44 protein-coding genes (1 of these 44 only partly in view) are annotated in these 44,770 nt (G+C 71.7%); 19 read left to right on the top strand and 25 right to left on the bottom strand.

Features of this window, described 5'->3' with window-relative positions; all coding sequences use genetic code 11:
• Positions 1-284 precede the first annotated feature (284 nt).
• A complete protein-coding gene (locus L2C96_RS14600) occupies positions 285-1,895 on the bottom strand; it encodes an AMP-binding protein (protein ID WP_027935697.1) in 1,611 nt (536 codons plus the stop codon).
• Between the two features lie 85 nt (positions 1,896-1,980).
• Between L2C96_RS14600 and L2C96_RS14595 the strand changes: the two genes are divergently transcribed.
• Both L2C96_RS14595 and L2C96_RS14590 read left to right on the top strand, forming a co-directional pair.
• Positions 1,981-2,742, top strand: a complete 762-nt coding sequence (locus L2C96_RS14595; RefSeq protein WP_237336499.1) for a PhzF family phenazine biosynthesis protein — start codon at positions 1,981-1,983, stop codon at positions 2,740-2,742.
• Complete coding sequence (locus L2C96_RS14590; RefSeq protein ID WP_020416913.1) at positions 2,742-3,143, top strand: YccF domain-containing protein; 402 nt, start codon at positions 2,742-2,744, stop codon at positions 3,141-3,143. Before L2C96_RS14595 ends, L2C96_RS14590 begins: the two co-directional genes overlap by 1 nt.
• Here the strand turns inward: L2C96_RS14590 and L2C96_RS14585 are convergent.
• Positions 3,131-3,550, bottom strand: coding sequence for a MarR family winged helix-turn-helix transcriptional regulator (locus L2C96_RS14585; RefSeq protein WP_020416914.1), 420 nt, complete (start codon positions 3,548-3,550; stop codon positions 3,131-3,133). The two genes, L2C96_RS14590 and L2C96_RS14585, sit on opposite strands and share 13 nt — an antisense overlap.
• Positions 3,551-3,628: 78 nt before the next feature.
• On the opposite strand from L2C96_RS14585, the gene L2C96_RS14580 reads away from it, so the two are divergent.
• From L2C96_RS14580 to L2C96_RS14560, 5 genes are all read left to right on the top strand, one after another.
• The gene (locus tag L2C96_RS14580; RefSeq protein WP_237336504.1) at positions 3,629-4,813 is read left to right on the top strand and encodes an MFS transporter; all 1,185 of its coding nucleotides are present in this window, start codon (positions 3,629-3,631) and stop codon (positions 4,811-4,813) included.
• Between the two features lie 88 nt (positions 4,814-4,901).
• A complete protein-coding gene (locus tag L2C96_RS14575; RefSeq protein ID WP_237336498.1) occupies positions 4,902-5,651 on the top strand; it encodes an ABC transporter ATP-binding protein in 750 nt (249 codons plus the stop codon).
• Complete coding sequence (locus tag L2C96_RS14570; protein ID WP_202961400.1) at positions 5,648-8,146, top strand: ABC transporter permease; 2,499 nt, start codon at positions 5,648-5,650, stop codon at positions 8,144-8,146. The genes L2C96_RS14575 and L2C96_RS14570 overlap by 4 nt, the downstream gene beginning before the upstream one ends.
• Before the next feature lie 10 nt (positions 8,147-8,156).
• Positions 8,157-9,368, top strand: coding sequence for a sensor histidine kinase (locus tag L2C96_RS14565; protein WP_027935699.1), 1,212 nt, complete (start codon positions 8,157-8,159; stop codon positions 9,366-9,368).
• Positions 9,356-10,000, top strand: coding sequence for a response regulator transcription factor (locus L2C96_RS14560; RefSeq protein ID WP_027935700.1), 645 nt, complete (start codon positions 9,356-9,358; stop codon positions 9,998-10,000). The genes L2C96_RS14565 and L2C96_RS14560 overlap by 13 nt, the downstream gene beginning before the upstream one ends.
• Here the strand turns inward: L2C96_RS14560 and L2C96_RS14555 are convergent.
• Entirely contained in the window at positions 9,990-11,432 is a 1,443-nt protein-coding gene (locus L2C96_RS14555) for an FAD-dependent monooxygenase (RefSeq protein ID WP_027935701.1), read from the bottom strand. The genes L2C96_RS14560 and L2C96_RS14555 overlap by 11 nt on opposite strands.
• A gap of 38 nt (positions 11,433-11,470) precedes the next feature.
• Between L2C96_RS14555 and L2C96_RS14550 the strand changes: the two genes are divergently transcribed.
• On the top strand, positions 11,471-12,112 hold the full coding sequence (locus L2C96_RS14550) for a TetR/AcrR family transcriptional regulator C-terminal domain-containing protein (protein ID WP_020416921.1): 642 nt from the start codon (positions 11,471-11,473) through the stop codon (positions 12,110-12,112).
• Here the strand turns inward: L2C96_RS14550 and L2C96_RS14545 are convergent.
• From L2C96_RS14545 to L2C96_RS14510, 8 genes are read right to left on the bottom strand one after another with little or no spacing between them, the layout of a single operon-like run.
• Positions 12,109-12,423, bottom strand: a complete 315-nt coding sequence (locus L2C96_RS14545; RefSeq protein ID WP_237336497.1) for a hypothetical protein — start codon at positions 12,421-12,423, stop codon at positions 12,109-12,111. The two genes, L2C96_RS14550 and L2C96_RS14545, sit on opposite strands and share 4 nt — an antisense overlap.
• 3 nt (positions 12,424-12,426) lie before the next feature.
• Entirely contained in the window at positions 12,427-13,233 is an 807-nt protein-coding gene (locus L2C96_RS14540) for a metallophosphoesterase family protein (protein ID WP_237336496.1), read from the bottom strand.
• Between the two features lie 27 nt (positions 13,234-13,260).
• On the bottom strand, positions 13,261-14,061 hold the full coding sequence (locus L2C96_RS14535) for an HAD-IIA family hydrolase (protein ID WP_026153557.1): 801 nt from the start codon (positions 14,059-14,061) through the stop codon (positions 13,261-13,263).
• A complete protein-coding gene (locus tag L2C96_RS14530) occupies positions 14,058-15,134 on the bottom strand; it encodes a sulfate/molybdate ABC transporter ATP-binding protein (protein WP_237336495.1) in 1,077 nt (358 codons plus the stop codon). The genes L2C96_RS14535 and L2C96_RS14530 overlap by 4 nt, the downstream gene beginning before the upstream one ends.
• Entirely contained in the window at positions 15,131-15,907 is a 777-nt protein-coding gene (locus L2C96_RS14525; protein ID WP_237336494.1) for an ABC transporter permease, read from the bottom strand. The genes L2C96_RS14530 and L2C96_RS14525 overlap by 4 nt, the downstream gene beginning before the upstream one ends.
• Before the next feature lie 10 nt (positions 15,908-15,917).
• The gene (modA, locus tag L2C96_RS14520) at positions 15,918-16,670 is read right to left on the bottom strand and encodes a molybdate ABC transporter substrate-binding protein (RefSeq protein ID WP_237336493.1); all 753 of its coding nucleotides are present in this window, start codon (positions 16,668-16,670) and stop codon (positions 15,918-15,920) included.
• Positions 16,667-17,071, bottom strand: coding sequence for a TOBE domain-containing protein (locus L2C96_RS14515; protein WP_020416927.1), 405 nt, complete (start codon positions 17,069-17,071; stop codon positions 16,667-16,669). The genes modA and L2C96_RS14515 overlap by 4 nt, the downstream gene beginning before the upstream one ends.
• 33 nt (positions 17,072-17,104) lie before the next feature.
• The gene (locus tag L2C96_RS14510) at positions 17,105-17,581 is read right to left on the bottom strand and encodes a MarR family transcriptional regulator (RefSeq protein ID WP_039791268.1); all 477 of its coding nucleotides are present in this window, start codon (positions 17,579-17,581) and stop codon (positions 17,105-17,107) included.
• A gap of 102 nt (positions 17,582-17,683) precedes the next feature.
• On the opposite strand from L2C96_RS14510, the gene moaA reads away from it, so the two are divergent.
• From moaA to L2C96_RS14495, 3 genes are all read left to right on the top strand, one after another.
• Complete coding sequence (gene moaA, locus L2C96_RS14505; protein WP_237336492.1) at positions 17,684-18,745, top strand: GTP 3',8-cyclase MoaA; 1,062 nt, start codon at positions 17,684-17,686, stop codon at positions 18,743-18,745.
• Positions 18,746-18,754: 9 nt separating this feature from the next.
• Entirely contained in the window at positions 18,755-19,006 is a 252-nt protein-coding gene (locus tag L2C96_RS14500; RefSeq protein WP_020416930.1) for a MoaD/ThiS family protein, read from the top strand.
• A 445-nt stretch (positions 19,007-19,451) separates the two neighbouring features.
• Complete coding sequence (locus tag L2C96_RS14495; RefSeq protein ID WP_020416931.1) at positions 19,452-20,099, top strand: transglycosylase family protein; 648 nt, start codon at positions 19,452-19,454, stop codon at positions 20,097-20,099.
• 90 nt (positions 20,100-20,189) lie between these two features.
• Here the strand turns inward: L2C96_RS14495 and L2C96_RS14490 are convergent, their stop codons facing one another.
• From L2C96_RS14490 to L2C96_RS14465, 6 genes are all read right to left on the bottom strand, one after another.
• The gene (locus L2C96_RS14490; RefSeq protein WP_020416932.1) at positions 20,190-21,167 is read right to left on the bottom strand and encodes a molybdenum cofactor biosynthesis protein MoaE; all 978 of its coding nucleotides are present in this window, start codon (positions 21,165-21,167) and stop codon (positions 20,190-20,192) included.
• On the bottom strand, positions 21,164-21,634 hold the full coding sequence (gene moaC / locus L2C96_RS14485; RefSeq protein ID WP_020416933.1) for a cyclic pyranopterin monophosphate synthase MoaC: 471 nt from the start codon (positions 21,632-21,634) through the stop codon (positions 21,164-21,166). Before moaC ends, L2C96_RS14490 begins: the two co-directional genes overlap by 4 nt.
• Positions 21,635-22,312: 678 nt before the next feature.
• On the bottom strand, positions 22,313-22,729 hold the full coding sequence (locus L2C96_RS14480) for a VOC family protein (protein WP_020416934.1): 417 nt from the start codon (positions 22,727-22,729) through the stop codon (positions 22,313-22,315).
• 14 nt (positions 22,730-22,743) lie between these two features.
• Positions 22,744-23,166, bottom strand: coding sequence for a helix-turn-helix domain-containing protein (locus L2C96_RS14475; protein WP_020416935.1), 423 nt, complete (start codon positions 23,164-23,166; stop codon positions 22,744-22,746).
• A complete protein-coding gene (locus L2C96_RS14470; protein WP_020416936.1) occupies positions 23,166-24,560 on the bottom strand; it encodes an NAD-dependent malic enzyme in 1,395 nt (464 codons plus the stop codon). The genes L2C96_RS14475 and L2C96_RS14470 overlap by 1 nt, the downstream gene beginning before the upstream one ends.
• A gap of 19 nt (positions 24,561-24,579) precedes the next feature.
• Positions 24,580-24,768: a hypothetical protein gene (locus L2C96_RS14465; protein ID WP_017985268.1), complete on the bottom strand. Its 189-nt coding sequence runs from the start codon at positions 24,766-24,768 to the stop codon at positions 24,580-24,582.
• A gap of 87 nt (positions 24,769-24,855) precedes the next feature.
• Between L2C96_RS14465 and L2C96_RS14460 the strand changes: the two genes are divergently transcribed.
• Entirely contained in the window at positions 24,856-27,090 is a 2,235-nt protein-coding gene (locus L2C96_RS14460) for a helicase-associated domain-containing protein (RefSeq protein WP_237336491.1), read from the top strand.
• Between the two features lie 23 nt (positions 27,091-27,113).
• Here the strand turns inward: L2C96_RS14460 and L2C96_RS14455 are convergent, their stop codons facing one another.
• From L2C96_RS14455 to L2C96_RS14430, 6 genes are all read right to left on the bottom strand, one after another.
• Positions 27,114-27,446 carry a DUF742 domain-containing protein gene (locus L2C96_RS14455; protein WP_020416938.1) on the bottom strand — a complete coding sequence of 111 codons (333 nt, stop codon included), beginning with the start codon at positions 27,444-27,446 and terminating at the stop codon, positions 27,114-27,116.
• A gap of 662 nt (positions 27,447-28,108) precedes the next feature.
• Positions 28,109-28,534, bottom strand: coding sequence for a roadblock/LC7 domain-containing protein (locus tag L2C96_RS14450; protein WP_017985271.1), 426 nt, complete (start codon positions 28,532-28,534; stop codon positions 28,109-28,111).
• A 128-nt stretch (positions 28,535-28,662) separates the two neighbouring features.
• The gene (locus tag L2C96_RS14445; protein WP_017985272.1) at positions 28,663-29,271 is read right to left on the bottom strand and encodes a GTP-binding protein; all 609 of its coding nucleotides are present in this window, start codon (positions 29,269-29,271) and stop codon (positions 28,663-28,665) included.
• Positions 29,252-29,968, bottom strand: a complete 717-nt coding sequence (locus tag L2C96_RS14440; protein WP_027933815.1) for a DUF742 domain-containing protein — start codon at positions 29,966-29,968, stop codon at positions 29,252-29,254. Before L2C96_RS14440 ends, L2C96_RS14445 begins: the two co-directional genes overlap by 20 nt.
• A 26-nt stretch (positions 29,969-29,994) precedes the next feature.
• Positions 29,995-30,447, bottom strand: coding sequence for a roadblock/LC7 domain-containing protein (locus L2C96_RS14435; RefSeq protein WP_017985274.1), 453 nt, complete (start codon positions 30,445-30,447; stop codon positions 29,995-29,997).
• Entirely contained in the window at positions 30,444-33,374 is a 2,931-nt protein-coding gene (locus L2C96_RS14430; RefSeq protein WP_237336490.1) for a sensor histidine kinase, read from the bottom strand. Before L2C96_RS14430 ends, L2C96_RS14435 begins: the two co-directional genes overlap by 4 nt.
• A gap of 490 nt (positions 33,375-33,864) precedes the next feature.
• On the opposite strand from L2C96_RS14430, the gene L2C96_RS14425 reads away from it, so the two are divergent.
• The 3 genes from L2C96_RS14425 (at position 33,865) to L2C96_RS14415 (ending at position 36,850) form a co-directional block, all read left to right on the top strand.
• On the top strand, positions 33,865-34,794 hold the full coding sequence (locus L2C96_RS14425) for a glutamate ABC transporter substrate-binding protein (protein ID WP_237336489.1): 930 nt from the start codon (positions 33,865-33,867) through the stop codon (positions 34,792-34,794).
• Positions 34,791-35,435 (top strand): amino acid ABC transporter permease, encoded by a 645-nt coding sequence (locus tag L2C96_RS14420; protein WP_027933812.1) that lies wholly within the window; start codon positions 34,791-34,793, stop codon positions 35,433-35,435. The genes L2C96_RS14425 and L2C96_RS14420 overlap by 4 nt, the downstream gene beginning before the upstream one ends.
• A gap of 518 nt (positions 35,436-35,953) precedes the next feature.
• Positions 35,954-36,850 carry an amino acid ABC transporter permease gene (locus L2C96_RS14415; RefSeq protein WP_020416943.1) on the top strand — a complete coding sequence of 299 codons (897 nt, stop codon included), beginning with the start codon at positions 35,954-35,956 and terminating at the stop codon, positions 36,848-36,850.
• Here L2C96_RS14415 and L2C96_RS14410 read toward each other — a convergent pair.
• Positions 36,759-39,305 (bottom strand): sensor histidine kinase, encoded by a 2,547-nt coding sequence (locus tag L2C96_RS14410; RefSeq protein ID WP_237336487.1) that lies wholly within the window; start codon positions 39,303-39,305, stop codon positions 36,759-36,761. The genes L2C96_RS14415 and L2C96_RS14410 overlap by 92 nt on opposite strands.
• A gap of 236 nt (positions 39,306-39,541) precedes the next feature.
• A complete protein-coding gene (locus tag L2C96_RS14405; RefSeq protein ID WP_237336486.1) occupies positions 39,542-40,180 on the bottom strand; it encodes a TetR/AcrR family transcriptional regulator in 639 nt (212 codons plus the stop codon).
• A 72-nt stretch (positions 40,181-40,252) separates the two neighbouring features.
• Here L2C96_RS14405 and L2C96_RS14400 point away from each other — a divergent pair, with 72 nt between their 5' ends.
• The 4 genes from L2C96_RS14400 to L2C96_RS14385 form a co-directional block, all read left to right on the top strand.
• Positions 40,253-41,719: an FAD-dependent monooxygenase gene (locus L2C96_RS14400; RefSeq protein ID WP_237336485.1), complete on the top strand. Its 1,467-nt coding sequence runs from the start codon at positions 40,253-40,255 to the stop codon at positions 41,717-41,719.
• An 8-nt stretch (positions 41,720-41,727) separates the two neighbouring features.
• Positions 41,728-43,365 carry a DNA repair helicase XPB gene (locus L2C96_RS14395; protein WP_020416947.1) on the top strand — a complete coding sequence of 546 codons (1,638 nt, stop codon included), beginning with the start codon at positions 41,728-41,730 and terminating at the stop codon, positions 43,363-43,365.
• A 128-nt stretch (positions 43,366-43,493) separates the two neighbouring features.
• Positions 43,494-43,958, top strand: a complete 465-nt coding sequence (locus L2C96_RS14390) for a hypothetical protein (protein WP_237336484.1) — start codon at positions 43,494-43,496, stop codon at positions 43,956-43,958.
• Positions 43,959-44,095: 137 nt separating this feature from the next.
• A protein-coding gene (locus L2C96_RS14385) for a DUF4253 domain-containing protein (RefSeq protein WP_237336483.1) crosses the window boundary here: on the top strand, positions 44,096-44,770 show its 5' portion. Its footprint extends 102 nt past the window's final position; the window shows 675 of its 777 coding nt (coding positions 1-675); the start codon lies at positions 44,096-44,098; its stop codon lies off the right edge, out of view.

The following is a 44,770-nucleotide window of genomic DNA, read 5'->3' as shown; positions in this document are numbered from 1 at the left end:
CTGCCCGTCCGGCGAGGACTCTTTTGATCTTTAAAGCCGCGCCTTTGCCCGGCGGGGAGTCCGCCCTGGGGGCGGAAAAAGCGCCTCACGGCGCTCGAAAGGTCACCTTCCGACCACCCCCGCCCCCTCTCCCCGATTGTGTTTCAGTCGCCGAGCAGCCGTGTCAAGGCGGGAAAGCGTGCCTTGACACGCCTGATCGGCGACTAAAGATCGGCTGTGGATCGGGGGCGGGGGAGGTCTGGTTGGGGTAGTCGGCTGCTTTTCGTTGCCGGGTGGCGGTTTTTTTATTTCAGGTCGAGGATCTTCAGTGCTTTCTCTCGCATTTCGACCTTCCTGACCTTGCCGGTCACGGTCATCGGGAACTCGTCCACGATGTGCACGTACTTCGGGATCTTGTAATGCGCCAGCTTCCCCGTGCAGAACTCCCGCAGCGACTCCGCCGTCAGTGGCTGGGCTCCTTCGCGCATCCGGATCCACGCCATCAGCTCTTCGCCGTAGCGCTGGTCCGGCACGCCGATCACCTGGGCGTCCAGCACATCCGGGTGCGTGTAGAGGAATTCCTCGATCTCCCGGGGGTAGATGTTCTCGCCACCGCGGATGACCATGTCCTTGATGCGCCCGGTGATCTGAATGTAGCCCTCGTCGTCCATCACGCCGAGGTCGCCGGTGTGCATCCACCTCGCCTTGTCGATCACCTCGGCCGTCTTGTCCGGCTGGTCCCAGTACCCGAGCATCACCGAGTAGCCCCGGGTGCACAGCTCGCCCGGCTCGCCGCGCGGCACCGTCAGCCCGGTCTCCGGGTCGACGATCTTGACCTCCAGGTGCGGCCCGACCCGTCCGACGGTCGACACCCGCCGCTCGATCGAGTCGTCCGACCGGGTCTGCGTGGACACCGGAGAGGTTTCCGTCATGCCATAGCAAATGGACACCTCGGCCATGCCCATCCGCTCGATGACCTGCTTCATCACCTCGACCGGGCAGGGCGAGCCGGCCATGATGCCGGTTCGCAGGCTGCTCAGGTCGTAGTCCTCGAAGCCGGGCTCGGCCAGCTCGGCGATGAACATCGTGGGCACCCCGTACAAGGACGTGCACCGCTCCGCCTCCACCGCCTGCAGCGTGGCCTTCGGCTCGAACGACGGCGCCGGGATCACCATGCACGCCCCGTGGGTGGTGGCCGCGAGGTTGCCCATCACCATCCCGAAGCAGTGGTAGAACGGCACCGGGATGCACACCCGGTCCGCCTCGGTGTAGTGGCACAGCTCGCCGACGAAGAAGCCGTTGTTGAGGATGTTGTGGTGCGACAGGGTCGCGCCCTTCGGGAAGCCCGTCGTGCCCGAGGTGTACTGGATGTTGATCGGGTCGTCGGCGGACAGGCCGACCTCGGGCAACGCCTTGCCCCGCCCGGACTCCATCAACTCCGACCACTCGTCCGAGCCCAGCAGCACCACCTGCTCCAGCGCGGCGCACCGCGGCCGGACCTCCTCGATCATCGCCGCGTAGTCGGACGTCTTGAACGTGCGGGCCGCGACCAGCATCTTCACCCCGGCCTGGTTCAGCACGAACTCCAGCTCGTGCGACCGGTAGGCGGGGTTGATGTTGACCAGCACCACGCCGATCTTCGCCGTCGCGTACTGCAGGAACGTCCACTCGGCACAGTTCGGCGACCAGATCCCCACCCGGTCGCCCTTGCCGATGCCGCGCCCGGCCAGCCCGGCGGCCAGCGCGTCGACCTCGGCGGCCAGCTCACGGTAGGTCCACCGGCGGCCCGACGCGTACTCCACCAGCGCGTCCCGGTCGCCGAACGCGGCCACGGTCCGGTCGAAGTTGTCACCGATCGTGTCACCCAGCAAGGGCACCTCGGAGATACCCGACGCATAACTCGGCACGGCTGGCATGACGCCTCCTCGGACGCTGTCGACACTGACTGTGACCGAGTTTAGAAATCCCGGCTCATCCCGGACACCCCCTAGAGTGGGTGGCATGCGGCTCTCGATCGTCGACTCGTTCACCGGCACCCCGTTCGCGGGCAACCCCGCCGGAGTGGTGCTGCTCGACGAGCCTGCCGACCCGGCGTGGATGCAGTCGGTAGCGGCCGAGCTGCGGCACTCGGAGACGGCGTTCGTCGAGGTCACCGGCGACGGGCCGAAGCCGCTGCGCTGGTTCACGCCGACGGTCGAGGTCGACCTGTGCGGGCACGCCACCCTCGCCGCCGGGCACGTCCTCGGCGGCGAGCAGGTGTTCACCACCCGCAGCGGCGAGCTGCGCACCCGCGCCGCCGACGGGTGGGTCAGCATGGACTTCCCGAACGACCCGCCACGCGCCGCCGACGACGACGTCCTGGACGCGCTGCCGGGCGTGACGATCGCGGGCGTCGCCCGCGGCAAGTGGGACGTCCTGGTCGAGGCCACCGACGCCGCCCAGGTCCGCGAGCTGAAGCCGGACCTCGACGTCATCGCGGGGTGGGACGCGCGCTGCGTGATCGTCACCGCGCCCGGCGACCGGGACGACGTGGACTTCGTCAGCCGCGTCTTCGGGCCCGCCGTCGGCGTGCCGGAGGACCCGGTGACCGGATCGGCGCACTGCCTGCTGGCGCCGTTCTGGGCGGAGAAACTGGGGCGGGTCAAGCTCGTCGGCGAGCAGGCGTCGGAACGCGGCGGGATCGTCCGGGTCCTGGTGAACGGGGATCGGGTGACGCTGTCCGGACAGGCCGTCACCGTAGTCAGTGGGGAGCTGCACGCCTGATGCGCATCATCCTGAACCTGATCTGGCTGGTCTTCGCCGGCTTCTGGATGGCTCTCGCGTACGTGGTGGCGGGGATCGTCTGCTGCATCCTGATCATCACGATCCCGTTCGGCATCGCGTCGTTCCGCATCGCGAACTACGCGCTGTGGCCGTTCGGCCGCACGATCGTCGACCGCCGCGGCGCCGGTGTCGGGTCGCTGATCGGCAACGTCATCTGGATCATCTTCGCCGGCATCTGGCTCGCGATCGGCCACGTCCTCACCGGGATCGCCCTGTGCGTGACGATCATCGGGATCCCGCTCGGGCTGGCGAACTTCAAACTGATCCCGGTTTCGCTGATGCCCCTTGGCAAGGCGATCGTGCCGGTCGACCGCGGCACCGAGGCGTACTACCGCCCCTGAGGCCCGACGAGCTCGCGCAGCAACTCGACCAGCTGCTCCTGCTGCTCCCGGCCGAGTGAGACCAGCGGCGAAGCGCGGTCGAGGCGGTCGAGCACGCCGGCCCGCGCGTCACGCCCGGCGGCCGTCAGCACGATCTCCTTGGCCCGCCGGTCGGTCGGGTGCGGCCTGCGCTGAACCAGGCCCTGCTCCTCGAGCCGGTCGACGACGAACGTCGCGTTCGAGGCCTCGCACGACATCCGGCTCGCCAGCTCCCGCGCCGTGATCGGCTCCGACAACTCGCGCAGGGCGACGACCTGCGTCGGGGTCAGGCCGACCTCCTCGCCGACCCGCCGCACGTGCACGTCCAGCCGTCGCGCGAACTCGTGCACGAGTTTGCACACGTCGCGGTCGATTCCGGCGTCCACCATGATCCCGAGTCTAGCGACGGTGTTCCGAACTGTGATAGTTCTGACTAGCATTATTACAGTTCGAATCACTTGGGGGTCGTGGTGCCGTTGCCCGTCTTCTCGCTGATGCTCGTCGTCTTCGGGCTCACCACCGGCGAGTTCGTGATCGCCGGTCTCGTGCCGGACGTCGCGGCCGGCCTGTCCGTGTCCGTCCCGTCGGCCGGTCTGCTGGTCAGCGCCTACGCCGCAGGGATGATCGTGGGCGGCCCGGTCCTCACCACGCTCACCGCGCGCGTCGGCCGGAAACCGCTGATCACCGGTCTCGTCGTGGTGTCCGTGCTGGGGAACCTGGGATCGGCCCTCGCGCCGGGGTACGCCGTCCTGCTGCTGGCGAGGTTCGTCGCGGGCCTGGTCGTCGCCACGTTCTTCGCGGTCGCGATCGCCACCACGGCGGCGATGGCCGCTCCGGGCCGGCAGCCGAGCATGATCGCGAAGGTCGCGCTGGGGATGAACCTCGGGATCGTCCTGGGCACACCACTGGGCACGTTCGTGGGGCACCACTTCGGCTGGCGGTCCACCTTCGTCGCGGTCGCGGCGATCACGCTCCTCGCGCTGCTGCTGGTGCTGCGTTCCGTCCCGGCGTTCCCGGCGGCCGGTGCGTCGGCCGCGGGGGAACTGCGGGTCCTCGCCGACCGCGAGGTGCAGCTCGGCATCGTGCTGACCGCGGTGGGAAACCTCGGCGCCGTCACGGTTTTCACCTACATCGCGACACTGCTGACCGACGTGAGCGGCTTCGGCGCGGACGCCGTGCCGGTGCTGCTGCTCGTGTATGGAGCCGGGGCGGTGCTCGGGAACCTGCTCGGCGGACGGCTCGCCGACCGCGCGCTGATGCCGTCGCTCGCCTGGATGCTCGCCGCGCTCGCCGTCACGTTGCTGCTGTTCTGGATCGCCGGCGACAACCGCGTGGCAGCAGCGATCCTGACGTTCGTGCTCGGCGCGCTGGCGTTCGCGATCATCCCCGGCATGCAGACGCGCGTGCTCACCGCCGCGGGAGCCGCGCCCACCCTGGCCATCGCGGTCAACGCCTCCGGTTTCCAGCTCGCCGCCGCCTTCGGCGGATGGCTGGGCGGACAGCTGCTGACCGGCGCCGGCGCGGAAGCGCTCTACCCGGCCGCGGCCGCCGTCACGCTGGCGGGTCTGGGCATCGCGCTGGCGATGCTGCGCCGCGACTCGACCAGTGACATGCCGGTCGACCGCGGCACCGACGCGAACCACCGCCCCTGATCGCGGCCGTGGGGTAGGGCCAGCCCTACCCCGTAGATCATTGCCCGCCCGGTGGGGCCCGGACCCGCCCGCGACCAGGATCTTTCCCATGGTGCTGGTACGGAATTCGATGGACGCTCCGCCGCGGGAAGTGGTCGAGCTGCTCGAGGTGACGAAGGTGCATCCCGGTGGGGTGCGGGCGCTCGACGGCGTCACCGCGGGATTCACCCGCGGGACGTTCACGGCGGTGATGGGGCCCTCCGGGTCGGGCAAGTCGACGCTGCTGCACTGCGCGGCGGGCCTGGACCGGCCGACGTCGGGCCGGGTCGTGCTGGCCGGACGTGACGTCGCGACCCTGCGTGAGCCGAAGCTGACCGCGGTCCGGCGCGCCCACGTCGGGTTCGTGTTCCAGTCGTTCAACCTCGTCGACTCGCTTTCGGTGTGGGACAACGTGTTGCTGCCGCAGCGGCTCGCCGGCGTCCGGCCGGACCGCGAGTGGGCACGGGAACTGCTGACCCGGGTGGGCCTGGCCGGGCGGGAGAAGGCGCGGCCGGGTCAGCTGTCGGGCGGGCAGCAGCAGCGGGTCGCGCTCGCCCGCGCGCTGGCCGGCAGGCCGGAGGTGATCTTCGGGGACGAGCCGACGGGTGCGCTGGACCTGTCCACCGGGCGCGAGGTGCTGGGCCTGCTGCGCCGGTTCGTCGACGAGCTGGGCGCGACGATCGTGATGGTGACGCACGACCCGGCCGCGGCCGCGTGGGCCGACCGCGCGGTGTTCCTCGCCGACGGCCGGGTCGCCGGCGAGCTGGCCGCGCCGTCCGCCGAGCAGGTGTCGGCGCGGATGATGGAGCTGACCCGATGATGCGCAAACTCGCCGCGGCCGGCGTGCGGCACCGGCTCGGGTCGTTCGTGGGCACGTTCCTCACCGCGTTCCTGGCGATCGCGCTGATCGCCGGCAGCGGGCTGCTGCTGTGGTCGGTACTGACCCAGGGACCCGGCGGGAACCGGTTCGCCGCCACGGACGCGGTGGTCGCGGGTGACCGGTCGGTCGTGCTGACCACCGCCACCGACAAGGGCGACAAGGTCAAGACCAAGACGAAGGAGGAACGGCTCACCGGTGCCGAACCGCTGCCGGCCGGGCTGACCGGGGAGCTGGCGGCGGTGCCCGGGGTGGCCGCCGCCGTCGCGGACTACGCGTTCCCGGTGGCGCTCGACCTCGGCGGCGAGCCGGTGCGGGCGCCGGACGCGGCGAGCGTCGCGCACGGCTGGTCCTCGGCCGCGCTGACGCCCTACCCTTTGCGGGAAGGCGCCGCGCCGCGTCCGGGCGAAGTGGTGCTGCAGGCCGCGTTCGGGGTGCCCGTCGGTCAGTCCGTGCGGCTGACCACCCGCACCGGCGTGCACGACCTGCTGGTGGCCGGCGTGGTCGACGGGGACGTGCCGGGACAGGCGGCGGTGTTCATCGCCGACGAGCAGGTCGCCGAGCTGTCCGGGCTGCCCGGCCCGACCGCGGTCGCGGTGCGCCTGGAGCCGGGCGTGGACACCGGGACCGCGCTGGCGGCGCTGGGCGAGCGGGTCCGCGGCACCGCCACCGTCCACACGGGAGCGGACCGGGTCACCGCCGATCTCCCCGGCGCGGTCCCCGACTACATCGGCGCGATCTCCATCTTCGGGTTCGTCCTCGGCATCACCGGCTTCGCGGCGGTGTTCGTGCTGACCGGCACGGTGTCGCTGGCCGTCCAGCAGCGGTTGCGGGAACTCGCCTTGCTGCGAGCCGCGGGCGCCACGCCCCGGCAGCTGCGCCGGATGCTGAGGCTGGAGATCACGCTGGTGACGGTGGCCGCGGCCGTGCCCGGCCTGCCGTGCGGGATCGTGGTGGCCGAGCTGGTCGCCGCCCGGTTCCGCGACCTCGGCGCGGTGCCACCGCAGTTCACCGTGTCGCTCAACGCGGTCGTGCTGATCGCCGCGGTCGTGCTGGGCCTCGCGGTGACGGTGCTGGCCACGGCGATCGCGGCCCGTCGGGCGGTGCGAATCGCTCCGACGCAGGCGCTGCGGGAAACCGTGACGGCAGGCCGCGTCGGCAAGGCGCCACGGATCGTCCTCGCGACCGTCCTGACCGCCGGTGCCGTGGCCGTGCTGAGCCTGGTGCCGCTCGGCGGCCCGTTCGGCATGGGGATGGGGTTCATCTCCTGCTCGCTGCTGCTGTGCGCGGCCGCCGCGCTCGGGCCGCTCGTCGTCGGTCCCCTCACCGCGGTGGTGGCCAGGGTCGCTGGGGTCGCCGGCGCCACCGGCAGGCTGGCGAGCGCGATGACCCGCGCCGACAGCAGGCGCGTCGTCGGCGTCGCGATCCCGCTGACGCTGATGTTCGCGATCAACGGCACGATGCTGCTCAACGGCGACATCCTCACCGAAGTGACCGGCGACCAGCAGGCCGCGCGCACGGCGCCGGCGACGGTCCGGGTCGCCGCGGCCATGCCGCTCGGGACCGCCAACGAGGTCACGGCTCTGCCCGAGGTGACCGGCTCCGCCGCGACGCTGGCCACGCGGGTCGTCGTCGACCAGGAGGGCAAGCCCGAGGACTACGCCGCGCAGGGCTTGCGGACGACGGGTGAGCCTGCCGTCGATCTCGGTGTGCGGCAAGGGGAACTGGCACTGCGGGACGGGACGGTCGCCGTGAGCGAACCGCTCGCGGAGGCGCGCGGCTGGCACGTCGGCGACCGGCCGGTGTTCTGGCTCGCCGACGGCACGCGGACCGAGCTGACCGTCGTCGCCGTCTACGCGAACTGGCGCGGCTTCGGTGACCTGGTGCTGCCCGCCGACCTCGTCGCCGCGCACGATCCACGCGGTCTCGTCACCTCCTTGTACCTGCGCGGCACCCCCGGCCTCGTCACCGCGGTCGAACACCGGTGGCCGGCGGCGCCCGTCACGGATCCGCGGGCGGGCGCGGCGGACGTCCAGAACCAGCAGGCGGCGTGGGAGCTGATGGTGGCCATCTCGCTCGGTTTCACCGCGATCGCCGTCGTCAACACCTTCGCCATCGCGACCGGGGCACGCCGCCGGGAGTTCGCCGACCTGCGCCTGGCCGGTGCCACCCCGAGGCAACTGCACCGCATGCTCGACCGCGAAACGCTCATCACCGTGGTGGTCGCGCTGGTGCTGGGTGGTGTGCTCAGCGGCGCGGTGGTCGGCACGTTCAGCGTCGCGCAGGACGGCCAGTGGCGGCTGTTCGCCGAGCCGCTGCGGTACCTGGCGCTGCTCGGCGGGGTCGGCCTGCTCGGCGCGATCGCCGGGATCGTCCCGGCCCGCGTGGTGATCCGCCCCCGGTCGCTGCCCTCCGGCGCCGCCCGTGCCGACGGCTAGATTGATCACCGTGATCCGCCGTGGGGCGCGTGCGATGGCCCACCTGCTGACCAGCCTGCTGCTGGGGCCCGCGACCTTCGCGTGGGCCCTGGTCACCACGCTGGTCAGCGGCGTGCTGTCGTTCACCTACCTCGCCCCGCCCGCGTTCCTCGCGGTCACCTGGGGCACCCGGCGGATCGCGGAGTTCGAGCGGTGGCGGGCGGCGCTGGTGCTCGGGCGGCACGTCGAATCGCCGTATCCGGCTCTATTGCGCGGGAACCCGTGGCGCCGGGGGCGCGCGCTGGTCCGCGAGCCGGCCACCTGGCGCGACCTGGCGTGGTTGCTGTCCTTGTTCCCGGCCGGGCTCGCGGGGCTGGCCGGCCTGGTCGCCGGAGTCGTCGACCTCGCGACGATCCTTGCGCCGCTGTGGCTGTGGTCGGTGCCCAACCCGTACCTGCCGCCCGTGGTGGACTGGCTGTTCAACACCGTCGGCGGCCGGTTCGCGCTCACCGGCATCGGGTTGGTGCTGGCGCCGGTCGTGTGGCCGCTCGTGACCACCGCGGCCAACCTGCAGGCCCGTGCCGCGGCGATGCTGCTGGAAGCCGGCCCCCGGCAACGGCTCGCGCGCCGCGCCCGCGAGCTGGCCGTCACCCGTCGCCGCGTGGTCGACGCGCAAGCCGCCGAGCTGAAGCGGATCGAGCGCGATCTGCACGACGGCGCGCAGGCCCGCATCGTCGCCGCCGGCATGACCCTCGCGCTCGCCGAGCGCAAGCTGCGCCCGGCCGGGGACGACCTCCGCAACGCCCGCCGGCAGCTCGACGAGGCACTGGCCGAACTGCGCCGTCTGGTCCGCGGCATCCACCCGCCGATCCTCACCGACCGCGGACTGGTGGCCGCACTCGCCGCGCTCGCGGGCGACGCGCCCCTGCCCGTCGAGGTCCGCGCGGACGAGCTGGGGGACCTACCGCCCGCGGTCGAATCGGCGGCCTACTTCGTCGCCGCGGAAGGGCTCGCGAACGTCGTGAAGCACGCCGGCGCGGACGCCTGCACCATCAGCATCCGCCGCACCGGAGACACGTTGTCCCTCACGGTCCGCGACGACGGCCGGGGCGGCGCCGACCAGACCGGAGCCGGACTCGACGGCCTGCGCCGCCGGGTCGAGGCGCTCGACGGCACGATGTCGGTCACCAGTCCGGCAGGCGGGCCGACCACCGTCCGAGCGGAGTTGCCATGCGCGTTGTGATCGCCGAAGACCTGCTGCTGCTGCGCGACGGGCTGGTGCGGATGCTGACCGACACCGGCCACGACGTCGTCGCGGCCGTCGCGACGGCGCCGGAACTGGAAGCGGCGGTGGCCGAGCACCGACCGGACGTGTCCATCGTGGACGTGCGGTTACCGCCGGGCTTCCGGGACGAAGGCCTGCGGGCGGCCCTGTCCATCCGCGGGCGCGAGCCGCGGACGCCGATCCTGATCCTGTCCCAGTACGTCGAGCGCGTGTACGCCGCCGAGCTGATCGCCGACGGCCAGGGCGCGGTCGGTTACCTGCTCAAGGACCGCGTGACGGCGCTCGACGACTTCCTCGACGCGCTGGAGCGCGTGGCCGCCGGCGGCACCGCGATGGACCCCGAGGTGGTGCGGCAGTTGTTCGCGCGCAACACCGGCGACCAGGGCATCGCGGCGCTCACGGCGCGCGAACGCGAGGTGCTCGGGCTGGTCGCGCAGGGGCTGTCGAACTCGGCGATCTGCGCGGAACTGGTGCTCGCACCGGCCTCGGTGGAAAAGCACATCGGCAACATCCTGACCAAATTGGACCTGCCCCCGTCCGACGACACCCACCGCAGGGTGCGGGCGGTCCTCGCCTACCTCAACCAGTGACGGGCCCCAGCCACTTGGCGCAGGCGGCACGAAGTCCGTCGACACCCGGTGCGGCCGTCCACGCCACGTGGCCGTCGGGGCGGATGAGGACGGCCGGCGGGAAGCCGGACGGGCCCTTGGCGACGACGACGTCGAGCCGGTCGTCCCAATCCCGCGCGGCGGCCGCCGGTTCCGGGTCGCCTGCGAGGTCCAGCAGCACCGCCCGGCCCGCGTGCAGCAGCGTGAACAGCCGGGTCGCGCCGTGTTCGGTGACGAGGTCGAGGTCCGGCATCCGCAGTCCCAGCAAGGGATCCGCGTCGCCGAGCGGGTAGCGGACGTCGAGCGCGGTGATCATGCCGGCGAGTGCGTAGTTCACCTCCTCGATCGCGATCTGGCCGGCGAACACCTCCCGCAGGGCGTCGACGTGCGCTCCCGGCCGGCTCAACGCGGTCTGCGCGCGGGTGTTGTGCAGGAGCCGTTCGCCGACGGGGTGCCGTTCCGCGTGGTAGGTGTCGAGCAGGGCCTCGGGCGCGTGACCGCGGACGACCGCGGCCAGCTTCCAGCCGAGGTTGACCGCGTCCTGCACACCCGTGTTCAGGCCCTGCCCGCCCGCCGGGAAGTGGATGTGCGCCGCGTCGCCGGCGAGCAGCACGCGGCCGCGCCGGTACTGCTCGGCCTGTCGCGCGGCGTCGCCGTAGCGGGAGATCCAGCGGGGGCTGTGCATGCCGAAGTCGGTGCCCGCGATCTCGATCAGCGACTCGCGCAACTGCTCGAACGTGACCGGCTCGTCCCGGCCGGCCACGCGGTCGTAGCGGGTGGTCATGACCCGGTACCAGCCCGGCTGCAAGCCCAGCACCGAGAAGTCGCCGTGCTCGGTGCGGCGCATGAAGACCGGCTCGCCGGGCGGGTCGGTCAGCTCGACGTCGCCGAGCAGCGCGGTCAGCGTCGCGGGCGTGCCGGGAAAGCCGATGCCGGCGAGCTTGCGGACGGCGCTGCGCCCGCCGTCGCAGCCGACCAGGTAGGCCGCCTCGATGGTGGCACCGTCCGCCAGCGCCACCTCGACGCCGGTCGCGTCCTGCCGGAACCCGGTCACCTCGGACGACCACCGCACCCGCACGCCCAGCTCGGCGGCCCACTGCTCCAGCAGCCGCTCCACGTCGGCCTGCAACAGGTTCAGCAGGAACGGGTACCGGGTCGGCAGGCGGCTGAAGTCCAGCCACAGCCCCGAAAAGTGGCCCACCTGCATCGGGCGGCCCGCCGCGAGGAACCGGTCGGCGACGCCCCGCTGGTCCAGCACCTCCAGGGTGCGCGCGTGCAACCCGCCCGCGCGCGATTCGCCGCTGCGGCCGGGCAGGCGGTCCAGCACGGTCACGTCGACCCCGGCCAGCCGCAGTTCACAGGCGAGCATCAAACCGGTCGGCCCGCCGCCGGCGATCACCACGTTCTCTAACATGATTAGAGAGTTCCCTAACTCTGTTAGAATGTCAAGCCATGGCGATCAATCCGGAGGTCATCGCGCGGACGGCGCTGCGACTGCTCACCGACGTCGGCCTCGACGGGCTCACGATGCGGCTGGTCGCGACGGAACTCGGCGTGCGGGCGCCGACCCTGTACTGGCACGTGAAGAACAAGCAGGAACTACTGGACGCGATGGCCACCACGATGTACCTGGAAGCCACCGGAGGGCTCGAAGCGCCGGGCGCCGAGGTGTCCTGGGAGGACTGGCTGGCCGACGGCGCCCGCCGCCTGCGGCGCACGATGCTGCGCTACCGCGACGGGGCGCGCGTCCTGGCCGGCACGAACACCACGCACCCCGGGATGTTCCGCACGGTCGAACTCACGCTGCGCACACTGCGGGACGCGGGTTTCTCGGCGGCGGACGCGGCGGAGGGCTACCCCGCGCTGCTGCACTACACGATCGGCTTCACGATCGAGGAACAAGCCCGCACGGGCACCGCCTACGGCGAAGACAACCCGTACGAACCGGGCCGCCTGGAGCGATCCATCGACCGCGAACAGTTCCCGCTCACCGCGAGCATGGTCGGCCACATCTTCGCGCCGGACACCGACGCCGCCTTCGAAGCCGGACTGCGCCTCATCCTGACCGGCCTCCGCACCACGTACCTGCGTTAGTCCCCCATGAACCACAGGTAGCTGCCGGGCGTGGCCGCGCACGCTTCGAGCATCCCGGCGAGATCGGTCAGCGCAGCGCGGGCCGCGGGGTCGGTGCAGTCCCGCAGCAGCGCGGAAACCTGCGGTAGCGCCGCCTCCGCCACCTGCTCGTTGAACATCGTGTCGCCGTACGGGTCCACCCAGCTCAGCCTGCCCGTGTCGACACCGTCCAGCACCCGGGCCAGCGCCTCGCCGTGCTCGTAGGATCCGCGCAGGAGCGACGATCCGTCGCGTGCGGGACGGCCGGCGTGGAGTTCCAGCTCCACCCCCACCGGTCAGTCCTCCGGCTTCCAGGGCAGCGGCACCACCAGGCAGGGCCCGCCGACGAACAACCCGCCGTCGATGCCCAGCACCTTCCCGCCGGCGTACAGGTAGGGCGCCTCGATCTGGCTGGGGTGGATGCCGAGCTGGTCGGCGATCACGCTGTGCCCGTGCACGATCCGCTCGCCGCCCAGCTGCTCCAGCAGGTAGTCGGCGATGTCCGGGCCGTGCGGGCCGCGGAAGGCGTAGCGCGTCGTCATGCGGCGCCACACGTCCCACCACTCCACCAGGTCGTCGCCGACGAGGATTTCGCGCACGGTGGTGTTGATGTCCTCCGCGTCGTCGCCCCAGTCGAGGTATTCGACGGTGTCCGAGTGCATCAGCAGGTGACCGGCGGCGTGCGCGATCAGCGGCCTGCTGGTCAGCCACTCGACGTGCTCGTCGGTCAGCGCGTCCTGATCGGACAGCTGCCCGCCGTTGATCTCCCAGCTGCGGGCGAAGCTGCGCGGCCCGAAGTCGGACGGCACCTCGGTGTCGCCGAAGCGGTGCATGCCCAGCAGCAGGATCTCGTGGTTGCCCAGCAACGTCCGCGTCGACCCGCCTGCCTCGGCCGCCTGCCGGTGCAGCCGCATCACCAGGTCGATCACGCCGATCCCGTCCGGGCCCCGGTCGACGAAGTCGCCGAGGAACCACAGGTGCGCGTCCTCGCCGGACCAGTCGCCGGACTCGTCGACCAGCGCGGCGCGGCGCAGCGCTGCCACCAGCGGTTCCCGGTGCCCGTGCACGTCGCCGACGACGTAGGTGCGCTGGTGGTCACTCATCCCTCGACGATAGGCGGTTGCCGCAGGTCAGGTGAGCACCGCCCCGTCCCCGAACGGGTCCTGCGTGCGGCCGACCAGGTCCGCGATCGAGTCGAGCACCAGCGTCGGCCGGTACGGGTACCGCTCGGCCGACTCCTTGGTGGAGATGCCGGTGAGCACCAGGATCGTCTGCAACCCGGCCTCGATGCCCGAGTGCACGTCGGTGTCCATCCGGTCGCCGATCATGATCGTGCCCTCGGAGTGCGCGCCGAGGCTGCGCAGCGCCGACCGCATCATCAGCGGGTTCGGCTTGCCCACGAAGTACGGCTGCCGCCCGGTGGCCCGCTCGATGAGGGCCGCTATCGAACCGGTGGCGGGCAGGCTGCCCTCCAGGCTGGGCCCGGTGGCGTCCGGGTTGGTGGCGATGAACTTCGCGCCGGCCTCGATGAGCCGGATGGCGCGGGTGATCGCGGTGAAGCTGTACGTGCGGGTCTCACCGAGCACCACGTAGTCCGGGTCGCGGTCGGTGAGCACGTACCCGGCCTCGTGCAGCGCCGTGGTCAGCCCGGCCTCGCCGATGACGAACGCCGACCCGCCCGGCCGCTGGCTGTGCAGGAACTTCGCGGTCGCCAGCGCGGAGGTCCAGATGCGTTCCTCGGGCACGTCCAGCCCGGTGCGCAGCAGCCGGGCCCGCAGGTCGCGCGGGGTGTAGATGGAGTTGTTGGTCAGCACCAGGAACGGGGTGTCGTTGGCCCGCAGCTCGGCGAGGAACTCGTCGGCGCCGGGCACCAGGTGCTCCTCGTGCACCAGCACGCCGTCCATGTCGGTCAGATAGGTCCAACGGCTCATGCCTGAAGACTAGCCGGGTGCACCGTCACCGCGGTGGCCTTGATCGCGAGCCGCACCGGCGCACCGGGCTCCAGGTGCAGGTCAGCGACCGCGGCGGGGGTGAGATCGGCGGACAGGCCGTCCGCCCAGCCCTCGCCCGCGGCCCGGACCCGGATCACCGGTCCGTGTGGTTCGAGCGCGCCGACGACGGCCCCGATCGTGTTGCGCGGGCTGCCCGGGTGCCCGTCCTCGGCGGGGTGCACCGACACCGCGCTCGGCTCGAACACCGCGACCGCCGGCTCGCCGGTGACCGCGTCCGGCGACAGGATCCCGGCGACCAGGCCGCCGTCCGCGGTCCGCAGTCCCTCGGCGACCGCGGTGCCGGGCACCAGGTTGAGCCCGGCGATCCGCGCGGTGAACGCCGTTCGGGGCGCGGCCAGCACTTCCCGCGTCGGACCGCGTTCGACGACCCGGCCCGCGGCCAGCACCACCACGTGATCGGCCAGCGCCAGCGCGTCCAGCGGATCGTGGGTGACCAGCACCGTCGCGCGGTGCGGGTCGGCGGCCAGCACCCGCCGCAGCAGGCCGCGGATGGCCGGAGCGGCGTCGACGTCGAGCGCCGCCAGCGGCTCGTCGAGCAGCAGCAGGTCAGGGTTCCCGGCCAGCGCCCTGGCGACCGCGACGCGCTGCGCCTGACCACCGGAGAGCTGCGACGGCTTGCGCTCGGCGAACTCGGCCGCGTCCACCTCGGCCAGCCAGCGCCGGGCGATCTCCCGCGACTCGGCGCGCCCCGCTCCCTTGGAGCGCGGCGAGAACGCCACGTTGTCCACAACGGACAGGTGCGGGAAGAGCAGCGCGTCCTGCGACAGCAAGCCGACGGCCCGGTCGTGCGCGGGTAGGTCGTGCAACTCCCGCCCGCCGAGGGTGATCACCGCCCGGTCCGGGCGGAACAGCCCGGCGAGGCACCCCAGGATGCTCGACTTGCCGGAGCCGTTCGGGCCCAGGATCGCCAGCACGCTCCCGGCGGGCACGTCGAACTCCACGGACAACGCGAAGGTGCCGCGGGTCAGCTCGATCTCGGCGTGCAGGCTCACCGGGCGGTCCCCTCCAGCGCCCGCGGCCGGGCGACCGCGATGACCACGACCGCGACGACGATCAGCAGCAGCGCCAGCGCGACCGCACTGTCCACATCGGCCTCGGCCTGCACGTAGACCTCCAGCGGCAACGTCCTCGTCACGCCTTCGTAGCTGCCGGCGAACGTGATGGTCGCGCCGAACTCGCCCAGCGCGCGGGCGAAGCTGAGCACCGCGCCCGAGCCGAGCGCGGGCAGCAGCAACGGCAGCGTGACCCGCCGGAACACCGTCCACGGGCGGGCGCCCAGCGTCGAGGCGATCTGCTCGTAGCGGTCGCCGCCGCTGCGCAGCGCGCCCTCCAGGCTCACCACCAGGAACGGCATCGCGACGAAGGTCTGGGCGATGATCACCGCCGCCGTGGTGAACGGAACCTGCACCCCGGCCGTCACGCCCAGCAGGTAGCCGAGGAACCCCTTGCGGCCGAGCAGGTACAGCAGCGCGAGCCCGCCGACGACCGGCGGCAGGACCAGCGGCAGCAGCACGACCGCGCGCAGCACCCGAATCCCGCGGACGGTCGAGCGGGCGAGCACGACCGCCAGCGGCACGCCGAGCACGATGCACGCGACCGTCGACACGGCCGCGGCCTCCAGCGACAACCGCAGCGCGGTGAGGGCGGCGTCGCTGACGATCAGCTCCGGCAGGCGACGGAGGTCGGTCCGCACGAGCAGGCCGACCACCGGCAGCACGACGAGCGCGAGGGCGAGCACCGCGGGCACCCACAGAACCCACGGCACCCGCCGGGTCCTACGGAGCGCCAAAACCGGCCTTCTGCAGCTCGGCCCGGCCCTGCTCGCCCAGCACGAACTCGACCCACTGCTTCGCGAGTCCGGCCCGCGGGGCGTCCTTGACGACGGCGATCGGGTAGGAGTTGACCGCCTGCGCCGCCTCCGGGAAGTCGACCCGGCCGACCTTGCCCGCGGCGCTCGCCGCGTCAGTCACGTAGACCAGGCCGGCGTCCGCGTCCCCGGTCTGCACCTTGTTCAAGACCTGCTTGACGTCCTGCTCCTCGCTGGCGGGCCGCAGCGTCACCCCGGTGCTCCGCTCGACCTTCTCCGCCGCGGAGCCGCACGGCACCTGCGGGGCGCAGACGATGACGGTCAGCCCGACCCGCGCGAGGTCGGCGAATCCCGTGATGCCCTTCGGATTGCCCGGCGCGACGGCGATGGTCAGCCGGTTCGTCGCGAACACCGACGGCGCGCCGTCGACCACCCCGGCCTGCACCGCCTTGTCCATGTTGGCCTGGTCGGCCGAGGCGAACACGTCGGCCCGCGCGCCGTTCGACAGCTGCTGCACCAGCGCGGACGAGCCGGCGAAGTTGAACTTGACCTCGGTGCCCGGGTGCGCCGACTCGAACGCCGTCTTCAACCCGGTGAACGACTCGGTGAGCGAGGCCGCGGCGAACACCGTCAGCGTCTGGCTCTCGCTCCCGCCCGACGACGACCCGCACCCGGTGATCATCAGCGCGGCCGCGGCCACGAGGGCGCCCAGCTTCTTCAACTCTGTCCTCCCGGAGTCTCGACGACCACGGTGGTCGCCTTCACCACCGCGACCGCCAGCGATCCGGGCTTCAGGTCCAGCTCCCGCACCGCCTCGGCGCTCATCAGCGACACCACGCGGAACGGCCCGCACTGCAGCTCGACCTGGGCCATCACCTTGTCCACGACCACGTCGGTGACCAGGCCGACGAACCGGTTGCGGGCGGAGCGCCCGACACCGGAGGGGTCGTTGGGACGGGCGGCCTGCTCACGCGCGAAGGCGGCGAGCTCCGCGCCGTCGACGACCTTGCGGCCGGCGCCGTCGGTGGTGGCGGCCAGCTGCCCGCCCCGCACCCAGCGCCGGACGGTGTCGTCGCTGACGCCGAGCAGCTCGGCGGCTTCGGACAACCGGAATTGCGGCATGGAGGCGAGATTACTTCCGCAATTGCGGAAAATCTATGGGGTTTGCCCGAGAACGTCCGCACGCAAGAGGTCGAGCAGTTCGTTCTGGTACCGCTCGATCGCGTCGCGTTCGGCCGGGCTGAACTTCTCCAGCACCTTCTCGGTGATCACGAGCGCCGACTCGAACAGCGGCGCGATCTTCTCCTCGTCCAGCGGCAGGACCTCGACGAGGACCTTGCGGCGGTCCCGGACGTCCCGCACGCGGCGCACGAAACCCGCGCGCTCCAACCGGTCGATCACGCCGGTCACCGCGCCGGTGGACAGGCCGGTGAGCTTGGCGATCTCCCCCGCGGTCAGCGGACCCTCCGCGCGGGCGGCCAGGTCGAGGGCCTTGTGGTCGGTGGCGGACAGCCCCAGCTTCTCGGCGATCTGGGCGTGCCGGAGGACGGCGAGGGTGCTCGATTCCCGGCCGATCTCGGCGAAGCGGGCGAGCACGTCGCCGGGCACCGGGTACCTTTTTTCCTCCGGCATCCGGCGCGTCCCTTCCCAAGTGGTCTTCGCAGTTGAAACACTCTGCTACTGAGACATTCTAGTGAGGATCCACGGTGTGGTCGGCGGGTTAGGCTGGTGTCAATGAGTGCGGTAGATCTCGGGCTCCCCCGCGTGCCGGGCACACGCGGAACCACGCAGCCCCGCCCTGACAACCCCGCCCTCGTCGACACGTTCGGCCGCGTCGCGACGGATCTGCGCGTGTCGCTGACCGACCGCTGCAACCTCCGCTGCACGTACTGCATGCCGGCCGAGGGCCTGCCGTGGCTGCCCGGTGACGACGTACTCACCGACAGCGAGCTCCTGCGGCTGCTGCGGATAGCGGTCGAACGCCTCGGCGTCACCGACATCCGGCTCACCGGCGGCGAACCCCTGTTGCGGCCCGGGCTCGAGCACCTGGTCGGGGAGATCACGGCGTTGCGCCCCCGGCCCCGGCTTTCCATGACCACCAACGGGATCGGGCTCGCCAAGCGCGCCCGCGCGTTCGCCGAAGCGGGCCTGGACCGGATCAACATCTCGCTCGACACCGTCGATCCCGAGACGTTCGTGCGGATCACCCGGCGCGACCGGCTGAGCCACGTGCTGGACGGCCTCGCCGCCGCCCGGGACGCGGGGCTGGACCCGGTCAAGGTGAACGCGGTGCTGCTGCGCGGGATCAACGAGCACGAGGCCGCGCCGCTGCTGCGGTTCTGCCTCGACCACGGCTACCACCTGCGGTTCATCGAGCAGATGCCGCTGGATGCCCAGCACGGCTGGAACCGCGCGGACATGGTGACGGCGGAGGAGATCTTTTCCTTGCTCAGCAAGGAGTTCACGCTCTCGCCGAGCCCGGAGGCGCGCGGCGGGGCGCCTGCCGAGCGCTGGCTCGTGGACGGCGGACCGGGCGACGTCGGGATCATCGCGTCGGTCACGCGCCCGTTCTGCGCGGCCTGCGAGCGCACGCGCCTGACGGCCGACGGGGCCGTGCGGTCGTGCCTGTTCAGCAACGACGAGACGGACCTGCGCGCGCTGTTGCGCGGCGGGGCGGACGACGAGGCGATCGCCCAGGCCTGGCGCACGACGATGTGGGGCAAGCTGGCCGGCCATGAGATCAACGACGCCGGCTTCGCCCAGCCGATCCGGCCGATGAGCGCGATCGGGGGATAGATCTTGACCATGAGCGTCCGGGTGCGGTATTTCGCGTCCGCGCGCGCGGCCGCGGGCGTGGAAGAAGAGGTACTCCAACTGCCCGCCGGCGCGTCCGTCGCCGAGGCCGTCGTCGCTCTCCGTGATCTTCATCCGGAGACCCTCCCGCGGATCCTCCAGGCGGCCAGCTTCCTCGTCGACGGGGTGGCCGTCCGCGACCGTTCGCGCCCCCTCCCGGAGGGGGCCGAACTGGACGTCCTGCCGCCCTTCGCGGGCGGTTGAACGCGGTTCACGATTGGTCCAACCGTGCCGGAACGACGTGATCCAGACCTCACGATCGGTGAAATATCTCGACTTGGAAACGGCCAGGTAACGGCGCGCTGACCAGGAGAAACGACGAGATCGGCATAGGTTGCGCGATGTTACTGTGATGTAGGACACACCTCGAATAATTTCCGATCACGCTCGCCGTTACGTACCGTCGCTTTTCGGCTGGCCCCGACCGGCCAAGGCAACACCGGGATTCCGAGCGCCAAACCCTGTCCGGCGGAATCCCGGACCAAACCCCGAGCGAAAGAAGGTTTTCCGGACAGGGACGGAGAGGGTCGGACCCGAGCGTTTTTCGCGAAGGCCCGATTGGCTCGCCCGGACCCCGCCGGGTGGAGCAGGACCCGTCAGGGTTCGCCTCGCAGCTTCGGCCCGTCGGTGCGAAAGCCGAGTTGATGGAATGTCCTACCGAGGCAAGCACCGCAAGATGTCCCCCGCCGCTCGCAACATCGCCCGCGTCGCTGTCGCGGGTCTCGCGGTCGGCACCCCGCTGGCGATCGCCGCGACCCCCGCGCAGGCCGCCAGCGTCAACTGGGACGCCATCGCGCAGTGCGAGAGCGGTGGCAACTGGAGCACCAACACCGGCAACGGCTACTACGGTGGTCTGCAGTTCTCCGCCAGCACCTGGAAGGCCTACGGCGGCACCGGCAGCGCGGCGAACGCTTCCCGCGAGGAGCAGATCGCCGTCGCCGAGCGCGTCCTGCAGGGCCAGGGCATCGGCGCCTGGCCGGTCTGCGGCAAGAAGGCCGGTTCTTCGGCGAGCTACAAGGGCAAGAACACCCAGGGCTCGACCCAGAAGAAGGCCACCACGCCGAAGAAGTCCACCGCTCCGAAGAGCACGCCGAAGAAGAGCACCCCGGCTCCGGCCGTGAGCGTTCCGACCTCCAACCCCAACGGTGACTACACCGTGGTGGCCGGCGACACGCTGTCCGGGATCGCCAAGAAGTTCAACGTCGAGGGCGGCTACCAGAAGCTTCAGGAGCTGAACTCGCAGTACATCTCGAACCCGAACCTGATCCTGGTCGGGCAGAAGATCGCCACGAAGTGACGCTGGGGGTGTCCGGCAGCCCCACCGCAATCCCCCGGGTGGTGGGGCGCCGGCACCCTGGCGGTTCGGGTTCCACCCGCGCCGCAGGCGTCAGGGCGAGTTGACCCACTCGTCCGTGCCATCGGTGAAGTGCTGGTGCTTCCACACCGGCAACTGGGCCTTCACCTCGTCGACCAGTTCGGCGCAGGTGGCGAAGGCCTCGGCCCGGTGGTCGGCGGACACGGCGCAAGCGAGCGCCACGTCCCCGATCTCCAGGGCTCCGATCCGGTGGCTGACGGCGATCGTCCGCACTCCACTGCGGCGGCCGGCGACCTGAGCGACCACGCGGGCGAGCACATCGCCCGCGCTCGGGTGTCCCTCGTAGAACAGGGACTTCACGCCCTTGCCGCCATCGTGGTCGCGGACGACGCCACCGAAGGTCACCACCGCTCCGGCGGACTGGTCGTCCACGAGGGCCGCGTGCTCCTCGACGGACAACGGCTGATCGGTCACCTCGGCCCGCGCGATGTGCGCGGTCGCCTGGGTGACCGTCGGCGTTTCCGGGGTCTTCGCGGCGGGCGTTTCGGCTGTTTCGGCGGCCGGGCGTGGGTGGTCGCCGCCCGCGAGCTGGTCGACGGCGTGCGTGAGCACCCCGTCGAGCACGCCGAGCCCGTCCTTCACCCCGCCGCGTGAACCGGGCAGGTTCACGACCAGGGTCCGGCCGGCGACACCGGCCACGCCGCGGGACAGCACCGCGGTCGGCACCTTGGGCAGTCCGGCGGACCGGATCGCCTCCGCGAGGCCCGGCAGCTGGTGGTCCAGCAGCGGCGCCGTGACGTCCGGCGTGCGGTCGGTGGGCGAGATCCCGGTGCCGCCGGTCGTGATGACCACGTGCACGTCGTCGTGGAGCGCCTCACGCAGCGCCTGGGCGACCGGGTCGCCGTCGGGCACCACCCGCGGTTCCGGCACGTCGAACCCGCGCTCAGCGAGCCAGGCGACGATCACCGGCCCCGTGTGGTCGGCGTAGACCCCCGCCGAAGCCCGATTCGACGCGACGATCACCCGCGCGGTGCGCTTGTCGTTGCTCATGGCCGCTCCCACACGCCGGACTTGCCGCCGAGCTTGCGCTCCAAACGGACCCCGTCCAAGGTGGCTGCGGGGTCGACGGCCTTGATCATGTCGTGCACGGTGAGCCCCGCGACGGCGACGGCGGTGAGCGCCTCCATCTCGACCCCGGTGCGATCGGTGGTCTTGACGGTCGCCGTGATGCGCACTTCGGCGGGCCCGAGGTCGAACTCGACCTTGACGCCGGACAGGGCGATCTGGTGGCAGAGCGGGATCAGGTCCGGCACCTTCTTGGCGCCCATGATCCCGGCGATGCGCGCGGTCGCGAGGGCGTCGCCCTTGGGCAGCCCGTCCCGCGACAACAGGTCGATCACCTCGGCGGTGGTGTGCACAACCCCCGTGGCGACGGCCGTCCGAGCGGTGGCCTGCTTGCCGGAGACGTCGACCATCCGGGCAGCGCCCTTCTCGTCGACGTGGCTCAGTTCACTCACGAGACAAGGCTAAACGCCGAGCCCCACCTGCCGAGTGAAGGGGCATCCGAGCCGCGACCGTCCGGCCCGCACGTGGCAGGACCGGACGGGCGTCCCGCTGGCCCAGTGCGCCACCCGCACGGCCCCGCGAACCGCCCCCGGACGGGGGTCCGAGCAGCCCAGGGGGCCGGCGGCACCGCGCCAGGCGCCGCGGGGGCATGGCCAGCGGCACGTCTGTCCGGTCTGTTTCGATGGCGGGCGTCCCACCAGCCCCGCCGCACCACCCCGGTCCACCCACCGCCACCCGGCCAAACCGGGCAACCGCCACCGGCCACCGCACACCACCTCACCTGGCCAGGCCGGGCGGCCGTCCCGCACCGGCCACCCCACACAACCTCACCTGGCCAGGCCGGGCGACCATCCCGCCGCCCGACCCGCCACACCACCCCACCCGGCCAAGCTGGGCCGCCGTCCGCCCACCGGCCACCCCACACCACCTCACCCGGCCAAGCCGGGCCGCCATCCGCCCACCGGCCCCACACACCACCCCACCCGGCCAGGCCGGGCGACCATCCCGCCGCCCGACCACCCCACACCACCTCACCCGACCAGGCCGGGCGCCGTCCCCCACCGGCCACCCCACACCACCCGACCAGGCCGGGCGACCATCCCGCCGCCCGGCCCGCCCCTGCGCCGCCGTCAGGCCGGCTGCGTGGGCTGGTTGATGCGGATCGCGTTGCCGAAGGGGTCCCGCAGGCCGCAGTCGATGCCGTACGGGCGCTCCGTCGGCTCCTGCGTGAACTCCACGCCCTTCGCCAGCAGCTCCTCGTACGTCTTGCGGCAGTCGTCCGTCGTCAGGCCGATCCAGCCGCCCGTCGCGCCCTTCGCGAGCAGCTCGCGCACCTGCTCGGCGGTCGCCTCGTCCATCGCGGGCGGGCCGGGCTTCTCCAGGAGGATCTCGCGCCCGGGCTCGCCGGGCACGCACACCGTCAGCCACCGCATGAAGCCGAGGTCCTGGTCGACCTTGACCTCCAGCCCGAGCTTCCCCACGTAGAAGTCGAGCGCCTCGTCCTGGTCGGTCACGAATATCTGGGAGAGAGTGATCGCGTTGAACATGTCCGCAACGCTAATCAGCGGGCCCCGCCCCTGGCTTCTCCGAAACTGCTCGGCCTCGTCCAGGCCATCGCGAAGCACGTGGGCGCCGCCACCGTCCCGGCGCCTGCTGCCCGGTACTCCGACGGCGACTGCCCCACGATCTCGCGGAAAGTGCGGCTGAACGTGCCCAGGCTGGTGAACCCCACGGCGAGGCAGATGTCGGTGATGCTGCGATCGCTCTCCCGCAGCATGAACATCGACCGCTCGACCCGCCTCCGCTGCAGGTACCGGTGCGGCGTCTCCCCGAAGGTGGCCCGGAAAGTGCGGATGAAGTGCGCCTCCGAGACGTGCACCATCCGGGCCAGGGCCGCGACGTCGAGGGGCTGCGCGTAAGCGCGGTCCATCGCGTCGCGGGCCCGCAGCATCCGCCGGTTCGACTCCTCGACGGCGCGGCTCATCAGCTCGTGGCGCCGGACTTCCGCGCCGCCGCCTTGACCGCCTCCGCGACGGCCGGGGCCACCGCCGAGTCGAACACGCTCGGCACGATGTAGGAGGCGTTGAGCCGGTCGTCGACCACGTCGGCGATCGCGTTCGCGGCGGCGAGCAGCATCTCGTCGGTGATCTCGTGCGCCTGGGCGTCCAGCAGACCGCGGAACACGCCGGGGAACGCGAGCACGTTGTTGATCTGGTTCGGGTAGTCGCTGCGCCCGGTGGCCACGACCGCGGCGTGCTTCTGCGCCTCGAGCGGGTCGATCTCCGGGTCCGGGTTGGCCAGCGCGAACACCACCGCGTCCGGCGCCATCGTCGCGACCTGCTCGGCCCCGAACAGGTTCGGCGCGGACACGCCGATGAACACGTCGGCGCCGACGAGCGCGTCGTGCAGCGTGCCGGACACGTTGTCCTTGTTCGTGTTCTCGGCCAGCCACCGCAGGTTGTCGTCCAAATCGGACCGGCCGAGGTGGACGATGCCGTTGATGTCGGCGGCGATGATGTCGCCCGGCTTCTTGTGCATGAGCAGCCGCATGATCGCCGAGCCCGCCGCGCCGGCGCCGCTCACCACGATCTTGCAGTCCTCGATCTCCTTGCCGACCACGCGCAGCGCGTTGCGCAGGGCGGCGACCACGACGATGGCGGTGCCGTGCTGGTCGTCGTGGAACACCGGGATGTCGAGCTGCTCGCGCAGCCGCTTCTCGATCTCGAAGCAGCGCGGCGCGGCGATGTCCTCGAGGTTGATGCCCGCGTACACCGGCGCGAGCGCCTTGACGATCTTGATGATCTCCTCGGTGTCCTGGGTGTCCAGGCACACCGGCCACGCGTCGACGTCGGCGAACTTCTTGAACAGCGCCGCCTTGCCCTCCATCACCGGCAGGGCCGCGGCCGGGCCGATGTTGCCGAGGCCGAGGACGGCAGAACCGTCGGTGACGACCGCGACCGTGTTGCGCTTGATCGTCAGGCGCCGCGCGTCGGCCGGGTTGGCCGCGATCGCCTGGCACACCCGCGCCACGCCCGGCGTGTACGCGCGGGAGAGGTCGTCACGGTTGCGGAGCTGGACCTTCGGCGACACCGACAGCTTGCCGCCGAGGTGCATGAGGAAGGTGCGGTCGGAGACCTTGCGCACCCGCACGCCGGGCAGCGCGTCGAGCGCCTCGGTGACGACCTCGACGTGGTCGGCGTTGGAGACGTTCGCCGTGATGTCGACGACGATCGCGTCGGAGTGGGACTCGACGACGTCGAACGCGGTGAGCACGCCGCCGACCCGGCCCACCGCCGAGGTGAGGTCGCCCGCGGCGCTCGCCGACGGCGGCGCCTCGACACGAACGGTGATCGAATACCCGGGGCCGGGAACCGGCACGGCAGTAACCCCCTGCTGTCTACTTGTTGATCTCGGTCTCGGGGTGCACGTACGGCACGGTCTCGAGGGGGAACGTCACGTTCCCGAACGGCGACAGCGCGCCCTGGCGGTCGGCCGAGAGCTCGGTGACCGGGTGCTCGCCGTCCGGCAGATGCGGCCAGGTGGGGTCGATACGACCGCTCTTCTTGTCCTTGTCGCCCTTCGCCACTTCATCCTCCAGTGCTCGGCACCTACGGTCCCCAGTTTGCCTCACAGCCGCCCGAACCCGATGGTCAGGGCGGGTATCCTCGATGTGATGCCCGCGACCTCCCTTGCGGACTGGCTGCGGTCCGCGTCCGACGACGAGCTGGGCGCGCTCCTGCAGGCCAGGCGCGACCTGGCGACCCCGCCACCGTCCGACAGCACAGTGCTGGCCACCCGCGCCGGCACGGCCGGATCGGTCGCCAGGGCGATGGAGGACCTGGACACCTTCACCCTCTCCGTGCTCGACGCGCTGCTGGTCGCCGACGCGGACACCGAAGCCGTCCCGCTCGCCGCGATCAGCGAGCTGGTCGGCGCGGACGTCCGGCCCGCCGTGGACCGGCTGCGGTCGCGGGTGCTGGCCTGGGGCGACGACGACGCGGTCCGCGTCGTCCCCGCGGCGCGCGAGCTGGCCGGGCCGTTCCCGGCCGGGCTCGGCGCGTCCGCACCCGGGCTGGACGTCGAGTCCGCGCTCGCCGAGGTCGGTGACGACGAACGTGGCCTGCTCGGCGCCCTCGCCGCCGGCCCGCCCATCGGGCGTACCCGGGACGCGGCGGCCGAACCGTCGCTGGACGCGGGGGCGAAGCCGGTGCAGAAGCTGCTCGCCCGCGGGCTGCTGCTGCGCCGCGACGACGAGACGGTCGAACTGCCCCGCGAGGTGGCGATCGCCCTGCGCGGCGGCCGGATCTGCTCGCCGAAGGCGCTGCGCGAGCCGGAGCTGCCGACGCGCCCGCACCAGCAGTCCACAGTGGATGAGACGGCCGCCGGTGAGGCGATGGAGTTCCTGCGGCAGACCGAATCGCTGCTGACGCAGTGGTCGGAGCAGCCGCCGCCGGTGCTGAAGTCCGGTGGTCTCGGGGTGCGGGAGCTGCGGAAGCTGGCGCGCGAACTGGACACCGACGACACCCGCGCCACGCTGCTGGCCGAGCTGGCGGCGGCGGCCGGGCTGGTCGCGGACAGCCAGAGCACCAGCCCGGAGTGGGTGCCGACGACACTGGCGGACTCGTGGCTGGCGTCCGAGCCGGCGCAGCGGTGGGTCATCCTCGCCGAGGCGTGGCTGGACCTGCCGCGGCTGCCCGCGCTGGCCGGTCAGCGCGACGTGAAGGACAAGCCGATCGTGCCGCTGTCCGACGAGCTGCGGCGACCGCTGGCGCCGTCGGTGCGGCGGCGGGTGCTGGGCACGCTGGCCGAGCTGCCGCGTGGCGCGGGTGTGCAGGGCGCGGACGACCTGGTGGAGCTGCTCGCGTGGCGGGCGCCGCGGCGTGGCGGGCGGTTGCGGGACGAGGCGGTGCGGTGGACGTTCGCCGAGGCGTCGGCGCTGGGCGTGATCGCGCTCGGGGCGCTGACGACGGCGGGCGGAGCGTTGCTCGCGGGTGATCGCTCGGGCGCGCTGAACGCGGTGTACGACGCGATGCCCAAGCCGATCGGGTACGTGCTGGTGCAGGCCGATCTGACGGTGGTCGCGCCGGGGCCGCTGGAGATGGACCTGGCGACGGAGATCGCCGCGGTGGCCGACGTCGAGTCCGCCGGGCACGCGACGGTTTACCGGATCACGGAGGCGTCGGTGCGGCGGGCGCTGGACACCGGCCGGACCGCCGACGAGCTGCACGAGCTGTTCCGGAAACGGTCGGCCACCGAGGTGCCGCAGTCGTTGACGTACTTGATCGACGACGTGGCGCGGCGGCACGGCAGGCTGCGCGGCGGGGCGGCCGGGTCGTTCCTGCGGTGTGACGACGAGGTGCTGCTCGCGGAGGTGATGGGCAACTCCGTGTCGGGCGAGTACGAGCTGCGCCGGATCGCGCCGACGGTGCTGGTCAGCCCGTACCCGCTGGCCGAGGTGCTGGACGGGTTGCGAGCGGCTGGTTTCGCGCCGGCGGCCGAGGGCCCCGACGGGCGAGTGGTGGATCTGCGCCCGTCCGGCAGGAGGATCCCCGCGCGCCCCCGCACGGCGCGGCGGGTGGTGCCCGAACCGACCGGGTTGACCGGCGAGCAGGCCGCGTCGGTGGTCACGCACATCCGGGCAGGCGACCGGGCCGCGGCGAGCCGCAAGGGCACGGCGGTGCGCCTCCCGGGCGGCGGCGGAGGCTCCGACACGGCGGCGACGATGGCCCTGCTGGCCCGGGCGCACCGCGAGCAGCGGGAGGTCTGGATCGGCTTCGTGGACGCCCACGGAACGGCCAGCCAGCGAATCGTGACGCCGACCCACGTGGGCGGCGGAGTCCTGATCGGCCGGGACGATGAGCGGTACCCCCTGCACCGCATCACGTCGGCCGCGCTGGTGGACGACTGAGCCTTCTTTGGGGCGGCTGCGGCTCAGAGGCGTCGCAGGCCCTGGAGCACCCGGTCCATGAACTCGCGCGAGGAGCGGTCCCCGAAGGACAGTCCGGACTGGTGGATCAGCACCATCCCGGCCGCGTCCAGATCGCTGACCAGCACCTTCACCACGTTGAGCGGCAGGTCGAGGTACGCGGCGATCTCCGCGATCGAGCGGGCCTCCGAGCACAGCGCGCAGATCCGCCGGTGCTGCACGCCCGTCACGGCCTGCGGCACGCGCCCGCGCTCGGTGGTCGAGACCAGCGCCTCCAGCGCCAGCTCGTAATCCGGCCGGGTGCGGCCTCCCGTGCGGGCGTACGGGCGCATCATCATCCGCGTCCGTACCGACGGTTCCGAGCCCCGCGTCTGCGCGGGCGGCACTCCGGCCCCGCGGGCGCCGACAGCAGTCCGGACGCCGACCGCGGCACCTGCACCGGCCGTCGGCCAGCCGGCCTCCAGACCAGTCCGGGCGGCGGCGTCCAGATCGGCGCCGGAGGGCCAGTCGGCGTCGGGACCGGCCTGCCAGCCGGCACCGCCGTCCAGACCCGCGTCCCGGCTGCCACCAGCCTCAAAACCTGCGTGCCGGCCGCCCACGTCACGACCCGCGTGCCGGCCACCAGCCTCAACGCCCGCGTGCCGACCAGCGCCCGCGCCACTCAGCGATCCAGCACCCGCCCCACGAAGCGACCCAGCACCCGCGCCGCTCAGCGACCCAGCATCCGCCCCACTGAGCGAAGCGCCTCCAGCCCGCCCACCAGCACCGGCCCGCGACACGGCATCCGCATCAGACACGGTCGGCCAGCCGGCAGTCGTCCGGGAAGCGGTTCGCCCGACGCCGGGCGACGGCCGCACCGGCGTGCGCACCGGCAGCACCACCGGCTTCTTCGTCAGCACGAACCGTGCCGGTGAGTCGATCCCCTCGCGGTCGGTCCCCTGGTGCAGCCGGTCCCACGCATCCACCGCGGGCCGCCCGGCCCCCCGCGAAAGTCCCCGCATCAGCGCACGCCACCCTGGAGCTGGTTGCGCAGCTCCGGCGTCATCTGCATCCCGACGCGGTCGACCAGCAGCGTCATCTCGTACGCCACCGTCCCGATGTCGGAATTGGGCGCGGCCAGCACCGCCAGGCTCGACCCGTCGCTGATCCCCATCAGGAACAGGTACCCGCGCTCCATCTCGACCACCGTCTGGTTCACGAAGCCCGCTTCGAAGCACCGCGCGGCACCGGAGGTCAGGCTCACCAACCCGGACGCGACCGCGGCCAGCTGATCCGCCCGGTCCTTCGGCAGGCCCTGCGACCCGGCCAGCAACAGACCGTCGGCGGAGACGACCACGGCGTGCGCCGCGCCCGGGACCCGTCGCACGAAGTCGGTGATCAGCCAGCCGAAGCCGAAGCCGCTCGACTGCTGTGCCGATGCCGTCATGTGCCTCCTCACCGGTCGAGCCTGTTCTGCGATTATTCCGACCAGGGTATTGCCGAACCCGGCCCTGTCGACCTGCCGCCCGGGGTGATCTCACATCGATTCACCCTTCCGGCGGCACGGTTACCCGATCACCCCGGTTGTAACGCGCGGTCCCGGTTGATCGCGTGCTCCACGACCGTGATCAGCACCTGCTTGGCCGACTCCTTCTCCCGCGCGTCGCAGGCGATGATCGGCACCGACTCGGAGATCGTCAGCGCGTGGCGGACATCCTCGATCTGGTGGTGCAGCAGCCGGTCGAAGCAGTTGATCGCCACGATGTAAGGCAGCTTCCGGTTCTCGAAGAAGTCGATCGAGGGGAACGCGTCCGCCAGCCGCCGGGTGTCGACCAGCACGACCGCGCCGATCGCGCCGACCGCGAGGTCGTCCCACATGAACCAGAACCGGTGCTGCCCGGGGGTGCCGAAGACGTACAGCACGAGGTCGTCGCCGAGCGAGAGCCTGCCGAAGTCCATCGCGACCGTCGTCGTCGCCTTGTTGGGCGTGGCGGTCGTGTCGTCCACCGACACGCTGGCCTCGGTCATCACCGCCTCGGTGGTCAGCGGATCGATCTCCGAGACCGCGCCGACCAGGGTCGTCTTGCCCGCACCGAAGCCGCCGGCGACCACGATCTTGGCCGACTGCGTCGGTCCCGTCGCGGCCGACGTGTTCGCGTCGGAGTCAAATTCTCCGAAGCCCACTGAGCACCCTCTCCATGAACTCGATACTGGGACGATCGCCGACGACCGACGTCGTGGAATGGACCAGGACCAGGCCGAGATCGACGGCGTCGCCGATCAGCACCCGCGCGACCCCCAGCGGCATGCGCAGGTACGCCGCCACCTCGGCCACGGAGCGCGTGTCCAGGCACAGTCCGCAGATGGACCGGTGCTCGGGCACCCGCACCCGGTCGAGCATCCGTCCCCGCTCGCTGGTCGAGACGAGTGCTTCGATCGCCAGATCGTAGCTGGGACGTGTCCGCCCGCGCGTCCGGAAGTACGGCCGGACCAGACCGGAGGTCTCCTCCGCCGCCACCGGCGCGGGCACCGGCGGGAAGCTCGGGTGGCTCTCCGCGGCCGGGTTGGGCCGCAGCTCGCCTGCCGGGGCGAGCGGCCCGCCCGAGTCGCCGAACAGGTCCGCCGCCGGACCGGACAGCAACCGGTCGCCGCTGAACTCCGGGTATTCGGTCGCCCCGTAGCCCGGTGGCTCCGGGTCGCTCAGGGTACTGGACCGCTTCTCGCCCGCGGCGGCCCGGCGCAGGCGCCAGGCGCGGTCGACCTTGGCCCGGAACGTGCTCCAGTCCTCGGTCCGCGCCGCCTGCGCCTCGTCCGGCCAGGCGGTTTCGGCGTCGTCGTCCAGCCGTCCCGAGCCCACGCCCGTCGGCTGCCCACCGTCCACTGCAGTCCCTCTCGTGCCCGGCGCGCTCAACCGCGCGCGGCTCCCTGGAGCTGTGCCCGCATCTCGGGCGTCATCTGCTGACCGACCCGATCCACCAGAAGCGTCATTTCGTACACCACGAGGCCGATGTCGCTGTCGGGGGACCCCAGAACCGCGAGGCAGGACCCGTCCGAAACCGACATGAGGAACAGGAAGCCGTTGGCCATCTCGACCACCGTCTGAGCCACGGGCCCGCCCTCGAACACCTTCGACGCGCCCCGTGCCAGGCTGGTCAGCCCCGACGCCACCGCGGCCAGCTGGTCCGCCCGGTCCTTCGGCAGCCCCCGGGACGCGGCGAGCAGCAGCCCGTCCGCCGACACCACGACGGCGTGCGCCGCACCGGGCACCCGGTGCACGAAGTCCGTGATCAGCCACGCGAAGCCGTTCCGCGGCGCCTGCGGCGTGGAGCCTCCCGGCTGCAGCGATCCCGCCCGTGTCACTCCTCACTCCTCACTGCCTCGTCCGGCGGGGTGGTTCCCCCGCCACTCACCGGATCACCCTGGTCATAGGGGCCCGGCGTGCTCTCCTGCAGCGCGTGACGGCCACTCACGTAGCCGCGCTGGAAGCTCGCCATGCGTTCCCGCGCCGCCTCGGCGGAGCGGGCGAGCGCGCCCTGCCCCGGCCTGCCGACGGTCGTGTCGGTGAAGGCGTCGGTCTCGCCCACCGGGATCGAACCGGGGACGAGGTGCGCGTTCGGCACCCGCTTCGGCAGCCCGGCCGGAGTGATCTCCTCCTCCCGCGACTCGAGCAGGGATTGCGCCGCGCGCCAGCCCTCATCGGACACACTGTGCCAAAGATCGGCGCTTTTGTCGTCGACCTCGGGGGCTTCCTCGGCCGCCGCGGGGGGTTCCTCCTCGAGTTCGCCGCTCACCGAGGCGGGGTCCTCCCCCTCCGCACTGAACCACCTCGACACAACCGACTGGTAGATCGGCAGCCGCTTCGTCGGCACGTCGTCGTCGAAGATGCTCTCGTTCGACGGCGGCTCCTCCGCAGGCTGCTCGGTGACCGGCACGTACTGCGGCTCGCGCTTGGGCAGCGCCAGCGACCCGAAGTGGTTCGGCTGCTCCTCCGGCTGCGGCGGGGTGAGGCCGTTCGGCGACGGCTCCTCGGCACGCGGCTTGCCCCGGCTCAGGTAGGCGGCGTCGGTCGAGCCGGCGACCAGGTCGTCGAGGCTGATCGGCTGGTCGAGGGGCCGCAGCACCCCGGTCTCGGCCTCCTGGGCCGGCTCGCGGCGGGACAGGTTCGACGGGGTGCGCTGGGCCGGGACCGGCGGCAGGTTCGGCGACGAGGTCTCCGCGGGCCGCGGCATCGGCTCCCGCGCGACCGGGCCGAGCAGGTCCGGCGGCACGACGATGCGGGCGATCACGCCGCCGTCGATGTCCTCGTTCTCCCGCAGGCGCACCTCGATGCCCTGCCGCTGGGCCAGCCGCGCGACCACGTACAGGCCCATCCGCCGGGTCACCGACACGTCCAGGTCCGGCGGGTCGGCGAGGCGCCGGTTGGCCTCGGCGATCTGCTCGGCCGACATGCCGACACCGCGGTCGGTGATCTGGATGGCCAGCGCCTTCTTGCGCGTGACCACGGCCCGGACGCTGACCTTCGTCTCCGGCTCGGAGAAGTAGGTGGCGTTGTCCAGCAGCTCGGCGAGCAGGTGCACCAGGTCGTGCACGGACGGGCCGCGCACCGCGACCTCGGGGATCGCGCCGACGTCGACCCGCGCGTACTGCTCGATCTCGGACACCGCCGCGCCGATCACGTCCGCGGCGGAGACCGGTTTGGGCATCGACTTGCTCAAGCCCGCGCCGGAGAGCACCAGCAGGCTCTCGCCGTTGCGGCGCAGCCGGGTCGCCAGGTGGTCCAGCTCGAACAGGCTCGCGAGGTGGTCGGGGTCCTGCTCGTCGGCCTCCAGCAGGTCGATCACCGCGAGCTGGCGCTCCACCAGCCGCTGCGACCGGCGGGAGAGGTTGACGAAGATGCCGTTGACGTTGTCGCGGAGCAGGGCCTGCTCGGCGGCGAGGCGGACGGCCTGGCCGTGCACTACGTCGAAGGACCTGGCGACCTGCCCGATCTCCTCGGTGGTGTGGACCGGCACCGGCTCGATCGCCTTGGCGGCGGCCGCGGCCGGGTCGGCCTCGCGCATGATCCGCTCCACCGCGTCGGGCAGGTGCACCTCGGCGACCTGCAGCGCGGTCGAGCGCAGTGTCCGCAGCGGCCGGATCAGCGAACGCGCCACGACGTACATCAGCGTGAGCACCAGCAGGAGCCCGGCGAGGATGATCGCGACCGTGATCAGCAGGTTCTGCTGCTGGGCGCTGATCAGCCCTTCGGTGTAGGTCTTGGCGTCGTCGAGCAGGCGGTTCTGGACCTGGCTGATCAGGTCGAGCGTCTGCGCCGAGGACTGCGCGACCGCGCCCGGGTCGATGGCCAGCGCGAGCGGCGGGTTCGCCTGTGCGCGCAGCAACGCCAGCTGCTGCAGGGTGAACCGCTGGGAGACCTGCGGGCCGGACAGGGTGGTCGAGTAGTCCAGCTGGGCCTGCGGGGTGGCCACGGCGTTGAACCGGTCGATCGCGGCGACCAGATTCGACTGCGCGGTGGTGAGGTTCTTCAGCTCGGCCGGGTCGAACCTGCCGCGGATCGCGGCGCTGCGCAGGTAGGAGTTCTGCTGGGCGGAGAACTCCTTGGCGTCGGCGAGGAAGCCGAGCGCCTCGTGCCGGTCCTGCAGGCCCTGGTCGGTGATGTCGGCGTCGAACTCGTCGGCGATCAGCTGCAGCGCGTCGATGACCCCGGTGTAGCCGGCCTGCGCGGCGAGGCTCGGGAAGTCCGCGGCGCCCGCCGAGGAGCGCAGCTGGCTCAGGCCGTCGAGTCGGGCGAGGCCCTGCTGGTAGCGCGCGGACGTGGCGTCGTCGCTGATCGCGGCGACCTCGCTGACCGCGCCGCGCACGGTGTCGCCCGCGTTCTCCGCGGTGCTGATGGCGTCGTCGAGCTCGGTCCGGTCGCCCGGACGGCCGGAGGCGATCCAGGCCGACATCGCGTCCCGCTCGCGCTGCAGCGCGTCGACTTCGGCGGCGACCTTCTGGCTGAGCTCGATGCGCTGTTCGGCGTGCTGGTAGACGGTCATCGTGTCGAAGCTGTCGTACACGCGCAGGCCGGCCAGGGACAGCGCGGCGGCGGTCGGCACGGCGACCACCGCGGCGATCTTGGCGTTGACGCGCCAGTTCGCGAGACCGCGGACCCGACGGCCGCCGTCACCACCGGTCGATGCTCCGATCGCGTTGTCCTGCGCGCCGACGTCGTTACTCTGCGCGACAGGCGACTCCGCCGGGGACACTGCCTTGCGACCGCGCTCCCCGCTCGTGGGCTGGGGCACCGAGGACTTCCTTCCCGGTTCGAGCTGTCCAGTTTCCGCGTTTCCGCGCTCGGGTTCCACGCCATGAGAACCAGGACGTGAATGGTTAACACGGGGCCACCCGATTGGGGGTAGAGGCTATCGGCTGCCGGGATGAAAGGGAAGCCGGGCAGATGCCTCTCACCACGAACTTTAGCGGTCACCCCGGTGACGAATTCTCACCAACTGTCTCAGGAACAGAGCGACTGCACGTCACGCTGCGTGCAGTCGCAGGGCCCTTGTCCAGTGTTACCTATCTCACTATCCGGAAGGCGGGACAGGCCTGTGACACGTTGCCCGGAAATGTCCCACAGTGCCCCCCGGAACCTCACAGGGGCTTGACGCGGCCGTTGGAACTGCACGATCCTGCGCCTTACCTCGTGATCTACTGCCACCCGTTCGGGTACCCCTTGCGTCACCGAGAGTAGATAGGGGCGACAGGCTCCACTTCCAGGAGGGATCCGGCCACACCATGACGGCTTCGACACGGCGACGGCGCCTCGCGGTCCTGCTCACGGCGGTCGCGCTCGGCGCGGTGACCGCCTGCACCTCGAGCGGGGGCGCGGTACCGGACAGCGGCGGGAGCGCGGACCAGGAGCAGAGCCTCCTCGACCGCGCGCCGGTGGCGTCCGACGCGGACCTCGCGACCAGCCCGACGGCGCAGGCGATCAAGCAGCGCGGGCAGATCCTCATCGGCAGCCAGCTGGACACGCCACTGCTGTCCCAGCAGAACCCGACGACCGGCCAGACCGAGGGGTTCGACGCGATCCTCGGCCGGTTGCTGGCGAAGTACATCCTGGGCCAGCCGAACGTCAAGATCGTCAATTCCACGTCGCAGATCCGCGAGGCGTTGCTTCAGAACAACACCGTCGACGTGGTTCTGCACACCTATTCGATCACCCCCGCCCGCGCGGAGAAGGTGTCGTTCGCCGGGCCGTATTTCGTGTCCGGGCCCGCGATCATGGCGCGCAAGGGCGATTCGAGCGTCACCAAGCCCCAGGACCTGAAGGGCAAGCGGGTGCTGGCGGTGACGAACTCGACCGGCTCGGCCATGGTCCAGCAGTTCGAGCCGGCGCAGGTGATCACGCTGAGCACGAACTCGGAGTGCGTGACGGCGCTGGAGCAGGGGCGCGGCGACGCGTACGTGAACGACCTGACGCAGCTGGCCGGGAACGCGCAGACGAACGACAAGGTGCAGATCGTCAGCGGGACCTTCGGGCAGGACCCGTACGGCATCGGCATCCACCACGGCGACGAGACGTTCAAGCGGTTCGTCAACACGTGGCTGGAGAAGATCCAGGCCGCGGGGCTGTGGCAGGAGGCGTACAAGCAGACGCTGGGGTCGGTCATCCCGGGTGACGCGCCTGTTCCGCCCAAGACGGGTTCCGTCCCGGGCTCGTGACCGGGTGGGGCGATCACCTCGGGGAATTCGCCGAGGGCGCGCTGAACACGGTGCTGCTCACCGTGTTCAGCGCTGTTGGCGCCGTGGTGCTCGCGGTGGTCATCACCGCATTCCGGATTTGCCCGGTTCGCCCGCTGCGGGCTTTTGGCACCGGTTACGTCGAGTTGTTCCAGAACATTCCGCTCGCGGTGTGGCTGGTGCTGTTCGTATTCGGCCTGCCGACGGTGGGAATCCGGTTCGAACTGTTCACGACGGCCATCCTCGCGACCGCGTTGTACATGGCTTCGTATTACGCGGAAACACTGCGGGCCGGCGTGAACGGGGTGGAGCGAGGCCAAGCCGAGGCGGCGCGCGCACTGGGGCTCGGCTTCGGACAGTCACTGTCGGCGGTGGTGCTGCCGCAGGCGCTGCGCACGATCATCCAGCCGCTCGGGAACGTCACCATCCAGCTGCTGATGAACACCGCCCTGGCCGCGGCGGTCGGAGTGGTCGAACTGACGGAGGCGACGAACAGGGTCAACCTCGCGCTGGCGGAGCCGCTGCCGCTGTACATCGGCGCGGGGGTTTGCTACGCCGTGCTGGCGCTGGTGATCTCCACGGGGGCCGGCGTGCTGGACCGGAAGCTGGCGATCCCACGGTGAGAGGGGTGGCGACGGCTGCGCTGGGCACGGCGGGCGCGATGGGTGCGCTGGGCACGGCGGGCGCGGCGGCGGTTCGTTTGAAGGACACCGCGCCAATTGGTGGAATCATCAGCGCCACACGACTGACTCAACCGACGCGCGACCGGCCCAGCGCCACACGACCCGCGCAGTCGCACGCTCCGCCGCGCCGCCGTGCCACCCACCCAGGCAGGCTGCACCAGCCGGTCCGCCCAGCCACGTCAGCCGGCCCGCCCATCCTCACCCGTCGCCGCGCCACCAGCCCAGCCACGCCGCACCAGCCGATCCACCCCAGCCACATCAGCGGGCCCGCCCAGCCTCACCCGCCGCCACGCCACGCCAGCCGCCCAGCCACGCCAGCGGGCCCGCCCAGTCACACCCACCGCCACGCCACCGGCCCAATCGCAGCGGCACGACCTACCCACTCACCCACCAGCGCATGAACCGTCCGACCACCGCTCCACGAGAGGGCCAATCGTGCTGAAACAGGCAGACCGGCCATGACCTCCGTGCTCTTCGACGATCCCGGTCCGCGCGCCCGGCGGCGCATCCGCATCGCCACCGTGGTCGCGGTCCTGGCTGGTCTTGTGCTCGTCGTGCTGGCGGTGCGGCAGTTCGCGATCAACGGGGAGCTCTCGGCGGAGCGCTGGGCGCCCTACGGCTCCTGGCCCATGTGGCGCTACCTCCTCGGCGGCCTCGGCGGCACGGCCCTCGCCGCGGTGCTGGCCATTGCCATCGCGGTGGCGGCCGGGCTCGTGCTCGCCTTCGGGCGCATCTCCCGGCACGCCGTGGTCCGCGCGCCGGCCCGGGCGTACGTCGAGGTCGTCCGCGTCGTCCCGCTGCTCCTGCTGATCTACTTCGCCATGTTCGCGCTGCCCCGGTACGGCCTGGACCTGCCGCTGCTCTGGAAACTCGTCCTGCCGATCGCGGTGTCCCGCGCGGCCCAGTTCGCCGAGATCTTCCGCAGCGGCTTCCGCTCACTCGAAGCCGGCCAGGGCGAGGCCGCGGCCGCGCTCGGGATGCGGCCCTCCCAGTCGATGCGGTACGTGATCTTCCCGCAGGCCATCCGCCGCGTGGTGCCCGCGCTCATCAGCCAGGCCGCCGGCGTCGTCAAGGACACCTCGCTCGGGATCGTCGTCAGCTACGCCGAACTCCTGCAGAGCGGCAAGGTCCTCGCCGGCTACAACCGGCTCCTGATCCAGACCTACCTGATCATCGCGCTGCTCTACTTCGCGATCAACTACGCCCTGTCCCGCCTGGCCCGCGCGATCGACGCCCGGCAGCGGCTCGCCGGGATCGAACCCGTCAGCTCTCCCGCGCGTCGCGGGCTCGGGCGAACCCGTTCTGCAGCCGCGACATCCGGTGACGAACCTCGTCGGGATCGAGTGAGAGCGTAGGCGGGTCGAACGAGTCGGGCCGCCGCCGCACCTGCTGCGGGAAGTCCGGCGCCTTCCCGTCCACCTCGTCGTCGTCCGCCGACGGCCACTCCGGCTCGGCCGGCCAATCCGGCTGCCCGTTGCCCGCGACGTCGCGCCGGATCGGCCAGTGCTCGCCCGTCGTGAACCACCGCGACAACACCGCCTGGTACGCCGGCATCCGCTCGGTCGGCTCCTCGTCCTCCGGCGGGAAGGCGTCGTTGTCCGCCGTCGGCCAGTCGACCCGGTCCTCGGTGCGCGCGCGGCGCGGCTCGTCCCGCACCACCGGGATCAGCACCGTGTCGTCCGGCTCCGGCTCCGGCTCCGGTTCCGGCTCGGGCTCGGTTTCTGGCGGCGGCTCGGGCAGCGGGATCGGCTTGAGCGACGGCAGCGAAACCGGCACCGGCGGCGGCTCGGGAGCGGCCACCGGCGCGGGCAGCGGCTCCGGCACCGGCGCCACGTTCTCGATCACCAGCCCCGCCGGGACGACGACCGTCGCGACCAGCCCGCCACCGTCCGCCGACCGCAATCGCACCTGGATGTCGTGCCGCTTCGCCAGCGTCGCGACCACGAACAGGCCCATCCGCCGCGACACCTCGACGTCCACCGCGGGCGGGTTCGCCAGTCGCTTGTTGGCGCGGTCGATCTCCGGCTGCGGCATGCCCGCGCCCTGGTCGGTGATGTGCACGTGCCAGGCGCCGTCCTCGGCGAGCGAGCTGACCACCGTCACCGTCTTGTCCGACGGCGAGTAGAGGGTCGCGTTCTCCAGCAGCTCGGACACGACGTGCACCAGGTCGTTGCACGCCTCGCCGCGGATCGCGATCTCCGGCATCGCGGTCAGCTCGATCCGCTGGTAGTGCTCCACCTCGGACAACGCCGCGCCGATGATCTCCTCGGCGGCCACCGGTTCGGCCTTCTCGTCACCGAAGTCGTGCCCGGACAGGACGAGCAGGTTCTCGCTGTTGCGGCGCATCCGCGTCGCGAGGTGGTCGAGTTCGAACAGGCCGCCGAGGGTCTCCGGGTCCTGCTCGTCGGCCTCCATCCGGTCCAGCACGGCCAGCTGCCGTTCGACCAGGTCCTGGCTGCGCTTGGACAGGTTCACGAACATCGCGTTGATGTTCTCCCGCAGGAGCGCCTGCTCACCGGCCAGCCGCACCGCCTGCCCGTGCACGGCGTCGAACGCGCGGGCGACCTGGCCGACCTCCTCACGCGTGAACACCGGCACCGGCGCCACACCGCGGTGCGCGGTCATGAAGTCGGGATGCGGGTCGGCGAGGATCTCGTCCACCGCCGCGGGCAGCCGGTGCTCGGCGACGTCGAACGCGTTGTTGCGTAGGATCCGCAGCGGCCGCAGCAGCGATCGCCCGATGACCACGGCGAGCACCGCGCACAGCAGCAGCACCCCGAAGACCACCGCCGCGTTGACGATCGCCGAGCGCCGGGCGTCGGTGGCGAGCGCGTCGCACCGCTGCTGCGTCTGCACCTGCAGGGTCTGCTGGAACTGGTAGGCGAGGTCGATGGTCCCGGTGATCGCCTGGTCCCACTGGCGGGAGTCGAGGCCGGACAGGCTCTGCCCGTTCTCCGTCCTGGTGATGGCCAGCTCGAAGAGCGCGTTCGCCGACTGCACGGCCGGTCCGGCGACGGTCTGCTCGTAGGAGCGCTGCTCGGCCGCGGTGGCGAACTTGCGGTAGTCGTTCTGCGCGGCGGCGAGCTGGGCGTCCGCGCCGAGGAGCTTCCGCAGCCGGTCGTCGGAGACCTCGCCCTCCGCGAACGCCTGCCCGAGCACCGCGCGCTTGACCGACATCTGGTCCTTCACGCGGGCGAGCGCGTTTGCGGCCAGCCGAAGCCGCGCGACCTCGGCGTCCGCGATCTCGGCGACGGCCTGGTCCGACAGGTCGAGGACACCCGAGATGAGGTCGCTGTAGGAGGTCAGGATCGAATCCGCCGACGAGTTCGAGAACTCACCCGAGTAACGCAACCCTGGCAGTGCGTCGAGCCGGGACTGGGCTTCCTTCAGCCCCGCGGCGCTGGCCGGGGAGAGCCGCGACTGCTGGGCGGCGAGCTCGCGCGCGAACGCACCGGCGGCCTGGTCCACGCGGGCGCGCTGGTCCCGCACGTCGCTGAGCCCGTTCCGTCGCTGCCCGGCGACGTACCGCACGGTGACGTCCCGCTCGCGCTGCAGTTCGTTGACCACCGCGTTGACGCCCGCATCGACACGAGCGTGCGCGGCGAGCTCGGCCAGCTGTTCCGCGTGCCCGAGGTCGGAGCGCACGTGGAGGGTGATGAGCGCCAGCACGGTCAGCATCGGGATGAGCAGGACGGCGATCAGCTTCGTGCGCAGCCGCCAGTTCCGCAGCCGCCACCGGCTGCCTGCACGGTTGTCCGGCCGCCGGTCCAGCGCCTCACCGCTCTCGGGACGCTTGTGCCGCCGGGCCACCTGACTTCCTTCTCTAGCCGTTCTGCCGGACTCGGATCGGCACCGGCTGGGTCGCCAACCCCGGAGAGGGTAGCGACCCCGGACACACGCGCCCCGCCCGCGCTACTCGTGAAGAGGTCCGCCGGGCGATCGTATTGGCCCGGGAGCGCGGCTTCCACCCACCAGCCGAAATCTTTCGCTGGGCAAGACGTCCGACACTCCCCGTGTCGTTCCCCCGCTGTGGCCTTCGCCACGATCTACCGCGCGCCGAGCCTGCCGAAGCCACTGTCCAGCAGCCTGAACGCCTCGTCCGCGTCCGCCCTGGCCTGCGGAAACACCTCGTCGGCCGACCGCCCGGACGCGATGGACCGGTGGTTCTCGCGCGCCAGAGCCCACAGCACCGAGACGATCGCCGCCGCGGCCACCCGCGCCTCGCCGGGCCCCACCCCGGCGGTGTCCGCCAGGGCGTCTGCCAAGGCCTCCTCCGCCGCCTGGTTGAACTCGAGCATCCGCGCGAGCAACGCCTGCGTGGCGAAGATCATCCGGTACAGCGCGAGGATCTCCGGGGCGTCGTTGAGCCCGGTGATCGGGTCCCGCCGGTCGAGCCCGTCGAAGAAGTGGTCCCGGAGCGCCTCCAGCGGCGTCCGGTCGCCCGGACGTCCCCGGACCACCCGGGCGCTTTCCGTCTCGTGGTCGGCGAACCGGTGGACGACCAGCGACTCCTTCGTCGGGAAGTAGGCGAACAGGGTGCGTCGTGAAACCTCCGCCACGTCGGCGATCTGCGCGATGGACACCTGGTCGAACCCGTGCTCGAGGAACAGGCGGATCGCGGCGCTGGAGATCGCCTCGCGAGTGCGCTGTTTCTTCCGCTCGCGAAGTCCGGCCGGCTCGATCATCACCCCAGACTACCAACTCCTTTCACTCGGTAGTAATTTGCACTCAGTCTACTTTTGCACTCGGGAGGATCCATGGACGCCGAGGTCGTCATCGCCGGAGCCGGACCGACCGGCCTCGCCCTCGCTCACGAACTCGCGCTGGCCGGAGTCGGAACCGTGGTCGTCGAACCACTGACCGACCGGATCGAGCAGACCAAGGGCGGCACGATCCAGCCCCGGACCGCCGAACTGCTCGAACAGCGCGGCCTGCTCGACGCCATGCGGGACCGCGCCCACGAACGCGAACCTGTGGGCGGTCACTTCGCCACCCTGCCGGTCCCGCTCGACTACTCGTCCTGGCCGACGCGGCACCCCTTCCCCCTTTCCATTCGCCAGGACCTCGTGGAAGAGGTCCTGGAACAAGCCACCCTCGCCCGTGGCGCGGAACTGCGGCGCGGACAGCCGGTCACCGGCGTCGCGCAGGACACCGAAGGCGTCACGGTCACCGCCGCCGACGACACGCTTCGCGCCCGCTACCTCGTCGCCTGCGACGGCGCGCACAGCCCCGTCCGCAAGCTGCTCGGCTTGCCCTTCCCGGGCCGACCCGGCACCTTCCAGGCCGTGCTGGCCGAAATCCGGCTCGCCTCGGCGTCCGCGCTGGTGCCCCGGCGCGCCGGCCATATCAGCGACCTGACTCGGCACGCCGGCGGCTACTGGTCGATGCTCGTCCCGGTCGGCGGCGACCGCTACCGCTTCACGTTCGGCCGCGAGGACCAGTCCACCGCCCACGACCCGGTGACGGACAACGAGATCACGGACGCCCTGACCGCGGTCTACGGCCAGGACACCGAGCTCGCGCGCGTCCTCACCGCGTCCCGGTGGAGTGACGCGACCCGGCAGCTGGAGCGGTACCGGCACGGCCGGATCCTGTTCGCGGGGGATGCGGCGCACATCCATCCGCCACTGGGCGGCCAGGGCCTGAACCTCGGCGTGCAGGACGCCGTCAACCTCGGCTGGAAGCTGGCGGCCACCGTGCACGGCTGGGCCCCGGACGACCTGCTGGACACCTACCAGGAGGAACGGCATCCGGCGGCGGCCCGCGTGCTCCACCACACCTCGGCCCAGCGCGTGCTCGCCGTGCCGAACCCGTCCGAAGACGTCGCCGCGCTGCGCGACATCTTCACCGACCTCCTGCGACTGCCCGACACGAACCACTACCTGGCCGGGATGATGTCCGGTTTGGACGCCGCGGGCCGGGTGCCCGACGCCGACCTGCGCACCGGCGCCGGAAGCACCCGCCTGTCGGCGCTCTTGCGCTCCGGCCGCGGCCTGCTGCTCGACCTCACCGGCGGCCACCCACTGCCGCCGGGCTGGTCCGATCGCGTCGACCGGGTCCGGGCCGAACCGGACCACCAGCTCACCGAATCCGCCCTGCTGATCCGGCCGGACGGCTACCGGTGCTGGACCCCGGACGGCGGTCCCCTGGACACCGCGCTGACCCGCTGGTTCGGCGCTCCCGCCGATGACCAGCACGGCTCGGCCTCCCGCAACGCCGTATAAAGGAAGACGTGACCGATGGCCCGTTGATCGTCCAATCCGACAAGACCGTGCTGCTCGAAGTCGACCACCCGATGGCCGACGACGCCCGGATCGCGATCGCCCCGTTCGCCGAACTGGAACGGGCCCCGGAGCACGTGCACACCTACCGCGTGACCCCGCTCGCACTGTGGAACGCCCGCGCCGCCGGCCACGACGCCGAGCAGGTGGTGGACGCCCTCACCACCTACTCGCGCTTCCCGGTTCCGCAGCCCTTGCTGATCGACATCGTCGACACGATGGCGCGGTTCGGGCGGCTGCAGATCACCAACAACCCCGCCCACGGCCTGGTCATGACCACGACCGACCGCGCGGTGCTGGAAGAGGTGCTGCGCAACAAGAAGATCAGCCCGATGCTGGGCACCCGGATCGACGACGACACCGTCCTGGTGCACCCCTCCGAGCGGGGCCGGCTCAAGCAGGCGCTGCTCAAGGTGGGCTGGCCCGCCGAGGACCTGGCCGGCTACGTCGACGGCGAAGCGCACCCGATGCAGCTGGCCGAGACCGGCTGGGGCCTGCGCGACTACCAGCGGCAGGCCGCGGAGGCGTTCTGGGCGGGCGGCTCCGGCGTCGTCGTGCTGCCTTGCGGCGCGGGCAAGACGCTCGTCGGCGCAGCCGCGATGGCCCGCGCGCAGGCCACCACCCTCATCCTGGTCACCAACACCGTCGCGGGGCGCCAGTGGAAGCGCGAGCTGGTGGCCCGCACCTCCCTGACCGAGGACGAGATCGGCGAGTACTCCGGCGAAAAGAAGGAGATCCGCCCGGTCACCATCGCCACGTACCAGGTGATCACGCGCAAGTCCAAGGGCGAGTACAAGCACCTGGAGCTGTTCGACTCCCGGGACTGGGGCCTGATCGTCTACGACGAGGTGCACCTGCTGCCCGCGCCCGTGTTCCGGATGACCGCGGACCTGCAGTCCCGCCGCCGGCTCGGCCTGACCGCGACGCTGGTGCGCGAGGACGGCCGCGAGGGCGACGTGTTCTCGCTCATCGGGCCCAAGCGGTACGACGCGCCGTGGAGAGACATCGAGGCGCAGGGCTGGATCGCCCCGGCGGAGTGCATCGAGGTGCGGGTGACCCTCACCGACAACGAGCGCCTGCTGTACGCCACTGCCGAATCCGAGGACAAGTACAAGCTCGCGGCCACCGCCCGCACGAAGATCCCGGTCGTGAAGTCCATTCTGGACAAGCACGCGGGCGACCAGACATTGGTGATCGGCGCGTACCTGGACCAGCTCGAGGAACTCGGCGCCGAACTGAACGCGCCGGTGATCCAGGGGTCCACGCGGAACAAGGAGCGCGAGGCGTTGTTCGACGCGTTTCGGCGCGGCGAGATCGACAAGCTCGTGGTGTCGAAGGTCGCGAACTTCTCGATCGACCTGCCGGAGGCGACCGTCGCCATCCAGGTCTCGGGCACGTTCGGCTCCCGTCAGGAAGAGGCCCAGCGACTCGGCAGGCTGTTGCGCCCGAAGGCCGACGGCAGGCAGGCGCACTTCTACTCCGTGGTCTCGCGGGACACGCTCGACACCGAGTACGCCGCGCACCGGCAGCGGTTCCTCGCCGAACAGGGCTACGCGTACACGATCCACGACGCGGACGCCTACCTGTAGCGCTGCCCCGAGAAGGCTCCGCGCGCGTGCCCCGCCTCCGGGCGGAGGCGGCCACAACCCGGTGACCGCACGGTGGACTGCGGCACCCGCGAGGCATAGTCCGCGCGAAACCGTGGAATCCCCTGGACGTGGTTTGGGCAGGGGTGTGCTTCGTCGTCGTGGTGTTCGCCGTAGCGGCCACGGCGATGTGGCGCCGTGCCCGTCGCTCGGACGCGTCGGTGGCGAGCCGTCTGTCGCTCGCGTCGTCGTGGGCCGGCTTCGTGCTCGCGGCCGTGCCCAGCACGGTGTGGCTGGTCCTGTGGCTCTCCGGCGGTGAGCCGAAGGCGCTGATCGGTCTGGCGGGGCTGGTGCTCTCGGCGGCTCCGGTGGTCGCCGGGTACCGGTGGCCGCGCCTGGTCGTGCCGTCATTGGTCCTGTGTCTCCTGGCTTCGATCGGGATGGCTGTCGCCTGGCAGCACTTGTTCGTGTTGCTACCGCTCGCGCTCGCGTTGACGGGGGCCTGGCTGCTCGCCCTCGCCCTGCACGTGCGGTCCGGTACTCACGCAGGTGCAGGCGAAACCCCAGTTCAACGGCGGGGTGCGACCCGCTCGTGACCGAAGCTACCACGAATCTCGAACACCCGTTCGACCGATCGGGTGAACCGGCGAAAACCAAATCTCGGGACCGGAAACTGTCGTACCCTCGAACTACTGTTCGACCTCATCGACGCAGTCCATCCCGAGGAGGTCTCATGACCACCGCCGCCACACCCGAGGAAAGCCTCGTCGCCGAGGCCCTCACCGACATCGAACTGCCGCCCGGCCGCTGGATCGGGCGGATGTGGGTCTCCGACGATCCGCTGGCCGACCCCGGCCGGTACCGGGCCTGCATCGCCGGGTTCGACCGGTCGGGACTGTGGCCCGTCCTGATCCCGCACGACCCGCGCTTCGCCGCGACGGGCGAGGACTGGCTGACCGACCGCGGCCGTCTCGCGCCCGCCGTCCACCGCGTCGGCGACGTCGACGTCGCCGCGACGCTCGCCCGGTGGTGGGACCCGTTCTGCTGCCCGGACGGCACCGGCTGCCTGCGCCCGTACAGCGCCGGTTTCCCCGGCCTGGCGAAGAAGTCTCAGCTGCGGGTGGACCCGCTGGCCGAGGCGGGCAACACCGGCTCGATCCTCGTCCGGCGCGCGCCCCACCGGCTCGGCCTGGTGCCGGTCGAACGGCCCGCCGACGTCCCCGCCGCGCTCGGCTGGACGGGCATGATCAAGTCGACGGACGAGGTCGCCGCCGTGTCCGCGGTCCTGCGCAGCTGGGAGGACCGGTTCGGGGCGACGCTCGTCGTGCTCGGGTTCGACGAGCTGGAGCTCTCGGTCGCGGCGCCGCCACGCAACCAGAACCGCTCGCTCGTGCTGGCCGCCGAGCAC

The organism is Amycolatopsis tucumanensis, assembly GCF_021654135.1.
GTDB classification, from domain to species: Bacteria; Actinomycetota; Actinomycetes; order Mycobacteriales; family Pseudonocardiaceae; genus Amycolatopsis_E; species Amycolatopsis_E tucumanensis.
This window is presented reverse-complemented; position numbering and strand designations above follow the sequence as displayed.

What these genes read in the sequence shown, in the direction of transcription:
- L2C96_RS14500 (WP_020416930.1), top strand. Translation starts at nt 18,755, where the DNA reads ATGAGCGTCCGGGTGCGGTATTTCGCGTCCGCGCGCGCGGCCGCGGGC.
- L2C96_RS14495 (WP_020416931.1), top strand. Translation starts at nt 19,452, where the DNA reads ATGTCCTACCGAGGCAAGCACCGCAAGATGTCCCCCGCCGCTCGCAAC.
- L2C96_RS14415 (WP_020416943.1), top strand. Translation starts at nt 35,954, where the DNA reads ATGACCTCCGTGCTCTTCGACGATCCCGGTCCGCGCGCCCGGCGGCGC.
- L2C96_RS14570 (WP_202961400.1), top strand. Translation starts at nt 5,648, where the DNA reads ATGATGCGCAAACTCGCCGCGGCCGGCGTGCGGCACCGGCTCGGGTCG.
- L2C96_RS14510 (WP_039791268.1), bottom strand. Translation starts at nt 17,581, where the DNA reads ATGCCGGAGGAAAAAAGGTACCCGGTGCCCGGCGACGTGCTCGCCCGC.
- L2C96_RS14585 (WP_020416914.1), bottom strand. Translation starts at nt 3,550, where the DNA reads ATGGTGGACGCCGGAATCGACCGCGACGTGTGCAAACTCGTGCACGAG.
- L2C96_RS14590 (WP_020416913.1), top strand. Translation starts at nt 2,742, where the DNA reads ATGCGCATCATCCTGAACCTGATCTGGCTGGTCTTCGCCGGCTTCTGG.
- L2C96_RS14600 (WP_027935697.1), bottom strand. Translation starts at nt 1,895, where the DNA reads ATGCCAGCCGTGCCGAGTTATGCGTCGGGTATCTCCGAGGTGCCCTTG.
- L2C96_RS14425 (WP_237336489.1), top strand. Translation starts at nt 33,865, where the DNA reads ATGACGGCTTCGACACGGCGACGGCGCCTCGCGGTCCTGCTCACGGCG.
- L2C96_RS14475 (WP_020416935.1), bottom strand. Translation starts at nt 23,166, where the DNA reads ATGAGCCGCGCCGTCGAGGAGTCGAACCGGCGGATGCTGCGGGCCCGC.
- L2C96_RS14460 (WP_237336491.1), top strand. Translation starts at nt 24,856, where the DNA reads ATGCCCGCGACCTCCCTTGCGGACTGGCTGCGGTCCGCGTCCGACGAC.
- L2C96_RS14575 (WP_237336498.1), top strand. Translation starts at nt 4,902, where the DNA reads ATGGTGCTGGTACGGAATTCGATGGACGCTCCGCCGCGGGAAGTGGTC.
- L2C96_RS14560 (WP_027935700.1), top strand. Translation starts at nt 9,356, where the DNA reads ATGCGCGTTGTGATCGCCGAAGACCTGCTGCTGCTGCGCGACGGGCTG.
- L2C96_RS14490 (WP_020416932.1), bottom strand. Translation starts at nt 21,167, where the DNA reads ATGAGCAACGACAAGCGCACCGCGCGGGTGATCGTCGCGTCGAATCGG.
- L2C96_RS14455 (WP_020416938.1), bottom strand. Translation starts at nt 27,446, where the DNA reads ATGATGATGCGCCCGTACGCCCGCACGGGAGGCCGCACCCGGCCGGAT.
- L2C96_RS14555 (WP_027935701.1), bottom strand. Translation starts at nt 11,432, where the DNA reads ATGTTAGAGAACGTGGTGATCGCCGGCGGCGGGCCGACCGGTTTGATG.
- L2C96_RS14515 (WP_020416927.1), bottom strand. Translation starts at nt 17,071, where the DNA reads ATGCCGCAATTCCGGTTGTCCGAAGCCGCCGAGCTGCTCGGCGTCAGC.
- L2C96_RS14450 (WP_017985271.1), bottom strand. Translation starts at nt 28,534, where the DNA reads ATGACGGCATCGGCACAGCAGTCGAGCGGCTTCGGCTTCGGCTGGCTG.
- L2C96_RS14535 (WP_026153557.1), bottom strand. Translation starts at nt 14,061, where the DNA reads ATGAGCCGTTGGACCTATCTGACCGACATGGACGGCGTGCTGGTGCAC.
- L2C96_RS14550 (WP_020416921.1), top strand. Translation starts at nt 11,471, where the DNA reads ATGGCGATCAATCCGGAGGTCATCGCGCGGACGGCGCTGCGACTGCTC.
- L2C96_RS14405 (WP_237336486.1), bottom strand. Translation starts at nt 40,180, where the DNA reads ATGATCGAGCCGGCCGGACTTCGCGAGCGGAAGAAACAGCGCACTCGC.
- L2C96_RS14595 (WP_237336499.1), top strand. Translation starts at nt 1,981, where the DNA reads ATGCGGCTCTCGATCGTCGACTCGTTCACCGGCACCCCGTTCGCGGGC.
- L2C96_RS14540 (WP_237336496.1), bottom strand. Translation starts at nt 13,233, where the DNA reads ATGAGTGACCACCAGCGCACCTACGTCGTCGGCGACGTGCACGGGCAC.
- L2C96_RS14480 (WP_020416934.1), bottom strand. Translation starts at nt 22,729, where the DNA reads ATGTTCAACGCGATCACTCTCTCCCAGATATTCGTGACCGACCAGGAC.
- L2C96_RS14400 (WP_237336485.1), top strand. Translation starts at nt 40,253, where the DNA reads ATGGACGCCGAGGTCGTCATCGCCGGAGCCGGACCGACCGGCCTCGCC.
- moaA (WP_237336492.1), top strand. Translation starts at nt 17,684, where the DNA reads ATGAGTGCGGTAGATCTCGGGCTCCCCCGCGTGCCGGGCACACGCGGA.